Source organism: Pseudomonas sp. SIMBA_068, assembly GCF_046534705.1.
GTDB classification, from domain to species: domain Bacteria; phylum Pseudomonadota; class Gammaproteobacteria; order Pseudomonadales; family Pseudomonadaceae; genus Aquipseudomonas; species Aquipseudomonas putida.
The window spans coordinates 1-57671 of record NZ_JAWRYI010000016.1; the positions used below are offsets into that span (position 1 = coordinate 1).

The 57671-nt window shown below is 64.4% G+C and carries 47 protein-coding genes (1 of these 47 running past the window's edge); 22 read left to right on the forward strand and 25 right to left on the reverse strand.

Features of this window, described 5'->3' with window-relative positions; all coding sequences use genetic code 11:
* Positions 1 to 275: 275 nt before the first annotated feature.
* Complete coding sequence (locus SB756_RS26480; RefSeq protein ID WP_341797974.1) at positions 276 to 1106, forward strand: DUF2242 domain-containing protein; 831 nt, start codon at positions 276 to 278, stop codon at positions 1104 to 1106.
* A gap of 353 nt (positions 1107 to 1459) precedes the next feature.
* Here the strand turns inward: SB756_RS26480 and SB756_RS26485 are convergent, their stop codons facing one another.
* The gene (locus SB756_RS26485; RefSeq protein ID WP_341797975.1) at positions 1460 to 2500 is read right to left on the reverse strand and encodes an AraC family transcriptional regulator; all 1041 of its coding nucleotides are present in this window, start codon (positions 2498 to 2500) and stop codon (positions 1460 to 1462) included.
* Positions 2501 to 2504: 4 nt separating this feature from the next.
* A complete protein-coding gene (locus SB756_RS26490; protein ID WP_341797976.1) occupies positions 2505 to 3623 on the reverse strand; it encodes a nitrilase-related carbon-nitrogen hydrolase in 1119 nt (372 codons plus the stop codon).
* 191 nt (positions 3624 to 3814) lie between these two features.
* Between SB756_RS26490 and SB756_RS26495 the strand changes: the two genes are divergently transcribed.
* Positions 3815 to 5851, forward strand: a complete 2037-nt coding sequence (locus tag SB756_RS26495) for an NADPH-dependent 2,4-dienoyl-CoA reductase (protein WP_341797977.1) — start codon at positions 3815 to 3817, stop codon at positions 5849 to 5851.
* A 51-nt stretch (positions 5852 to 5902) separates the two neighbouring features.
* Entirely contained in the window at positions 5903 to 6793 is an 891-nt protein-coding gene (locus SB756_RS26500; RefSeq protein WP_341797978.1) for a 1-aminocyclopropane-1-carboxylate deaminase/D-cysteine desulfhydrase, read from the forward strand.
* Here SB756_RS26500 and SB756_RS26505 read toward each other — a convergent pair.
* Positions 6784 to 7329: a cytochrome b gene (locus SB756_RS26505; RefSeq protein WP_341797979.1), complete on the reverse strand. Its 546-nt coding sequence runs from the start codon at positions 7327 to 7329 to the stop codon at positions 6784 to 6786. The genes SB756_RS26500 and SB756_RS26505 overlap by 10 nt on opposite strands.
* Positions 7330 to 7554: 225 nt before the next feature.
* Positions 7555 to 8532: a DUF1853 family protein gene (locus tag SB756_RS26510; protein WP_410912532.1), complete on the reverse strand. Its 978-nt coding sequence runs from the start codon at positions 8530 to 8532 to the stop codon at positions 7555 to 7557.
* Positions 8533 to 8575: 43 nt separating this feature from the next.
* Here SB756_RS26510 and SB756_RS26515 point away from each other — a divergent pair, with 43 nt between their 5' ends.
* From SB756_RS26515 to SB756_RS26565, 11 genes are all read left to right on the forward strand, one after another.
* A complete protein-coding gene (locus SB756_RS26515) occupies positions 8576 to 9466 on the forward strand; it encodes an NAD(+) kinase (RefSeq protein WP_341797981.1) in 891 nt (296 codons plus the stop codon).
* Positions 9466 to 10437 carry a metallophosphoesterase gene (locus SB756_RS26520; protein ID WP_410912534.1) on the forward strand — a complete coding sequence of 324 codons (972 nt, stop codon included), beginning with the start codon at positions 9466 to 9468 and terminating at the stop codon, positions 10435 to 10437. The genes SB756_RS26515 and SB756_RS26520 overlap by 1 nt, the downstream gene beginning before the upstream one ends.
* Positions 10434 to 11321 carry a rhomboid family intramembrane serine protease gene (locus tag SB756_RS26525; RefSeq protein WP_410912536.1) on the forward strand — a complete coding sequence of 296 codons (888 nt, stop codon included), beginning with the start codon at positions 10434 to 10436 and terminating at the stop codon, positions 11319 to 11321. The genes SB756_RS26520 and SB756_RS26525 overlap by 4 nt, the downstream gene beginning before the upstream one ends.
* 13 nt (positions 11322 to 11334) lie before the next feature.
* Positions 11335 to 11595, forward strand: coding sequence for a YeaC family protein (locus tag SB756_RS26530; protein ID WP_016500845.1), 261 nt, complete (start codon positions 11335 to 11337; stop codon positions 11593 to 11595).
* Entirely contained in the window at positions 11592 to 12422 is an 831-nt protein-coding gene (locus SB756_RS26535) for a DUF2797 domain-containing protein (protein WP_341797983.1), read from the forward strand. Before SB756_RS26530 ends, SB756_RS26535 begins: the two co-directional genes overlap by 4 nt.
* 13 nt (positions 12423 to 12435) lie before the next feature.
* Entirely contained in the window at positions 12436 to 15093 is a 2658-nt protein-coding gene (pepN, locus tag SB756_RS26540) for an aminopeptidase N (protein ID WP_341797984.1), read from the forward strand.
* A gap of 191 nt (positions 15094 to 15284) precedes the next feature.
* Positions 15285 to 16313 carry a WD40/YVTN/BNR-like repeat-containing protein gene (locus SB756_RS26545; protein ID WP_341797985.1) on the forward strand — a complete coding sequence of 343 codons (1029 nt, stop codon included), beginning with the start codon at positions 15285 to 15287 and terminating at the stop codon, positions 16311 to 16313.
* A 20-nt stretch (positions 16314 to 16333) separates the two neighbouring features.
* Positions 16334 to 18709: an efflux RND transporter permease subunit gene (locus SB756_RS26550; protein WP_063425058.1), complete on the forward strand. Its 2376-nt coding sequence runs from the start codon at positions 16334 to 16336 to the stop codon at positions 18707 to 18709.
* A gap of 150 nt (positions 18710 to 18859) precedes the next feature.
* Positions 18860 to 19150 (forward strand): DUF5629 family protein, encoded by a 291-nt coding sequence (locus SB756_RS26555; RefSeq protein WP_004577427.1) that lies wholly within the window; start codon positions 18860 to 18862, stop codon positions 19148 to 19150.
* A complete protein-coding gene (locus tag SB756_RS26560; protein WP_410912539.1) occupies positions 19116 to 20246 on the forward strand; it encodes a lactonase family protein in 1131 nt (376 codons plus the stop codon). The genes SB756_RS26555 and SB756_RS26560 overlap by 35 nt, the downstream gene beginning before the upstream one ends.
* 122 nt (positions 20247 to 20368) lie before the next feature.
* Positions 20369 to 20545: a hypothetical protein gene (locus SB756_RS26565; RefSeq protein ID WP_410912541.1), complete on the forward strand. Its 177-nt coding sequence runs from the start codon at positions 20369 to 20371 to the stop codon at positions 20543 to 20545.
* A gap of 35 nt (positions 20546 to 20580) precedes the next feature.
* On the opposite strand, the gene SB756_RS26570 is transcribed toward SB756_RS26565, so the two are convergent.
* From SB756_RS26570 to SB756_RS26610, 9 genes are all read right to left on the reverse strand, one after another.
* Entirely contained in the window at positions 20581 to 21174 is a 594-nt protein-coding gene (locus SB756_RS26570; protein WP_410912543.1) for a glutathione S-transferase, read from the reverse strand.
* On the reverse strand, positions 21171 to 24815 hold the full coding sequence (locus tag SB756_RS26575) for an AAA family ATPase (protein ID WP_410912545.1): 3645 nt from the start codon (positions 24813 to 24815) through the stop codon (positions 21171 to 21173). The genes SB756_RS26570 and SB756_RS26575 overlap by 4 nt, the downstream gene beginning before the upstream one ends.
* Entirely contained in the window at positions 24812 to 26050 is a 1239-nt protein-coding gene (locus SB756_RS26580; protein WP_049277543.1) for an exonuclease SbcCD subunit D C-terminal domain-containing protein, read from the reverse strand. Before SB756_RS26580 ends, SB756_RS26575 begins: the two co-directional genes overlap by 4 nt.
* A gap of 173 nt (positions 26051 to 26223) precedes the next feature.
* Complete coding sequence (locus tag SB756_RS26585; RefSeq protein WP_410912547.1) at positions 26224 to 27858, reverse strand: BatD family protein; 1635 nt, start codon at positions 27856 to 27858, stop codon at positions 26224 to 26226.
* Positions 27855 to 29573, reverse strand: coding sequence for a tetratricopeptide repeat protein (locus tag SB756_RS26590; protein ID WP_410912549.1), 1719 nt, complete (start codon positions 29571 to 29573; stop codon positions 27855 to 27857). Before SB756_RS26590 ends, SB756_RS26585 begins: the two co-directional genes overlap by 4 nt.
* Positions 29570 to 30646 carry a vWA domain-containing protein gene (locus SB756_RS26595; RefSeq protein WP_341797991.1) on the reverse strand — a complete coding sequence of 359 codons (1077 nt, stop codon included), beginning with the start codon at positions 30644 to 30646 and terminating at the stop codon, positions 29570 to 29572. The genes SB756_RS26590 and SB756_RS26595 overlap by 4 nt, the downstream gene beginning before the upstream one ends.
* Positions 30639 to 31133, reverse strand: a complete 495-nt coding sequence (locus SB756_RS26600) for a DUF4381 domain-containing protein (protein WP_016500832.1) — start codon at positions 31131 to 31133, stop codon at positions 30639 to 30641. Before SB756_RS26600 ends, SB756_RS26595 begins: the two co-directional genes overlap by 8 nt.
* Positions 31130 to 32074, reverse strand: coding sequence for a DUF58 domain-containing protein (locus SB756_RS26605; protein WP_016500831.1), 945 nt, complete (start codon positions 32072 to 32074; stop codon positions 31130 to 31132). The genes SB756_RS26600 and SB756_RS26605 overlap by 4 nt, the downstream gene beginning before the upstream one ends.
* Positions 32075 to 32078: 4 nt before the next feature.
* Positions 32079 to 33038 carry an AAA family ATPase gene (locus SB756_RS26610; RefSeq protein WP_016500830.1) on the reverse strand — a complete coding sequence of 320 codons (960 nt, stop codon included), beginning with the start codon at positions 33036 to 33038 and terminating at the stop codon, positions 32079 to 32081.
* Positions 33039 to 33209: 171 nt separating this feature from the next.
* On the opposite strand from SB756_RS26610, the gene SB756_RS26615 reads away from it, so the two are divergent.
* On the forward strand, positions 33210 to 34523 hold the full coding sequence (locus SB756_RS26615) for a T6SS phospholipase effector Tle1-like catalytic domain-containing protein (protein ID WP_410912600.1): 1314 nt from the start codon (positions 33210 to 33212) through the stop codon (positions 34521 to 34523).
* A 128-nt stretch (positions 34524 to 34651) separates the two neighbouring features.
* Here SB756_RS26615 and SB756_RS26620 read toward each other — a convergent pair whose 3' ends face one another.
* The 5 genes from SB756_RS26620 to mtlD form a co-directional block, all read right to left on the reverse strand.
* Entirely contained in the window at positions 34652 to 35854 is a 1203-nt protein-coding gene (locus SB756_RS26620; protein ID WP_410912552.1) for an MFS transporter, read from the reverse strand.
* A gap of 55 nt (positions 35855 to 35909) precedes the next feature.
* Complete coding sequence (locus SB756_RS26625) at positions 35910 to 37124, reverse strand: benzoate/H(+) symporter BenE family transporter (RefSeq protein WP_284399910.1); 1215 nt, start codon at positions 37122 to 37124, stop codon at positions 35910 to 35912.
* 98 nt (positions 37125 to 37222) lie between these two features.
* Positions 37223 to 38110, reverse strand: a complete 888-nt coding sequence (locus SB756_RS26630) for a dihydrodipicolinate synthase family protein (RefSeq protein WP_410912554.1) — start codon at positions 38108 to 38110, stop codon at positions 37223 to 37225.
* Positions 38111 to 38154: 44 nt separating this feature from the next.
* Positions 38155 to 38937: an aldolase gene (locus SB756_RS26635; protein WP_012271240.1), complete on the reverse strand. Its 783-nt coding sequence runs from the start codon at positions 38935 to 38937 to the stop codon at positions 38155 to 38157.
* A 320-nt stretch (positions 38938 to 39257) separates the two neighbouring features.
* On the reverse strand, positions 39258 to 41402 hold the full coding sequence (mtlD, locus tag SB756_RS26640) for a bifunctional mannitol-1-phosphate dehydrogenase/phosphatase (RefSeq protein ID WP_410912556.1): 2145 nt from the start codon (positions 41400 to 41402) through the stop codon (positions 39258 to 39260).
* Positions 41403 to 41787: 385 nt separating this feature from the next.
* Between mtlD and SB756_RS26645 the strand changes: the two genes are divergently transcribed.
* Positions 41788 to 42084: a DUF3144 domain-containing protein gene (locus SB756_RS26645; protein ID WP_016500823.1), complete on the forward strand. Its 297-nt coding sequence runs from the start codon at positions 41788 to 41790 to the stop codon at positions 42082 to 42084.
* A gap of 25 nt (positions 42085 to 42109) precedes the next feature.
* Here SB756_RS26645 and SB756_RS26650 read toward each other — a convergent pair whose 3' ends face one another.
* Positions 42110 to 43003: a LysR family transcriptional regulator gene (locus SB756_RS26650; RefSeq protein ID WP_016500822.1), complete on the reverse strand. Its 894-nt coding sequence runs from the start codon at positions 43001 to 43003 to the stop codon at positions 42110 to 42112.
* A 147-nt stretch (positions 43004 to 43150) separates the two neighbouring features.
* Between SB756_RS26650 and SB756_RS26655 the strand changes: the two genes are divergently transcribed.
* From SB756_RS26655 to SB756_RS26670, 4 genes are all read left to right on the forward strand, one after another.
* The gene (locus SB756_RS26655; protein WP_410912558.1) at positions 43151 to 44230 is read left to right on the forward strand and encodes a 4-oxalomesaconate tautomerase; all 1080 of its coding nucleotides are present in this window, start codon (positions 43151 to 43153) and stop codon (positions 44228 to 44230) included.
* A 72-nt stretch (positions 44231 to 44302) separates the two neighbouring features.
* Positions 44303 to 45610, forward strand: coding sequence for a dicarboxylate/amino acid:cation symporter (locus SB756_RS26660; protein WP_410912559.1), 1308 nt, complete (start codon positions 44303 to 44305; stop codon positions 45608 to 45610).
* A gap of 113 nt (positions 45611 to 45723) precedes the next feature.
* A complete protein-coding gene (locus SB756_RS26665) occupies positions 45724 to 47028 on the forward strand; it encodes a CitMHS family transporter (RefSeq protein ID WP_410912561.1) in 1305 nt (434 codons plus the stop codon).
* Positions 47029 to 47095: 67 nt separating this feature from the next.
* The gene (locus SB756_RS26670; protein WP_410912563.1) at positions 47096 to 48349 is read left to right on the forward strand and encodes an OprD family porin; all 1254 of its coding nucleotides are present in this window, start codon (positions 47096 to 47098) and stop codon (positions 48347 to 48349) included.
* Between the two features lie 52 nt (positions 48350 to 48401).
* On the opposite strand, the gene SB756_RS26675 is transcribed toward SB756_RS26670, so the two are convergent.
* Both SB756_RS26675 and soxR read right to left on the reverse strand, forming a co-directional pair.
* Complete coding sequence (locus SB756_RS26675; protein WP_016485569.1) at positions 48402 to 48650, reverse strand: CsbD family protein; 249 nt, start codon at positions 48648 to 48650, stop codon at positions 48402 to 48404.
* A 146-nt stretch (positions 48651 to 48796) separates the two neighbouring features.
* Entirely contained in the window at positions 48797 to 49252 is a 456-nt protein-coding gene (soxR, locus tag SB756_RS26680; protein WP_341798002.1) for a redox-sensitive transcriptional activator SoxR, read from the reverse strand.
* An 84-nt stretch (positions 49253 to 49336) separates the two neighbouring features.
* Between soxR and SB756_RS26685 the strand changes: the two genes are divergently transcribed.
* Positions 49337 to 50434, forward strand: coding sequence for an efflux RND transporter periplasmic adaptor subunit (locus SB756_RS26685; protein ID WP_410912565.1), 1098 nt, complete (start codon positions 49337 to 49339; stop codon positions 50432 to 50434).
* Positions 50431 to 53514 carry a MexW/MexI family multidrug efflux RND transporter permease subunit gene (locus SB756_RS26690; protein WP_410912567.1) on the forward strand — a complete coding sequence of 1028 codons (3084 nt, stop codon included), beginning with the start codon at positions 50431 to 50433 and terminating at the stop codon, positions 53512 to 53514. Before SB756_RS26685 ends, SB756_RS26690 begins: the two co-directional genes overlap by 4 nt.
* 115 nt (positions 53515 to 53629) lie before the next feature.
* Here the strand turns inward: SB756_RS26690 and SB756_RS26695 are convergent, their stop codons facing one another.
* The 4 genes from SB756_RS26695 to SB756_RS26710 all read right to left on the reverse strand — a co-directional run.
* The gene (locus SB756_RS26695) at positions 53630 to 54367 is read right to left on the reverse strand and encodes a GntR family transcriptional regulator (protein ID WP_410912569.1); all 738 of its coding nucleotides are present in this window, start codon (positions 54365 to 54367) and stop codon (positions 53630 to 53632) included.
* Between the two features lie 235 nt (positions 54368 to 54602).
* The gene (locus SB756_RS26700) at positions 54603 to 56117 is read right to left on the reverse strand and encodes a DHA2 family efflux MFS transporter permease subunit (protein ID WP_410912571.1); all 1515 of its coding nucleotides are present in this window, start codon (positions 56115 to 56117) and stop codon (positions 54603 to 54605) included.
* Positions 56107 to 57252, reverse strand: coding sequence for an HlyD family secretion protein (locus tag SB756_RS26705; protein ID WP_410912573.1), 1146 nt, complete (start codon positions 57250 to 57252; stop codon positions 56107 to 56109). The genes SB756_RS26700 and SB756_RS26705 overlap by 11 nt, the downstream gene beginning before the upstream one ends.
* Positions 57253 to 57312: 60 nt before the next feature.
* Positions 57313 to 57671, reverse strand: the final stretch of a protein-coding gene (locus SB756_RS26710) for an efflux transporter outer membrane subunit (RefSeq protein ID WP_410912575.1). The gene runs 1057 nt beyond the window's last position; the window shows 359 of its 1416 coding nt (coding positions 1058-1416); its start codon lies beyond the right edge, outside the window — the gene reads right to left on this strand; the stop codon is at positions 57313 to 57315.

Sequence of the window (57671 nt, forward strand, 5' to 3'; positions counted from 1 at the left end):
CAGCGGTAGTTCAGTCGGTTAGAATACCGGCCTGTCACGCCGGGGGTCGCGGGTTCGAGTCCCGTCCGCTGCGCCATCTTGGCCTCAAGGCCCCTTGAACGCCTTGAAGCACGAAAAAAGCGACCTTCGGGTCGCTTTTTTTGTTTCTACGGCTGGAAACCCCCGGCTTTACCCAGATTTACACCAACCTGACAGACTCTTCACCGACCAGTGGTTCCTGTGCCTGCCTGCTGTGTTGCACAATAGGCACCTTCTCGACTTACCCGGAATTCGCAATGACCAGATCTTCCGTCTTTGGTGCGCTCGGGCTGGCCCTGGTGCTGGCGGGGGTGGCCGGTTGTTCCTCGAAAAAAACCGCCGTGTACGAGCACGAGAACTTCGATGACTCGGGTACCTTCTCGCGCAGTTTTCCGGTGAGCGATGCCGGCTCCTGCGAGGCCGCCCGGCGTGCCTTGCTCAGCCAGGGCTACATCATCACCAACAGCGGCACCAACCAGGTGGTGGGCAACAAGAGCTTCCAGCAGAACAGCGAGAACCACCTGCAGATCAGCTTCAACGTGACCTGCGCGCCGGATGTGAGCGACGAGCAGCGTTCGACCATGTTCGCCAACGCCCTGCAGGACCGTTACGCCCTGAAAAAGTCCAACACCTCCGCCAGCCTGGGCGTGGGCGTGCTGGGTTCGGTATCGATGCCGATCGGCTCCAGCGACGACTCGATGGTCAAGGTGGCCAGCGAAACGGTGACGGCGGCGCAGTTCTATGACCGGTATTTCGCCCTGGTAGAGAGCTACCTGCCCAAACCGAAGCCGAAGAAGGTCGAAGAGGCCAAGGTCGAGGCGCCCAAGGTACAGAAACCCGCGGTGGAACTGGGGCTGCCGGAGCAGGCAGCTGCGAACCCGGTGGCACCTGCCCCGGCTCCGGAAGCCGTACCTGTGGCGCAAGTTGCACCAGCGGCTGCGGCCGTTGCCCCGGCCAGTGAAGCAGCAGCGGCACCGGTGGTGAATGACAGCCAGGGCTCGCAGCCGGTCGCGCCGCCGGCCGAAGCAGCGCCGATTCAGGTGCAGCAGGAAGCCCAGCCTGCCGAGGCCGCGTCGCCTTCCCTTTGACGGGGCGCCCGTACCGGCCCTTTCGCGGGCTTGCCCGCTCCCACAGGTAATGCGCAAGTTTCAGAGCTTGTGAAGGACCTGTGGGAGCGGGCAAGCCCGCGAAGAGGCCGGTACAGGCTTTCAACATTCCCTGTTACAGACACCCCGCGATAACTTCCTGAACACCTGCTACGTTTATCACTCATAAGCTTGTCATCATCTCTTCATCCCACCTGCCTAGGCTGAAGGTGATACCTACGAAGACATAACGAGCAAAGAGGACGCAGGGCGATGGATGAATACCAGGAAGAACTACTCGAAACCCAGGCTTACGAACTGGACACCCCGGAACCGGCTGAAGACGCTACCGAGCTTTAGCCCGCCCGCCGCTGGCTGCGGCGGAACTCCCCCGGCGTAAGGCCCGTCCAGCGCTTGAACGCGCGCTGGAAGGCCTCGGCCGAAGCAAACCCCAACAGATAGGCAATCTCGCCAAAGGCCAGCTCCGTGTCACGGATATAGGTCTCGGCCAGGTCGCGCCGCGTTTCATTGAGCAAGTCGCGAAAGCGCGTGCCTTCCTCGGCCAGCTTGCGGCGCAGGGTCCAGGTGGGCAACTGCAAGTGCAGCGCCACTTCTTCCAGGTCCGGTTCACGGCCGCCATTGAGCAGCGGGCCCAGCAGATGAGTAATGCGCTCACCCAGGCTGCGCACCCGCGTAAGCTGTTGCATTTGCGCCTCACACAGCTGCAGCAGGTGCTGCCAGGTGCTTGGGCAGTGCCTGGGGTTGGCCAGCTGCAGTGTGGCGCGGCTCAGACGCAGCTGGTTGCCCTCGGCCGCGAACTGTACGGGTGCGCTGCACAGCGGCTGATAGCGCGCCGCATAGGGAGGCGCGGAAAATTCGATGTCCAGGCGCTCGGCCTGCACCGTTGTGCCAGCCAGATCGGCCAGCTGCGCCAGCCAGCCGGCAAGCAGTGAATCCACCACGAAGCGGTTGTAGGCGTTGTAGGGGCTGATGGAGTAGAAGCGCAACCAGGCGCCCTGGGCATCTTCCTCGAAGCTGGAATGGCCACGGTAGTTGGCCGCATACAGTGGCTCGAAGCGCAGCAGGGTGCGCGCCGCATCGCCCAAGGTCGGCGCCTGGGCGGCGGTGACCCCGGCGAGACCGGCATGCGCCAGTCGGCTCAGGCGCCCCATGTGCAGGCCCAGCGCGGCGTCACCGCACAGCTCGATGGCGGCGTGGCCCAGGTGCATGTAACGGGGGATCGACAAGCGCGCGCCGGCCTCTGCGAGGCGGGGTGCATCCAGGCCATAGCGGCGCAGCAGAGGCTCAGGCTCGTGACCCAGTTCGCGCAGGGCATCGGTCAGCGGCTGGACAAAGCCTACCGAAAGGTCGCCCAGGCGTACACGGGGGCGGGCCATGGGCCTATAGCCACAAGTTCAGCAGGCGAGCGCCATGGCTGGGGGTACCCGCCAGCAACTCACCCGACTGGCGGGCAAAGCCCTGGCCGTCGCTGGCCTGTTCCCAGAACTGCCCGCGCATGAACACGCTCATGCTGCTGACGCTGGCCCCTGCGGCCTCGGTCAGGCGTTGCCAGGCGCTCTGTTCGCTGACCTCGCCACGTTGCAGGGGCAGCCCGGCGCTGGCCTCCTGGTGGCGATTGCCACGCCATGGCGCTTCCCAACTGCCCTTGCCGCTGAGGAATACCGGGTTGGCGATCAGTTGTACCGCTTGTTGTGCCAGTTGCTGATGGTTTTCCGGGTACCAGCTGTCACTGCCCACCAGTACACCCAGGCGCCCGGCAGGGGTTTGCACCACTTGCAGGGGTTGTTGGCGGCCATCGTGGACATAGCGGCGCATTTCACTGTCGGGGAATTGCTGGCGCTGTGGCTGGCCCAGCAGTGAGCCATCACCGGCAAACACCAGGCTGCTATTGAACAGCGGGCCACTGCCGGCGTGCAGCACGCCCTGTTTCACGTATGGCGCAGGCAGCACGATGGAGCCAGCCACCAGGGTGACGCCAAACTCTTTGGCCAGCCCGCCGAACAGCTGTTGGTAGTCCGCGGCCATCTGCTCGGCCTTCATGCGCAGGTGTGCATCCGCGCGCCAATCGTCGCCGTCGGCACCCAGCATGGCCAGGCCGTAACGCAGCGGGTTGCTCAGCTCCAGCCATTGCAAGGCCTCGCGGCTTTGCGTGACCTGATACAGCTCGTTCTTTTCCCCGCGAGCCCATAGCCAGGTACCGATGTGCTCCGGCAGCACCACCACCGTGCGCGGGCTCACCAGGCCCTGGGCGCGGGCCTGCTCCAGATAGGCTGCCAGCTTGCGGTGAAGGCGTTGCAGGTTCTGGTAGTCGCCTGGGTACAGCAGCGGCTCGACGCCCAGCAGGTTGCCGTGCTCGCCCGGTACGCCATGGTTGAGTGCCAGCTCGATGCGCAGGTCGGAAAGGTAGTGGCCTTCCGGGCGCTGTTGGGTCCAGAAACCGTAGCCGCAGAGGGAAGCGATCATCACCAGCGCCAGGGCGCTTGCCAAGAGTTTTCGCATGAAACAGGACGACGCCTTAAGAAACGAGGGTTCCCTAGCGTAGTCCTGCTGTTCGTCAGGATCAATAACTTGTCAGTTTCGATCATTGAGCCAATTCAAACGGCTGTTTAATGTCGCTGACAGACAAACGACGGGCCCCGCCGACCAGTGAGGTGCCCGCATACCGTGATCACGCCACCAGGGGACCTTCCATGGCCGCCGACCGCTACCCGCACCTGCTCGCTCCGCTGGACCTGGGCTTCACCACTCTGCGCAACCGCACCTTGATGGGCTCGATGCACACCGGCCTCGAAGAGCGCCCCGGCGGCTTCGAGCGCATGGCCGCGTACTTTGCCGAACGCGCCCGGGGCGGCGTCGGCCTGATGGTCACGGGCGGCATTGCGCCCAACGATGAAGGCGGGGTGTATTCCGGCGCGGCCAAGCTCAGCACCGAGGAAGAAGCCGACAAGCACCGCATCGTCACCGAAGCCGTGCACGCCGCCGGTGGCAAGGTGTGCCTGCAGATCCTGCATGCCGGGCGCTACGCCTACAGCCCACGGCAGGTGGCACCTAGCGCAATCCAGGCGCCGATCAACCCGTTCAAGCCCAAAGAGCTGGACGAGGAGGGCATCGAGAAACAGATCGCCGACTTCGTCAATTGCGCGGCACTGGCCCTGCGCGCCGGCTACGACGGCGTCGAGATCATGGGTTCGGAAGGCTACTTCATCAATCAGTTCCTGGCTGCCCATACCAACCACCGCACCGACCGCTGGGGCGGCAGCTACGAAAACCGCATGCGCCTGGCGGTGGAAATCGTCAGCCGGGTGCGCGGCGCGGTAGGGCCGAATTTCATCATCATCTTCCGCCTGTCGATGCTCGACCTGGTCGAGGGTGGCAGCACCTGGGACGAGATCGAGCTGCTGGCCAAGGCCATCGAGCAGGCCGGCGCGACCTTGATCAACACCGGCATCGGCTGGCACGAAGCGCGTATCCCGACCATTGCCACCAAGGTCCCGCGTGCGGCATTTACCAAAGTAACCGCCAAGCTGCGTGGTGTGGTGAGCATTCCGTTGATCACCACCAACCGTATCAATACGCCGGAAGTGGCCGAAGCCGTATTGGCCGAAGGCGATGCCGACATGGTCTCGATGGCCCGGCCGTTCCTGGCCGACCCGGACTTCGTCAACAAGGCAGCGGCTGGCCGCGCCGACGAGATCAATACCTGCATCGGATGCAACCAGGCCTGCCTGGACCATACTTTTGGCGGCAAGCTGACCAGCTGCCTGGTCAACCCGCGTGCCTGCCACGAAACCGAGCTCAACTACCTGCCAGTACGGGCAGTGAAGCGCATTGCCGTGGTTGGCGCCGGCCCCGCCGGTTTGGCTGCGGCCACCGTGGCAGCCGAGCGTGGCCATGCGGTGACGCTGTTTGACGCCGCCAGCGAAATCGGCGGCCAGTTCAACGTGGCCAAGCGAGTGCCTGGCAAGGAGGAGTTCTTCGAAACCCTGCGCTATTTCCGCAACAAGGTGAAAAACACGGGCGTGGACCTGCGCCTGAATACCCGTGTCGACGTACAGGCGTTGGTGAGCGGCGGCTACGACGAAATCATCCTGGCCACTGGCATCGCACCGCGTACCCCGGACATCCCAGGTGTCGAGCATGCCAAGGTGCTCAGCTACCTGGACGTGCTGCTTGAGCGCAAGCCGGTGGGCAAGGCGGTTGCGGTGATTGGTGCGGGTGGCATCGGTTTCGATGTGTCCGAGTACCTGGTGCACGAGGGCGTGGCCACCAGCCAGGACCGTGAGGCGTTCTGGAAGGAGTGGGGCATCGATACCCAGCTTGAGGCGCGTGGTGGTGTGGCCGGGGTCAAGGCCGAGCCGCATGCCCCGGCGCGCCAGGTCTACCTGTTGCAGCGCAAGAAGTCCAAGGTGGGTGATGGCCTGGGCAAGACGACCGGCTGGATTCACCGCACCGGGTTGAAGAACAAGCGGGTGCAGATGCTGAACAGCGTCGAGTACCTGGGTATCGACGATGCCGGTTTGCACATCCGCGTGGCGGACGGCGAGCCGCAGGTGCTGCCGGTGGACAACGTGGTGATCTGCGCCGGGCAGGACCCGCTGCGTGAGTTGCAGGACGGCCTGGTGGCGGCGGGGCAGTCGGTGCACCTGATTGGCGGGGCCGATGTGGCGGCCGAGCTGGATGCCAAACGGGCGATCAACCAAGGTTCAAGGTTGGCGGCTGAGCTCTGAGGTTGCTGGGGCCGCACAGCGGCCCCAGGATTTCGCTGGTAAACTCGCACGATGCTTTTCGACTTCCCTCAAGCGCCCCTGCAACCCCTGAGCCTGCCTTGGCTGGCAATTGCCAATGTCGAGGCCGCCATCCTGCGGCTGGACCTGATCGACCCACTGATCAGCGGCAACAAGTGGTTCAAGCTTCGCCATCACCTGCAGCAAGCCAGCGTCAGCAAAGCCCCGGGCCTGATCAGCCTCGGCGGCAACCACTCCAACCACCTGCACGCCCTGGCCGCCGCCGGCAAGCGCTTCGGCTTCGCCACCGCCGGCCTGCTGCGGGGTCACGCTCAGGAAACACCTACGGTGCGTGACCTTCAGGCGCTGGGCATGGAGCTGCACTGGCTGGGCTACGGCGGCTACCGCGCGCGCAACGAACCCGGATTCTGGGGGCCCTGGCAGGCACGCTACCCAGGCTGGCATTGCATTCCGGAAGGCGGCGGCGGGCCGGCCGGTGCACAGGGCTGTGGCCTGATCATGGAACAGGCACGCGCGCAGATCACGGCACTGGGCTGGTCGGGCTACGATGCCTGGTGGCTGGCTGCCGGAACAGGTACTACCTTGGCCGGCCTGGTACTGGCCGAGGCGGGTGCACATGCCGTCCATGGCGCGCTGGCTGTGCCCAGGGATCATGGTGTGCCGGACGCGGTGACAGCATTGGCCGGTGCGCACGGCTACCAGCTACACGACGCTTGCCGTGGCGGTTTCGGCAAATTCGACGATGAGCTGCTGGGATTCGTCGCAGAGTGCGAGCTGCACAGCGGTGTACCGCTTGAAGCCCTCTACACCGGCAAGGCCCTGCTGGCCTTGCGTGATCAGGTCGAGGCCGGGCTGTTCGCGCCCGGCACCCGCCTGATCGTGGTACACACCGGTGGCCTGCAGGGCCGGCGAGGTTACTTGTAGGGCAGCATGCGCAGCAGCGTGTTGTCGCGCTGCACATAGTGGTGGTACAGCCCGGCCACCGCGTGCAGGCCGATCAGCCAGTAGCCCCAGCTGCCCACGCGTTCATGCCAGCCTTTGATGAACTTGGCCTGGTCCGGGTCCGGACCGATCAGGTGCGGCAGTTCCAGGCCGAAGAACGGCACCGGTTTGTCGGCGGCGCTGAGGATCAGCCAGCCGGCCAGCGGCAGGCCGATCATCAGCAGGTACAGCGCCAGGTGCATCAGGTGCGCAAGGCCGGTCTGCCAGGCCGGCGGCTTGGGCACGATGGGCGGGGTAGGGCGGCTCAGGCGCATGGCCAGGCGCAGCCAGACCAGCACGAACACGCTGAGCCCGAGCATGAAGTGCAGGTCCTTCATCAGGTTGCGTTCGGCACTGTCCTTGGGGAACAGGCCGCGCAATTCGATGAGTGCATAGACAGCGGCCAGCAGCACCAGCATCAGCCAATGCAGGGCAATGGACAGGCGCGCGTAATGGGTCGCGGGGGTGGATGAAACCATGATCGGTCCTCGTCATCAGGTCAAAATGGCGCTCTTGCTGGCGCTCAGGTACCACTGTAGTGGTTACCAGAAACAAATCTTTGCGCTAGGTCTGTGAAAATTGTGTTGCCTGTGCCGGCCTCTTCGCAGCACAAGGCTGCTCCTACACGGGCAGCACGGCTCTCAAGACCTGTACGGTCCCTGTAGGAGCAGCCTTGTGCTGCGAAGAGGCCGGGTCAGGCAACATCATGCCTGCGCTGAAAATGGCCAACTGTCAGCCACCAGAAACACCCGCTCCACCTCCTGCCAGGCACCCTCGGCATCAGGCTCCAACCTCACCAGCAACTGCGCCGGCGCCTGCCGCTCAAGCATGTGCAACCAGGCCGCAAACTGCTCCACCGTCCAGCCGTCGCCTGCCTCGACCCGCGCAGGTGCCAGCCAGGCATGCCGCTGCAATGGCTGCCAATGCTCACCCTCTGCCATGACCCAGTCCCGCCGGCGCACCCAGCGCCCGCGCAAGTGCTGCGGGTTGGCGCCCGCAGGTGGTTCGGCATGCCCAGGCCACGGATAGAACAGGTAGCCACCCAGCCACACGTGTGCCTGCACCTGCTCAACCCCCAACCGTGCCAACAGCTCGCGGCTGTGCGCGCCGTTCGACATGGGCAACTGGTGCCCGGTCAGGTGCGCAAGCTTGGTCTCCAGCCGGTCATGGCACCCAGGCCCCAGCCAGGCATGCGGGTCGTGCCCGGCGTCTTGCGGCCCCAGGTACAACTTGATCGCCAGCTCAAGGTGGTGCACACCGTCGCGGTCGCGCAGCACCACGTCCAGCTCGCCCAGGGTGTGCCCACCGTCACGGATTGCCAGGTTGGCCGCCAGCAGCTCGATGCCGGGTGCCTGGCCCAGGGAAAATTGCCACAGCCGTTCGTAGTAAAGCCCCAGCCGCCGGCTGCCGAGCTTTGCCAGCCAATCGCGCAACGGGCGATCGTCGGCATCCAGCGCCCGCAACCAGCCCTCGAGGCGCTGCGGCTGCTCCGCCCAGAGGCTGCCCGTCAGCGGGTGGCGCTGGGGGCAGGGCGGGGCGCTGAGCAGGGGCGGCGACAGCAGGGCCCAGGCCAGGTCGCGCACGGCGGGGCGGCGTAGCTGCCGGGGCAGGTCGTTGAGCAGGGCGAATGGAGTCATCCAGCGAGCATAGCCGGTTTGCCGCTGCCCGGTGGTTTCGCCCATAATCGGTCCATCGTCACCCGTCGCAGAGCCCCGCAGGAGCCCCATGGAGCAATTTCGCAATATCGGTATCATCGGTCGCCTTGGCAGCTCGCAGGTGCTCGACACCATTCGCCGACTGAAAAAATTCCTCCTCGAGCGCCACTTGCATGTGATTCTCGAAGACACCATTGCCGAAGTACTGCCCGGCCATGGCCTGCAAACCTCCACCCGCAAGCTGCTGGGCGAGGTCTGTGACCTGGTCATCGTGGTCGGCGGCGACGGCAGCCTGCTGGGCGCCGCCCGCGCCCTGGCCCGGCACAACATTCCGGTGCTGGGCATCAACCGTGGCAATTTGGGCTTCCTCACCGACATCCGCCCCGACGAGCTGGAAGAGAAAGTGGCGCAAGTGCTCGACGGCCACTACCTGGTGGAAAACCGCTTCCTGCTGCAGGCCGAGGTGCGTCGCCACCACGAAGCCATCGGCCAGGGTGATGCGCTGAACGACGTGGTTCTGCACCCGGGCAAGTCCACGCGCATGATCGAGTTCGAGATCTACATCGACGGCCAGTTCGTCTGCAGCCAGAAGGCCGACGGCCTGATCGTCGCCACCCCCACCGGTTCCACCGCCTACGCGCTGTCGGCCGGTGGCCCGATCATGCACCCCAAGCTCGACGCCATCGTCATCGTGCCAATGTACCCGCACACCCTGTCGGGCCGGCCGATCGTGGTCGACGGCAACAGCGAGCTGAAGATCGTGGTGTCCAAGGACCTGCAGATCTACCCGCAGGTGTCCTGTGACGGCCAGAACCACTTTACCTGCGCCCCCGGCGACACCATCACGGTGAGCAAGAAACCGCAGAAGCTGCGCCTTATCCACCCGCTGGACCACAATTACTACGAGGTCTGCCGCACCAAACTGGGTTGGGGCAGCCGTCTGGGGAGCAGGGACGACTGATGCTCGATCCGGCGCGAAGTTTCGACATCATTGGTGACGTGCACGGCTGTGCACTGACCCTTGAACGCCTGCTCGACGCCCTCGGTTACAAGCGTGTGGCCGGCGTGTGGCGCCACCCAAGGCGCCTGGCGCTGTTCCTGGGCGATATCGTCGACCGCGGGCCACGCATTCGCGAGGCGCTGCACATCGTCCATGACATGGTCGAGGCCGGCCAGGCGTTCTGCATCATGGGCAACCACGAATACAACGCCCTGGGCTGGGTCACCCCGGCGCTGCCCGGCAGCGGCAAGGCCTATGTGCGCGAGCACACGCCACGCCACGCCCGGCTGATCGACGAAACCCTCACCCAGTTCGCCCACCACCCCGGCGACTGGCACGACTTCGTCAACTGGTTCTACCAGCTGCCGCTGTTCATCGACGCCGGGCGCTTCCGCCTGGTGCACGCCTGCTGGGACCCGCGGTTGATCGAGCCGCTGCGCCAGCAATACCCTGACGGGCGCATTGATGAGCACTTCATCCAGGCCTCGGCGGTGAGTGGCAGTTTCGCCGACACGGTGTGCAACCGCCTGCTGCGCGGCACCGACATGCGCCTGCCGGACGGCCTGACCCTGACCGGCGGCGACGGCCTGACCCGTGCCTTCTTCCGCACCAAGTTCTGGGAAGAAGACCCGCAAACCTACGGCGACATCGTGTTCCAGCCCGATGCCCTGCCCGAAGAGGTGGCCAGTACCCCGCTCAGCCACAGCCAGAAGAACGCCTTGCTGCGTTATGCCGAAGAAGAGCCGTTGCTGTTCGTTGGCCACTACTGGCGCAGCGGCCGGCCGGCGCCGATCCGCGCCAACCTGGCCTGCCTGGACTACAGCGCCGTGCTCTACGGCAAGCTGGCCGCCTATCGGCTGGATGATGAAACCCGCATCGACCCGCACAAGTTCGTCTGGGTCGACGTCGACCGCCCACAGGCCAACCAATGAATATTATCGAAGTGATGCGCCTGCCGCTGTCGGTCGACCTCAGCGGCTTCATCCACCTGCTGCAGCGCCTGCAGGTGCCGCACCGGGTGAGCGAGGACGGCGATGCCCAGGTGCTCTGGGCGCCTGACACCCTGGTCGAAGACGTGCTGCAACTCTACCAACGCTACCCCGACGGCAATGCCGACATCCAGGTGGCAGAGGAACCGGTGCAAGCGAGCATGCCCGCGAATAGCCCCACACAGCCCTCCCTGGTAGAACAGGCCAAAGCCTGCAAGGTCACCACCCTCACCCTGCTGTTGTGTTTCATCGTCGCCGGCCTCACCAGCCTGGGCGACAACTTCACCACCATCAGCTGGTTCACCTTCCTCGACTTCCGCGTCCAGGGCGACTACCTGTACTTCAGCTCGCTGGCGCAAGTTCTGGACGAAGGCCAGTGGTGGCGCCTGGTATCGCCCATGCTGCTGCACTTCGGTGTGCTGCACCTGGCCATGAACAGCCTGTGGTACTGGGAGCTGGGCAAGCGAATCGAACTGCGCCAGGGCCCCTGGATGCTGCTGGGCCTGACCCTGCTGTTCAGCCTGGTGTCCAACCTGGCCCAGCACTACACCAGCGGGCCGAGCCTGTTCGGCGGGCTGTCTGGCGTGCTGTACGGCTTGCTCGGGCATATCTGGCTGTATCAGTGGCTGGCGCCCAATCGTTACTTCAACCTGCCCAAGGGCGTGCTGGTGATGATGCTGATCTGGCTGGTGGTATGCCTGACCGGTGTGGTTGGCACGCTGGGCCTCGGCCAGATCGCCAACGCCGCCCATGTTGGCGGGTTGCTCATCGGATGCCTGACCGGGCTCTTGGGTGGGGCGCTGGCCCGGCGTAAACTGTCGGCTTGAATCAGGAGACACTATGTCCACTTTCGCGCAAATGATTGAAAACATCACACCGGAAATCTACGAGAGCCTGAAACTGGCCGTGGAAATCGGCAAATGGTCCGATGGCCGCAAGCTCACCGCCGAGCAAAAAGAGCTTTCGCTGCAAGCCGTGATCGCCTGGGAGATCCAGAACCTGCCCGAAGACCAGCGCACCGGCTACATGGGCCCGCAGGAATGCGCATCGAAGTCTGCGCCGATCGCCAACATTCTGTTCAAATCGGACTCGGTACATTGATCGAACTCGCTCGTGGCTCGTTGAGCAAAATGGCGGTAAGCCTGCAGGCACCCGTGGTGCAATACAGCTTCCGCCTGGATGACACGCAGGTGCCGGTCAACCCGCTGATCGGCCAGCGCCTGCGCCTGGAATACCTCGGCGCCATTCACTGCAACCACTGCGGCAAACGCACCAAGACCAGCTTCAGCCAGGGGTACTGCTACCCGTGCATGACCAAGCTGGCCCAGTGCGATGTGTGCATCATGGCCCCGGAAAAATGCCACTACGACGCTGGCACCTGTCGCGAGCCGTCGTGGGGCGAACAGTTCTGCATGACCGACCACGTGGTCTACCTGGCCAATTCGTCAGGGATAAAGGTCGGCATCACCCGCGCCACTCAGCTGCCCACCCGCTGGCTCGACCAGGGCGCCAGCCAGGCCCTGCCGATCATGCGTGTGGCTACCCGTCAGCAGTCAGGCCTGGTCGAAGACGTGCTGCGCAGCCAGGTGCCGGACCGCACCAACTGGCGCGCGCTGCTCAAAGGCGATGCCGAGGTGCTCGACTTGCCGGCTATCCGCGATCAGATCTTCGACGCCTGCGCCGATGGCCTGCGTGAGTTGCACGGGCGCTTTGGCCTGCAGGCGATCCAGCCGCTGGCCGACGCCGAAGTGGTGCAGATGAAGTACCCGGTCGAGGCCTACCCGAAAAAGATCGTCAGCTTCAACCTCGACAAGGACCCGGTGGCCGAAGGCACGCTGCTGGGCATCAAGGGCCAGTACCTGATCTTCGACACCGGTGTGATCAATATTCGCAAGTACACGGCCTACCAGTTGGCCGTGCTCCAGTAAAAAGGACCTGCACATGCGTACCGAACAACCGCAAGTGATCTACCTGAAGGATTACCAGGCGCCCGAGTACCTGATCGACGAGACGCACCTGACCTTCGAGCTGTTCGAGGACCACACCCTGGTTCACGCGCAACTGGTGATGCGCCGCAACCCGGCACGCGGTGCCGGCCTGCCGCCGCTGGTGCTCGACGGCCAGCAGCTGGAACTGCTGCGCGCCGCGCTGGACGACCAGGAACTGCAGGCGGGCGACTACCAGCTCGAAGCCGACAGCCTGACGCTGCACCCCAAGGCCGAGCAGTTCACCCTCGACACCAGCGTAAAGATCCACCCCGAGAGCAACACCGCGCTGGAAGGCCTGTACAAGTCGGGCAAGATGTTCTGCACCCAGTGCGAGGCCGAGGGCTTCCGCAAGATCACCTACTACCTCGACCGCCCGGACGTGATGAGCACCTTCACCACCACGGTGATCGCCGAGCAGCATCGCTACCCGGTGTTGTTGTCGAACGGCAACCCAACGGGCAGCGGGCCGGCCGAGGACGGCCGCCACTGGGCCACCTGGGAAGACCCGTTCAAGAAGCCGGCCTACCTGTTCGCGCTGGTGGCCGGTGACTTGTGGTGCGTCGAGGACAACTTCACACGTCAGTCTGGCCGCGATGTGATGCTGCGCATCTATGTCGAGCCCGAAAACCTCGACAAGTGCGACCACGCCATGGTCAGCCTGAAGAAGTCCATGCGCTGGGACGAAGAAGTCTACGGCCGCGAGTACGACCTGGACATCTTCATGATTGTTGCGGTCAACGACTTCAACATGGGCGCCATGGAAAACAAGGGCCTGAACATCTTCAATTCCAGCTGTGTGCTGGCCCGTGCCGAAACCGCCACCGATGCCGCGCACCAGCGCGTCGAAGGCGTGGTCGCCCACGAGTACTTCCACAACTGGTCGGGTAACCGTGTCACCTGCCGTGACTGGTTCCAGCTGTCGCTGAAAGAAGGCTTCACGGTGTTCCGCGATGCCGAGTTCAGCGCCGACATGAACTCGCGCACGGTCAAGCGCATCGAAGACGTCGCCTACCTGCGCACCCACCAGTTCGCCGAAGACGCCGGCCCCATGGCCCACCCCGTGCGCCCGGACAGCTTCATCGAAATCTCCAACTTCTACACCCTGACCGTGTACGAGAAGGGCGCCGAAGTGGTACGCATGGTCCGTACCCTGCTGGGTAACGAAGGCTTCCGCAAAGGCAGCGACCTGTACTTCGAACGCCATGATGGCCAGGCGGTGACCACCGACGACTTCATCAAGGCCATGGAAGACGCCAACGGCGTCGACTTCACCCAGTTCAAGCGCTGGTACAGCCAGGCCGGTACCCCGCGCCTGGAAGTCAGCGAAGCCTATGACGCTGCTGCGCAGACCTACAGCCTGGCCTTCCGCCAGAGCTGCCCGCAAACCCCGGACAAGGCCGAAAAGCTCCCGTTCGTGATCCCGGTCGAGCTGGGCCTGCTGGACGCCGAAGGCAATGACCTGCCGCTGCGTCTGGCCGGTGAGCCGGCTGCTGGCGGTACCAGCCGTGTGCTGTCGGTGACCGAGGGCGAGCAGACGTTCACCTTCGAGGGTATCCAGGCCAAGCCGTTGCCCTCGCTGCTGCGCGGCTTCAGCGCCCCGGTGAAGCTCAGCTTCCCTTACAACCGCGACCAGCTGATGTTCCTGATGCAGCACGACAGCGACGGCTTCAACCGCTGGGAAGCGGGCCAGCAGCTGTCGGTGCAGGTACTGCAAGAACTGATCGGCCAGCATCAACGCGGCGAAGCCCTGAAACTCGACCAGCGCCTGATCACTGCCCTGGGAACCGTGCTGGGCAACGAGTCGCTGGACGCCGCCATGGTTGCCGAAATGCTTTCGCTGCCGGGCGAGGCCTACCTCACCGAAATCAGCCAGGTGGCCGACGTCGATGCCATCCACGCTGCCCGTGAGTTCGCCCGCCAGCAGATCGCCGCACAGCTGTTCGACGCCCTGTGGGCGCGCTACCAGGCCAACCGTGAAGTGTCGCGCAGCACCCCTTATGTGGCCTCTGCCGAGCACTTCGCCCGCCGTAGCCTGCAGAACATCGCCCTGTCGTACCTGATGCAGAGCGGCAAGCCGCAGGTGCTGGAAGCGACCCTGGAGCAGTTCGATCAGTGCGACAACATGACCGAACGCCTCACGGCCCTGGCGGTGCTGGTCAACTCGCCGTTCGAAGCCGAGCGGGCCAAGGCCCTGGAAGCCTTTGCCGAGCACTTCAAGGACAACCCGCTGGTCATGGACCAGTGGTTCAGCGTGCAGGCGGCCAGCGCGCTGCCGGGCGGGCTGGCGCGGGTCAAGGCGTTGATGCAGCACCCGGCGTTCACCCTGAAGAATCCGAACAAGGTACGTGCGCTGGTGGGTGCCTTTGCCGGGCAGAACCTGGTCAACTTCCATGCGGCAGATGGCTCGGGCTACCGTTTCCTGGCGGACCTGGTGATCGAGCTGAATGCGCTGAACCCGCAGATTGCCTCGCGTCAACTGGCACCGCTGACCCGCTGGCGCAAGTATGACGCTGCGCGTCAGGCCCTGATGAAGGGCGAGCTGGAGCGGATCCTGGCTTCGGGTGAGCTGTCCAGTGATGTGTATGAAGTGGTGAGCAAGAGCCTGGCGTAAGCCTGGTAGATCATGGGGCCGCGAAGCGGCCCCCTGCATTCCCGGATAACAAAACATAACACCCCGCCCGTTGTATCCCCGCCAACATCCCCGCTACGATCCCCTCAAGCTATTGCAGGCCTCTAGATCAGGCTTTTCGCAGTACCTGCAATGCATTGACCCACCAACAAGAACACAACAAGGGGGCAGTCATGAGGGAACCGCTATGGGCGCCAGCCAGGCGTGGTGCCTGGCCATGGGCGGCCAGCGCAGTGCTGGCACTGGCTTTGGGGGTGTGGGCCGACAGTGCCCAGGCCGCCGCCGCCGACGAATACTCCACCGAATCCGCCAAGGCCAGCCAAAGCCTGTTGATCGACGCCACCCATGCCGGCAAGCGCCTGGTGGTGGTGGGTGATCGCGGCCACATTCTGTTCTCCGACGACCAGGGCAGCACCTGGACCCAGGCCCGGGTCCCCACCCGGCAGTTGCTCACCGCCGTGTTCTTCCTCGATGACAAGCGCGGCTGGGCGGTCGGCCATGATGCGCAGATCCTCGCCAGCAACGACGGCGGGGCCACCTGGAGCAAGCAGTTCGAAGACCTCGCCCGCGAAGCGCCCTTGCTCGATGTTGCCTTCCTTGACGCCCAGCACGGCTTTGCCGTGGGTGCCTACGGCGCCTTGCTGGAAACCACAGACGGCGGGCAGCACTGGCAGGACGTGGCCGAGCGCCTGGACAACCCTGACCAGTTGCACCTGAACGGTATCGCCCGGGTGCGTGACGCCGGCCTGTTCATCGTGGGCGAGCAGGGTGGCATGTTCCGCTCCGCCGACAACGGCCAGACCTGGTCCAAAGTCCAGGGCCCTTACGAGGGCTCGCTGTTCGGCGTGATCGGCACCGCCCAGCCAAACGCCCTGCTTGCGTACGGCCTGCGCGGCAACCTGTTCCGTTCCACCGATTTTGGCGACAGCTGGCAGCCGATCGAACTCAAGGCCGCGCGCGGTAACCTCGAATTCGGCCTGGCAAGCGCTACGCTTCTCGATGATGGCACCCTGGTGCTGGTCGGCAACGGCGGCAGCGTGCTGCGCAGCGCCGATGGCGGTCAGACCTTCAGCGTGTACAACCGCGCCGACCGCATCGCCTTGGCTGGCGTCAGCGGCCTGGCCAATGGCGGCCTGCTGCTGGTAGGGCAGGGCGGTGTACACCTGGCGGATGCCCAGGGTGCCGAGGGGGCGAGCCAATGACCAGCAGGGAGAGCATTACCATGCACCCGCACCACCAGGACAAGGCCACGCTGCTCGAACGCCTGATCTTCAACAACCGCCCCGTGGTCATCGCGCTGTGCGTGCTGGTGAGCATATTCCTGTTCTGGCAGGCCACGCAGATTCGCCCGTCCACCAGCTTCGAGAAGATGATCCCGCTGCAGCACCCGTTCATCGAGCAGATGATGGAGCACCGCAACGACCTGGCCAACCTCGGCAACACCGTACGCATTTCGGTCGAAGCGGTGAACGGCGACATCTTCGACAAGGACTACATGGAGACCCTGCGCCAGGTCCACGACGAGGTGTTCTACATCCCAGGCGTCGACCGTGCCGGGCTGAAGTCGCTGTGGAGCCCCAGCGTGCGCTGGAGCGAGGTGACCGAAGAGGGCTTTTCCGGTGGCGAGGTAATCCCCAACACCTACAACGGTTCGCAGGACAGCCTCGATACCCTGCGCGACAACGTGCTCAAGTCCGGCCAGGTGGGGCGCCTGGTGGGTAACAATTTCAAGTCCAGCATCGTCGACGTGCCGCTGCTGGAGAGCTACCCCGACCCGCAGGACCCAGGCAAGCAGGTCAAGCTGGACTACCAGCAGTTCTCGCACCTGCTGGAAGAGAAGATCCGCGACAAGTTCCAGGCGCAGAACCCCAATGTGAAAATCCACATTGTCGGCTTCGCCAAGAAGGTCGGCGACCTGATCGACGGCCTGGTGATGGTGGCGATGTTCTTCGGCGTCGCCCTGGCCATTACCTGGGTGCTGTTGTACTGGTTCACCTGGTGCATCCGCAGCACCATCGCCGTGCTCATCACCACCCTGGTGGCGGTGGTCTGGCAGCTTGGGCTGATGCATGCGGTGGGCTTTGGCCTGGACCCTTACTCGATGTTGGTACCGTTCCTGATCTTCGCCATCGGCATTTCCCACGGGGTGCAGAAGATCAACGGCATCGCCTTGCAGTCGAGTGACGCCGACAACGCCCTCACGGCGGCCAGGCGCACCTTCCGCCAGCTGTTCCTGCCGGGCATGATCGCCATCCTCGCAGACGCGGTGGGCTTCATCACCCTGCTGATCATCGATATCGGGGTGATCCGAGAGCTGGCCATCGGTGCGTCCATCGGCGTGGCGGTGATCGTATTCACCAACCTGATCCTGTTGCCGGTGGCTATTTCCTACGTTGGCATCAGCAAGAAGGCCATCGAGCGCAGCAAGAAGGACGCCACCCGCGAGCACCCGTTCTGGCGCCTGTTGTCGAACTTCGCCAGTGCCAAGGTGGCGCCGGTGTCTGTAACCCTGGCGCTGGTCGCCTTCGCCGGCGGCCTGTGGTACAGCCAGAACCTGAAGATCGGCGACCTCGACCAGGGCGCGCCGGAGCTGCGCCCCGACTCGCGCTATAACCAGGACAACAGCTTCATCATCAGCAACTACTCGACCAGTTCCGACGTGCTGGTGATCATGGTCAAGACCCCGCCGGAGCAGTGCTCGGTCCACTCGACCATGGCGCCGATCGACGAGCTGATGTGGACCATGCAGAACACCCCGGGTGTGCAGTCGGCGATTTCCCTGGTGACCGTGTCCAAGCAGGTGATCAAGGGCATGAACGAGGGCAGCCTGAAATGGGAAACCCTGTCGCGCAACCCGGACATCCTCAACAACTCCATCGCCCGTGCCGACGGCCTGTACAACGGTGACTGCTCGCTGGCGCCGGTGTTGGTGTTCCTCAACGACCACAAGGCCGAGACCCTGGAGCGGGTTACTGCTGCGGCCAAGGCGTTTGCCGACAGCCACAACAAGGAAGGCCTGCAGTTCCTGCTGGCGGCGGGCAACGCCGGGATTGAGGCAGCGACCAACGAGGTGATCAAGTCGGCCGAGCTGACCATCCTGATCCTGGTGTACATCTGTGTGGCAGTGATGTGCCTGATCACCTTCCGCTCGTTCGCCGCCACCCTCTGCATCGTCCTGCCGCTGGTACTGACCTCGGTGCTGGGCAATGCGCTGATGGCCTACATGGGCATCGGGGTGAAGGTGGCGACCTTGCCGGTGGTGGCGCTGGGCGTGGGGATTGGCGTGGATTACGGCATCTACATCTACAGCCGGCTGGAAAGCTTCCTGCGTGCCGGGCTGCCGTTGCAGGAGGCCTATTACCAGACCCTGCGTTCGACGGGTAAAGCCGTGTTGTTCACTGGCTTGTGCCTGGCCATCGGCGTGTGCACCTGGATCTTCTCGGCAATCAAGTTCCAGGCTGATATGGGGCTGATGCTGACCTTCATGCTGCTGTGGAACATGTTTGGCGCGCTGTGGCTGCTGCCGGCGCTGGCACGGTTCCTGATAAAACCGGAGAAGATGGTGGGCAAGGAAGGTGGGTCCATTTTCGCCCATTGAATCGCAAGGGGCCGCTTTGCGGCCCATTCGCAGCACAAGGCTGCTCCTACAAGGGTTACGCGATCCCCTGTAGGAGCAGCCTTGTGCTGCGAATGGGCTGCAAAGCAGCCCCAGGGTTATAATGCCGCCACATCTCCCACAGGTACCCCCATGTCCCCCCTCGCCACCGCCCTGCAGTCCTGCGACATGCTCCTGATCGACGGCCTGCACGCCTTCGATTTCACCGCCGACGCATCCGGCCTCACTGTCGAATGCATGGACGGCCGCCAGCTGCGTCGCTGGTCCTTCACCCCCGAACAAGTCGCTGCGGCTATTGCCACCGGTGATGAATGGCAACTCAACGATGCCAACGGCGAGCATCGGCTAGTCTGTATGAGTGCCTTTCGCGCCCCGGATGATGACCAAGATGAACCGGACCTGGACGAGCCTGCTGACCGCTAGCCTGATGAGCCTGACAATCCCCGCCCACGCCGCAACCTTGCTGGTGGGCAGCTACACCGACGGCGCCAGCCAGGGTATCTACCGCTACCAGTTTGACGACAAGGCCGGCCAGATCGGCCCCTCACCCCTGCAGGTGGTGAAAAGCGTCAGCCCTTCGTGGCTGGTGCTGTCGGCCGACCAGCGTCAGCTGTTTGCGGTGAATGAGACCCCGCAGGGCCATGCCAGCAGTTTCAGCATCAGCAGCAAAGGCGAAATCAAGCCGCTCAACCAAGTGGCCACCCAGGGCGACGAGCCCACCCACGCCAGCCTCAGCCGTGACCAGCGCTACCTGTTCGTGGCCAACTACGCGGTCAACCCTGACCCCGGTGGCAGCCTGGTGGTGATCCCGGTGGCCAAGGACGGCACGCTCAAGCCCGTGGTGCAACAGGCCCGGCATAAGGCGAGCGGGGTCAACCCTGAGCGCCAGGCCGGTGCCCACGTGCATTCGCTGGTGCTGTCGCCGGATGGCCAGCACCTGTATGCCAGCGACCTGGGGGCCGACAAGGTGTTCATCTACCGCTACGACGGTGCCAGTGCGGACCACCCGCTGACAGCGGCGATACCTGCGTCCGTGGCCTTGCCGCCGGGCAGCGGGCCGCGTCACCTGCTGTTCGACGCCAAGGGCCGGCACGCCTACCTCACTCTGGAAATGAATGCCGAGGTGGTGATGTTCGATGTGCAGGACGGCAACCTGGTTGAACGCCAGCGCTTACCCCTGACCGAGCGCCAGGAGGCCGCAGCGAAGGCAGCAGGTGGCTTGCACCTGTCGGCGGACGGGCGCTTCCTGTACGTGAGCAACCGTGGCACGGCCAATGAAATTGTGGCGTTCAGCGTGGGCAAGCAGGATGGTCAGTTGACGTTCCTGCAGCGTCGACCGGTAGAAGGCGATCACCCCCGGGAGTTTGCCCTGGCCCCGAGTGACAACTTCCTGCTGGTGGCCAACCAGAAGAGCAACCAGATCGTGGTGATACGTCGCGATCCGCGCAGTGGCAAGCTGCTGGAGACGGTGCAGACGCTGCAGCAGGATGCACCGTCGGACCTCAAGTTCATCGAGTGATATCGATCAGCGTGATAATCGGTACTGCCGCAATGAATTTTTGCGTGCGGCCTCGGCGGCGTAAGTTTGACTCAAGGCCCAAACGGGCCACCGTCAAACCACCGCCGTCGAGGTCAGCCCAGATGAACTTCAATCTCTTCCCGGTTATTGCCGCATCCGCCATTTCCGCATCGGTCGTACTGCCGGCGCATGCCCATGCCGACAGCAGCAAGGCTTCTGCCACCCACAGCTACACCGAGCAGTACCTGCGCCAGAGTGCCAATTTCCATGCGGCGTTGAGTGGCAAACAGAAGCACTGAGCCTTGTGCGGTCTCCTACGAGGGATCGCGTGAACTCATTTGGCCATGACTGACCTGAACAGCTCCGAAGCCAACCACCCCTCCAGCCAGCTCCGCACCCGCGGATAAGCCGCCTCGGCGAACCACTGCGGTTCGACCCCGGCAAACTGGCGCATCAGGGGCAGCAACGCGGCATCGGCAATGCTCGGGTGGTCGGCCAGCAGGTAGGGCCGGCCGGCCAGCAGGCCTTCGAGCTCCGCCAGCCAGGTTTCAGCCTGCTGGCGGTAATGCTCGCGGGAGTGCTCCGGGTAGCGTTCGGCATACTTGTACAGGTTCACCTGCGCCTTGAATGTGCTGTCATTGCGCGCAATCAGCGCTTCAGCCTGCTGCGCCGCCGCAGGGGCGGCCTGTAGTCGCCAGTCTTGCGGGTCGTTTTGCGTCAGCGCCCAGCGCATGATGTCCAGGCTCTCCTCCAGCACGCCAGCACCGGTATCCAGCACTGGCACTGTGCCCTTGGGCGACAAGGCCAGCAGTGCTGGCGGCTTGTTCTTCATCGCCACCTCACAGATTTCCACCTCGCAGCCGGCATAACGCAAGGCCAGGCGCGCGCGCATGGCCCAGGGGCAGCGGCGGAACGAGTAGAGGATCACCCGCACACCTCCACGTCACTCAGGCCATTGCCTTGGCGACGCACCTGGATCTGCACCGGGATGCGCTCGTGCATTTCCTGCACGTGGGAAATCACCGCCACTTTTCGGCCCTGAGCCTGCAAGCCGTCGAGGGCGTCCATGGCCAGTTGCAGCGACTCGGGGTCGAGGCTGCCGAAGCCTTCGTCGATGAACAGCGATTCGATGCGCAGCGTGCTGGAGGCCATCGAAGCCAGGCCCAGGGCCAGGGCCAGCGAGACCAGGAAGGTTTCCCCGCCCGACAGCGAGTGCACCGAGCGCAGTTCGTCCCCCATCTCGGTGTCCAGCACCAGCAGGCCGAGGGCGCTGCCGCCGCGCTTGAGGCGGTAGCGGCGGGCCAGCTGGCGCAGCTGGGTGTTGGCGTGGTGCAGCAGCAGGTCGAGGTTGTAACCCTGGGCGATCTTGCGGAACACATCACCCGAGGCCGAGCCGATCAGGGCGTTCAAGCGGGCCCAGCGTTGCCATTGCTGATGGGCCTGTTCGATTTCTGCCGCCAACGCCTGGTGTGCCTGCTGGCGACGCTGGTCGTCGGCCTGCTGTGCACGCAGTTCGGCGCACTGCTGCTCGTGGCCGGCCAGGCGCTCGCGCAGCTCGGTCAGGGCTTGCTCCAAGGCTTCGGCCGAGGTGTCCACGGTCATTTGTGCGGTGTGTTGTTGCAGGCGTTGTTCACGTTCCTGCAGCAGTACGCGACCTTGTTCGATGGCTTTCTCGGCGTTTTGCAGGTGCTGGCGCAGTTCACTGACGTGCGCATCGTCCATGGCCAGCAGGCGATCCAGGCCTGCGTCATCCAGTTCCGGGTGCTCGCTGCGCCACTGGGCGATCTGCCCTTGTAACTGCTGGCACTCGGCGTCCAGCGCCTGTTGCTGCTGGGCGTTGGCCTTGAGCTCACTGGCCAGTTGCACACCCTGGGTGCGCAGGTCTTGCAGGCGTTGTGCGGTGTCGGCGTCGAGGGCGCGGGCATGTTCCAGCGCGCAGTCCATGTGTTGTTGCCAGGCTTCGGCGCTGGCATGTTCGCCGAGCAGTTCGCCGAGCGAGGCCTGCGCTTGCTGGCGTTGCGCGTCGAGGGCGGCCAGATTCTGCTGCAATTGCTGCTGGCCTTGCACACGCGCTTGTTGTTGGTCGCGTAGCTTGTCCAACTGGGCCTGGCGGGCTTGTTGTTCTTCCTGTTCGTCCTTGCGTTGCTCCAGTTGTTGCAAGCGTTGGGCAATCTGCTGGTCCAGGGCGAGGAAAGCATTGGCCGGGTCGTCGTTAAGGGCCTTGACGGCTTCCTCAGGCAACACGCCGGTCAGGCCGTTCAGGCCTTGCTGCAGTTGTTGCTCGTCGTTGGCCAGGGCCTGGTGCTGGTGCTCCAGGTGGCGCTGGGCCTGTTGTTGCGCTTCATGGGCGGCCTGCAACTGCTGGTTGAGGCGGGATGCATCTTTTTGCAGGGTGAGCAGGGCGCTCTGGCGCTTTTGGTCGTGACTGATTTCTTCTTCAAGACGCCGCAGTTGGCTGTCGAGCCAGGTGCTGCGGGCCTTGTCGTCCTGCGGGGCGAGGGCAGGCCACAGGCTGTGCGCCTGTACCTCGGCCACCAACGGTTGCAGCTGTTCGCCCAGTTGCTGCTGCTGTTGTTGGTAGTCCTTGAGCTGGGCGTTGATCACACCCAGCTGGGTACGCAGCTCTACCAGCTTGCTGCCGAGGGTTTCGACCTGCTGCTGCGCGGCGTCTACTTCGGCCTGATCGTGGCGACCCAGGCTTTGCAGCAGCGCTTCGGGTTGATGGAACGGGTGTTCGGCGCTGCCGCACACGGGGCACGGTTCGCCATCGCGCAGTTGGCCGCGCAGTTCTTCGACGCTGGTATTGCGCGCCAGGCGCTGGCGTTCCAGCAGCTGGCGGGTAAGGTTCAGCGCTTGCTCGGCGGCTTCCAGCTCGGCCTTGGCGGCGGTGCCTTCGGTAATCAGTTGCTGGCGTTGCTGCATGGCCTGCTGCTGCCGTTCGCGCACGGCATGCAGCTGCTGGCGCAGCTCTTGTTCACGGCCATGCAGGCGCGACAGTTCTTCGACGGCGCGCTGCTGCTTGCGGTTGTCCTGCAGCATGCCACCGAGCAGGTCGATTTGCTCGGCAAGGGCCTGCGGTTCGGCCTTGGCTTCGCGGAACAGCAGGTCGTAGGCGTCGCGCTCGGCCTGCAAGTGTGCATTGGCCTGGCTGGCCTGAGCCTGAAGGCCGGGCAGTTCTTCACGGCCTTTGGCCAGGCGCCCACCGATCAGCATCACCTGCTTCAGCTGTGGCAGGTAGGCGTGCCAGGCATTTGCCAGGCCTGCCAGGTGCTGGCTGTCGGCCAGCGCGGTGTCGATCTGGGCCAGTTGCTGCAGGCTGCGCTGCTGGTTGTCTTCAAGCTGCTGCAACTGCTGCTGGCCGTCGGCGACCTGCTGTTCAGCCTGTTGGCTGGTGCTGCGCTGCGCGGCCAGTTCCTGGTCCAGGCGCGCCAGGTTGTCCTGGGCGGCAAAGGCCTGGCGCAGGCGCGGTGCGTTTTCGCCATGCTGGGCCTGGCTGTCGGCAAGCGCCTGGCGTGCGGCGCCCAGCGCCTGTTCGAGCTCAAGGGTGCGCACCTGCAGCTCGGCTTGCTGCTGCTGTTGCTCAGCGATTTTCGCGGCCACGGGTGCCAGTTGCGCAGTCAGCGCCTGCTGGCGGTGGAACTGGTGGCGCTGGGGGGCCAGGCGTTCCAGGCGAACGAGGTCCAGGCGGGGTTCGGCCAGTTGCTGCCAGCTTTGTTCAGCGGCCTGTAGCGCGGTGCCGGCTTCGGCATGTTGGGCCTGCAGCTGGCGTTGTTCATTCAGCCAGTTGCGTTGCTGTTCCAGTTGGCGCTCGCCAGCCTGGTCGGCCTTGAACTGCTGCTGCGCCTGCTCCAGGCGCTGGTCAAGATCGATGCGGGCTTCGGCGGCCATCGGCAGCAGGTGGCTGGCGCGGTCCTTGAGGGCGTTGTGGGCCTCGCCGGCTTCACGGGCCTTGCTGAAGGCACGCTGGCCAAGGCGGGTGTAGATGGCGGTATTGGTGAGTTTTTCCAGCAGCTCGCTGCGCTCTTTGTCGTCCGCCTTGAGGAAAGCGCCGAACTCGCTCTGGGCCAGCATTACCGCACGGGTGAACTGCTCGAAGTTCAGGCCAAGGCGGGCCTCGACCAGTTGCTTGTATTCGTTCTTGCCACTGCCCAGCACCTGTTCGCTGTCCAGGTCGTAGAAGCTCTGGCGGCTGTGTTGCAGCTTGCCGTTGGCCTTGTCGCGGGCGCGGTTGGCTTCCCAGCGGGCGCGGTAGCGGCGGCCGTCGATGCCGACGAAGTCGACCTCGGCAAAGCCACTGCCGGTGCCACGGCGCAGCAGGTTACGCGGGTCGTAGGTGGGGATTTCGCCGTCGGCGTCGGGCACCTTGGCCTCGCGGCCGATGTCGTTCAGGCGTGGCACTGTGCCAAACAACGCCAGGCACAGGGCGTCGAGCAGGGTGCTTTTGCCGGCCCCCGTTGGCCCGGTGATGGCGAACAGGCCAGCGCTGGCCAAGGGCTCTGCGGTGAAGTCGATTTCGACCGGGCCGGCCAGCGATGCCAGGTTCTTCAGGCGAATGGCGAGAATCTTCATGGCTGCTCCTCTTCCTGCTGCACGTCCTGCAACAGCAGGGCAAAGTCGGCCAGCGCCTGCTCATCTGCGGGGTTGCCGTAAGCCTGCTCCCAGGCGCGGCTGAACAGGTCTTGCGGGGTCATCTGGGAAAGCTCGACAAAGGCCAGGTCATCGTCTTCGGCGTTATTGCGGCCGGCGTATTCGGCGCTGATGCGGATCAGCCGCACGGCCTTGCCTTCCAGTGCAGTTTCAATCTGCTGGCGCAGGTCGGGTTGCGGCTCGTCCAGTATCACCCGCACCTCCAGCCAGGGCTGGCGGTTGGGGTCTTCGAGCAGGTCGATTACGGGCAGGTCGGCCAGTTGTTGCAGCAGTTCGCCCAGGGGTGCCGGGCCAACCCGTTGCAGGGCCACCGCGCGCGGTACCGGGCGAGGTTCGACGCTGACCAGTTCGGTGCCGTCCAGCTCCACTTCCAGCACCTGGTGCGGGTAGTTGATTTCGGCGAACGACAGCGGGATTGGCGAGCCGCTGTAGCGGATGCGTTCTTCGCGGTTGACCTTCTGCGGTTTGTGCAGGTGGCCCAGGGCGACATAGCTGATGGCCTTGTCGAACAGCTTGGCCGGCAGTGCCTCGGCGTTGCCGATGATCAGGCTGCGCTCCGAGTCTTCCGACACCGAGCCACCGGCCATGTGCGCATGGCTGATGGCGATCAGCGCCTGGTCTTTCTTGCGCTTGGCTTGCGCGGCGGTGATCAGTTGCTGGTGGACCTGGGTGATGCCTTGCAGGTAGTCGTCGCCCAAGCTCGGGCCGGTGACCTCGGCCGGGCGCAGGAAGGGCAGGGCCAGGCACCATGCGGCGACCTTGCCGCGGCCGTTGGTCAGTGGGATCAACAGGCGCTCGGCATCCAGCTGGCCTTCGTCCAGCCAGTGCACACGGCCCAGGGCATGGGTGCGCAGGCGCCGCATCAATGCGGCGGGCAGCTCGATGCGCGAGCCGGAGTCGTGGTTGCCGGCGATCATCACGATATCCAGCTTGGGCTGTTGCTCATGGGCCTGGACGATGAAGTCGTAGAGGCGCTCCTGGGCTTTGACCGGCGGGTTGACCGTGTCGAAGATGTCGCCGGCAATCAGCAGTGCATCGGGCTGGCGCAGGCGCAGCTGGCCGAGCAGCCAGTCGAGGAAGCAGGCGTGTTCGAAGTCGCGTTCCTGGCCGTGCAGGCTTTGGCCCAGGTGCCAGTCGGAGGTATGAAACAGACGCATGGATGACCTGTTGGTGTCGAGTCGGACAAGCGGGGAAAGGGCGGTATGGTAACCCAAGGTTGGGGCTGAGAGGTGTCTGCCTGGAGATGTTTGGCGCCTGTGAGATCGAGCGCCGCCCGCGCGGCGCTCGATCCCACAGGCGCTGAAAACCTGGTGGCGAACACCCTGGTGGCCTACTTGGGATAGAGCGGCGGCAAGCTGCCGCTGTCACCCGTCGGCAGCAACACCTGCTCAGCCGGCGGAATGGTGCCAATCGCCCGCCACAAATCCTCACCCTGCCAATACTGCCCGGTTTCGCTGTACAGCGCCCCGTTCAACCCATCCAGCGCATCCGACAACGGCACGAAACGCGCGGCCATCTCGGCCAGGGTTTCCGGCTGTTGCCGGGCCCACGCATCCAGCGCCTGGCGTGTGGCCTGCGGGTCGTTTGCCTGGCACGCACGCTTGAGGTCGTCCAGCAATGTGCGCGGGCTTGGCCCGTTTTGCGCCGCGCGCAGCACCGCTGGCCGCGAGCGGGCGCGCCACCACAGGGCGAAGCCCAGCACGGTGGTCAGGGCGAACAGCAGTGTGGCCAGTTGCCAAGGCCACAGCAGGGTGCTGGCGCTGCTGTTGTCGCCCACCGGGGTGTCTGCGCTCAGCGCCGGGTTGTCTTGCACGTTCAATGTGCGCGCTGGCAGGCTGCTGTGTTCCAGATGGTCTTCGCGGGTGTTCCACCAGGCCACTTCCAGCGCTGGCAAGGTCAGCGCACCTGCGTGGGTCGGCACCAGGGCTTCGCGCTCTTCGCGGTTGGCGGTCATGCCGCGCTCGCTGATTTCGTTGCGCAGCAGCGGCTGGTCGGGGTAGCGGCGCAGGCCGATGATTTCTGTGGCGGGCAGCGGCGGCAGTTGGGTGCTGGACAAGCCCTCGGCACGCAAGGTGATGTTGCGCGTCAGCGAGTCGCCAATCTGCACTTGCTGGCTGCCCGGGTCGGGGTTCCAGTGCTCTTCCAGGGTCAGGCTGCGGGCTGGTAGCCACGGCACGCCAGCGGGCCAGGCCGCGGGAATCGGCCGCACGTTCAGGCGCAAGGGCAGCGAACTGACCTGCACCTGGCGGCCGGCGCGGGCCGTGCCATTGGCCTGTGAGGCTTCGTCGTTGCTGGCGGCGGCAGTGGCGGTAAAGGTCAGCGGTGGAATGTCGAGGCTGCCACTTTGCTGGGCGTACACCGCATAGCGGGTTTCGATCACGCCATGACGCACGCCGTTGATTTCCTTTTCATACGTGCGCGATTCGCCCAGTGGCTCGACCTTGGCATTCTCCAGTTGCAGCGGGCTGAGGTTGCTGTCGTCGTACAGCGCCACCGAATGGTAGATGCGCAGAGTCAGTACGGCCTGGGCCTGGACGTAGACGTCGCTGCTGTCCAGGGTCGCTTCGATGAACACTTGCGAGGCGCTGTCCTGGCGATTGGCATCGGCCTGCAGCACTTGCAGTTCGATGGCCTGGCTGTGCGACTGGCCCAGCTGCAGTTCGGGAATACGCAGGCTGCCGCTGCGCCGTGGCAGCAGGGTGATGATCCAGCGGGTGCTTGCGCGGGTTTCGCCGTCGAGGGTGTGCAGGCTGTTCAGCTGGCGCGTGCCACGCACTTCAAAGTCGCCTTCCAGGGCTTGCAGGTCGGGCTTGCCGAACTGGGTGACGTCCTGGCTTTCCAGGGTCAGCTCCAGGCTCTCGCCAGCTTCCAGGCGGGTGCGGTCAACGCTGGCTTGCAGCAGCGGCTCGGCCTGGGCCAGCACGGCCCATAGCAGGGTGAGCAGAAAGACGCCGAAGCGACTCATCGTGGGGTTTCCTGATGCAATTGCTGTTCATACCAGAATTTGCGCCGCAGCAGCTCCGCCGGGTTATCGGGGATCTCTCGCAGCCATTGTTCCAGGGCCTGGCGCTGTTCGGTGTCGAGGTTGGTCGATACCGGGCGCTGTGGCGGCTGGATGACGTCGTCGTCAGCACCCGCCTGGTTGCCGGGCGCGGCCTGGCTGTTATTGCTGCTTTCACCGGGCTGTTCGGCGTTGGCTTGTTCGTCGCTGCCGGGCGTGCCTTGGGCGGGGCTGCTGGCCGAGCTGCTGTTGCCCTCGGTTTCGCTGCCGGGGGTACCTTGGGCATCGCTGTTGGCCGGCTGCTCTTCGGCCTTGGCCTCGCGCTGTTGCAGCATTTGTTGCACCAGCGCCTGGTTGTCCAGCGCGGGTTGCAGGTCTGGCTGGCGCTCCAGGGCTTGCTCGTAGGCGTCCAGGGCGGCTTCCAGTTCACCGCTGCGGGCCAGGGCATTGCCTCGATTGTAGTGGGCGGCGGCGGTATCGCCTTGGGAAAACGCCTCGGCGGCACCTGCATAGTCGCCAGCCTGGTACAGGGCCATGCCGCGCCACTGCGGGTCCTGGAAGTGGCGTGCGGCGCTGGCCGGGCGGTTTTGCTCCAGCAGGCGCTGGCCTTGCTGGTCGGGGCGCAGCCACAGGTCGTTGAACTCGAAGGCCTGGCTGGGCTGTGGCAAGGCCAGCAGCAGTGGCAGGCAGAACAGCCAGCCACGACGGCCGGCGCAGGCGGCCAGCAGCAACAACGGGATCAGCAGCCAGTAACCCTGATCGGCCCAGCTGTCCAGTTGCAGGGTCTGGCCGTCATTGCGCGCGGTGCGGGGGTTGTCGAACAGGCCAAGGCCGCGCAGGTCGAGGTCGTCGATGCGGGCATGCCGGTAGCGCCCGCCAGTGCCGCTGATGAAGCCCTTGAGGCTGGCGCTGTCCAGCCGAGGCAGCAAGATACCGCCCTGGTCGTCCTTGAGGTATTCGCCGCTGGCCCGGCGCACCGGGGCGCCTTCGCGGCTGCCGATACCCAGCATCAGCAGGCTCGGGCCCTGGCGGCCGAGTGCCTGGCTGATGCCTTGGCGTTCCGGGGCGCTGAGCGACGAGCCGATCAGCAGCAAGCGGCCTTGGCCCAGGCCACTCTGGGCCAGCAGGGCCAGGCCCTTTTGCACGGCCAAGTCGGCGCGCTGGCCGGGTTTTGGCATGATCGACGGGTCGATGGACTCCAGCAGGTTCCGGGTGGTGGCCAGGTCATCGGACAGCGGCACCAGGGTGTGCGCCGAGCCGGCGTACACCACCAGCGCGGTCTGGCTGTCGCGGCGGTGTTCGAGCAGGTCGAGGACCTTGCGCCGGGCCTGCTCCAGGCGGTTGGGCGGGCTGTCTTCGGCGAGCATCTGTGGGGTCAGCTCCAGCAAGATCACCAGCGGGTCGGCCGGGCGTTGGCGGCTTTCTTCCACGCGTTGCCAGCTGGGCCCGAGCAGGGCCAGGACCACCAGCGCCCAGGCCAGGCCCAGTGCTATCCACGGCAGCTTGCTGGTGCTGCCGCTGCCACCGCCCAGCAATACGCCATGGAAGGCGGGCGGCAAGATCATCTGCCAGCGCCCGGCGCGCTTGCGCCTGTGCCACAGCTTGTACAGCAGCCAGCCGAGCAGGGGCACGGCCAGCAACCACAGCGGGCGCAGCCATTGGGGCCAAAGATCGATCATCGCCGCCTCCTCAGACGCAGGCGCTTCAGGCGCTGGCGCCATTCCGGGTGCGGCTGCAGGAACCGCGGCTTGCGCAACAGCCGTTGCAGCAGGTTGTCGGGCCATTGCACGGCCACCACCAGCAGCACGCTGAGCAGCAGGGCCAGGGCCAGGGGCCAGGCGTACAGGGCCTGGGCCGTGCGTGCCTGGGTCGGTTGCTGTGCTACTGGCTCCAACTGATCGAGGGCGTCGCCGATGGCGTCCAGCTCGGCACCGTCATGGGCACGGAAATAGGCACCGTGGGTGATGTCGGCGATTTCCTTGAGTGAGGCCTCATCCAGGTCCAGGCTGGGATTGAGGCCAAGCAGGCCGGGGGTGCCACTGGCGTCGGGGTTGGCGCCAATGCCGATGGTGTAGATGCGTACCCCTTCCTGGGCGGCCAGGCGAGCAGCGGTCAGCGGGTGGATTTGCCCGCCGTTGTTGGCGCCGTCGGTGATCAGCACCAGCACCCGGCTTTGGGCCGGCCGTTGGCGCAGGCGCTTGACCGCCAGGCCGATGGCGTCGCCGATAGCGGTGTTTTTACCGGCGATGCCGATCTGCGCCTCGATCAGGAATGTGCGCACGGTGCGCCGGTCGAAGGTGAGTGGCGCCTGCAGGTACGCCTGGCTGCCGAACAGGATCAGGCCCACGCGGTCGCCTTCACGGTCTTGCAGAAAGTCGCCCATCAGTGCCTTGACCAGGTCGAGGCGGCTGATCTCTTCGTTTTGCCACTGCATGTCGGGGAAGTCCATCGACCCGGACACGTCCACCGCCACCAGCAGGTCGCGGCCACTGGCAGCTACCGGTACCGGTTCGCCCAGCCATTGCGGGCGGGCGGCGGCGCATAGCAGCAACAGCCAGATGACCACGAACGGCGCCTGCTGGCGCCAGGTGGGCAGGTTGAGGCGTGCGCGGCGCCCGGCCAGGCTTTCCAGTTCGTTGAGGAAGCCTACCTTGAGCACCGGCTCGCCGCTGTCGGCGGCTGGCAACAGCAGGCGCGCCAGCCAAGGCAGCGGCAACAGGGCGAAGACCCACGGCCAGGCCAGTTCAAACATGCTTGCGGATCCAGGTTTCGACGGCCTGGCTGAGCCCGACAATGGCCTTGTCGTCGAGCTTGCACTCGGGCTTGTAGGCGCCCTCGACCAGCACCATCCAGCGGGTCAGGCCGGCGGCCGGGCAGCGGTTGTCGAGAAATGCCAGCCACTGGCGGCCGTTGAGGGTGTGGCTGTTGGCACCCGGATAATGGCTGCGGCACAGGCGTTTGAGCAGGGCATTGATCTGTTGCAGCCAGGCGCCGGCCGGGGCGCCGTCGTACGGGCGCGGCAGGCGTGCCAGCTCGGCCAGGGCTTCCACACGCACCGGGTCCAGGGGTTGTTCGGCGCGCACGATGCGGCGTTTGCCCGGGCGCCAGCGGCGCAGCCGCCACAGCCCCCAACCCAGCAATGGCAGCACGGCCAGCAGCAGCCACCAGCCGGGTGCCGGCGGCCACAGGCCGACAGGCGTAGGGTCGATCAGCGGATGCAACTGGTCGAGCGGGTTCATGACGCGCTCCTTGGCCGCTGGGCGTTCAGGTATTCGCGCAACTGCTCGATCATGTCGCTTTGGGTGCTAAGTGGCATCAGCACGACGCGCAGCTTCTGGGCCATCAGCTCCCAGCGCTCGATGCGTGCCTCGGCCTGCTTGCGATAAGCCTGGCGCAGGTTGGCGTCCAGGGTGTCGAGCTCCAGCTGCGCACCGCGCTGGGCGAAGCGTAACAGGCCGGCGGCGGGCAGGGCGTGGTCGAGCGGATCGGATACGGGCAATAGCAGCAGGTCGCAGTGACGCGAGAGCATGGCCAGGTGCTGTTCGCACTGTGCGCTCAACGAACGCTCGTCACAGATGACAATGGCCAGGCTGCCTGGGCGCAGTACTTCGCGGGCCCGGCGCAAGGCCAGGCCAAGGCTGTCAGCTTGCGGCACGGCTTCGGTGTGCAGCGACTGGTTGACCTTCGCCAGGCGGTTGAGCAGTTGCAGCAGGCTCTGCTTGCTGCGCCGAGGCTTGATTTCGTGGGGGTCGTTGTCGCCGAATACCAGCCCGCCGATGCGGTCGTTGTGCCCCAATGCGGCCCAGCCGAACAGGGCCGCGGCCTGGGCCGCCAATACAGACTTGAACAGCAGGCCCGAACCGAAGAACAGCCGCTGGCTTTGTTCGACAAGGATGAAGATTGGCCGCTCGCGCTCTTCGTGGAACAGCTTGGTGTGCGGTTCCTGAGTGCGTGCAGTGACCCGCCAGTCGATGTTGCGCACATCGTCGCCGGCCTGGTACACGCGCACCTGGTCGAAGTCCACTCCGCGTCCACGCAGCTTGGAGTGGTGCAGGCCCACCAGCGGGCTGCGTTGGCCGGGCTTGGAAAACAGCTGGATTTCGCGCACGCGGTGGCGCATGTCGATCAGTTCGGCAAGGCCGATGCGGATGCCGGGTTCGGCCAGCTGCGCGGTGGGCATGGGCTCAGGCAACGGCGACGACGTCGAGGATGCGCTGGACCACGCGGTCCTGGTCGATCCCCGCCGCCTCGGCCTCGAACGAGAGGATGATGCGGTGGCGCAGCACGTCGAACAGCACGGCCTGGATGTCTTCTGGGCTGACGAAGTCACGCCCGGCCAGCCAGGCGTGGGCACGCGCACAGCGGTCCAGCGAGATGGAACCGCGTGGGCTGGCGCCGTACGCGATCCAGTCGGCCAGCTCGGTGTCGAACTTGGCCGGGGTGCGGGTAGCCATCACCAGCTGTACCAGGTATTCCTCCACCGCGTCGGCCATGTACAGGCCTAGGATTTCCTTGCGCGCGGCAAAGATGGCCTGCTGGCTGACCCGGCGCTCGGGCTTGGTTTCGCCGCCCAGCGCTTCGCCACGGGCCTGCGCCAGGATACGCCGCTCCACGGCTGCGTCGGGGAAGCCGATTTTTACGTGCATCAGGAAGCGGTCGAGCTGGGCTTCGGGCAGGGGGTAGGTACCTTCCTGCTCGATCGGGTTCTGCGTGGCCATGACCAGGAACAGCGGCGACAGGTCGTAGGTGCTGCGGCCCACGCTGACCTGGCGTTCGGCCATGGCTTCGAGCAGTGCCGACTGCACCTTGGCCGGGGCGCGGTTGATTTCGTCGGCCAGTACCAGGTTATGGAAGATCGGCCCCTGCTGGAACACGAAGCTGCCGGTTTCCGGGCGGTAGATTTCGGTACCGGTGATGTCGGCCGGGAGCAGGTCTGGGGTGAACTGGATGCGATGGAACTGCGCCTCGATGCCTTCGGCGAGTTCTTTGATGGCCTTGGTCTTGGCCAGGCCCGGGGCACCTTCGACCAGCATGTGGCCGTCGGCCAGCAGCACGATCAACAGCCGTTCGACCAGTTTCTCCTGGCCTAGGATCTGCGAAGAAAGAAAGGTGCGCAGCGCGGTCAGCGCTTCACGGTGTTCCATCGGTGACGGTTCCTGGTATGGGGCCGCAGGCGGGGCTGGAGGCAGCTGCCCTGGCAAGGGGTGATACTTTAATCCATCCGGGGGGGTGGCGACCAATGGCGGCTTGGAAATTTATCCAGCCTTGGGCCATGCAAGTACAGAATTGTCCTGCAAATGGCTGGCCATAGGCTGATGTTCAGCGTCGGCGCCCTGGCGCCTGCTTGTGTTTTTGACGCAAGCAGGCGCACAACGATAATCTTGAGATTTGGCGTGTTTTTCGATGGCACCGGTAATAACCAGCACAATGTGATGCCCACAGAGTCGAACGCCGGCAAGGGCGCCAGTTACACCAACGCCTTGAGCAATGTGGCCCTGTTGCACGCGCTTTATCCGGCAGAGGGGCCGAGCGGCGACGGCGCCATGGCGTTTCTCAGCCGTTATGTCGAAGGGGTGGGCACCTTGGAGGGCGCTGAGGATCATGCGTATGCCTCGGCCACCGGGCGCGGGCGCACCGGCGTCGAAGCGCGAGTCACCGAGGCATTGGAGGGTATCGCCGGCCAGCTGCTGGATTGGGCGCACGCCCATCCGCTCGCAATACTCGAGGGGGTCGAGTTCGACCTGTTCGGCTTCAGCCGCGGTGCCGCCGCGGTGCGTCACTTGGCGAATCTGCTGCACGCTGACGGGGGCCGGGTGCTGGCCGTCGCTTGCGGCATTACGATCAATTTCATAGGCCTGTTCGACACTGTGGCGGCGATCGTTGCGCCGTTGCAGGGCGATTTCGACCCTGCCGACGACCGCCATGGCGGCTTGCGCCTGGGCCTGGGTGAGGGTATTGCCCGGCACGTGGTGCAATTGGTGGCCGGGGATGAGCAGCGGCACAACTTCCCATTGGTGAGCAGTGGTCACGACATCGTGTTGCCGGGTGTGCATTCGAATATTGGTGGTGGTTACCCGAACAGTACGCAAGAGCAGGTACTGCTGTGCAAACCGCAGTCACAGCGTGTGCCGCTGCGCATCCGCGCTGAACAGACCCGCGTGTACAGCACAGTCAGCGCCTTGGTGGCGTCGGCGTTTGGCGGCCTTGGCGCGCGGGTGATTACCTGGGAAGAAGCGATTGCCGGTGGGCGGCCGGATGAGGCGCAAAAGCAGGTGTATGCGGCGGTGTACCGGGAGCGGGAGGTGGCGGGGCAGCTTTCACGGGTTTACCTGAGTGTCATGCGCGCGCTGGCGGTGCGTGCGGGGGTGCCGTTTGGGCCGTTGGGCGGGCAGGCTGAGCATGGGTTGCCGTTTGAATTGCTGGAGATCAGCCGCAAGTTGCATGCGTTTGCCCTGGGTGAATGTGAGCAGCTGCGGCTGACCGAGGATGAGCAGCGGTTGTTGCGTGACAGGTATGTGCACGCCTCGGCGAACTGGAATGCGCTGAAGGGGTTGCGTAACAGTGTGCTGGATGTGCTGTTCATCAATCGGCCAGCGGCAGGCGGTCGAGTGGTGCATCCGAACCGGTAGCTTTATCAACCTGAACCGGCCTCATCGCCGGCAAGCCGGCTCCCACACGGATCGCGCCGCACTCAAGAAGTGTGGAGTCCTGTGGGAGCTGGCTTGCCGGCGAATGGGCTGCAAAGCAGCCCTAGGGTCTAAGCCAGCTGGCGACGCTTACTGGCTAAATACGCCTCCTGCGCCAGGGTCAGCAGCACGGTCAGCAGCATGAACACCACCGAAGCGATGAAGATGCCCTCAGGCAGGCGCTGGTCGAGCATCCAGCCGAACGCAACCGGCCCGATGGCGCCGCCGATATTGAAGCCGGTCGAGACCAGCCCGAAGGTTTTGCCCTCGGCACCACGTGGTGCTGCTGCCTTGACCAGCATGTCCCGCGATGGTGCGATGACCCCGGTCAGCAAGCCGATGGCCCCGAGCACCACCACCAATGCCCAGCCCTGCACCAGCCCCAGCGCCACCAGCGTCGTCAGCGCCGCCGCCAGGGCAAAGGCCATGGCGGCCACCAGGCCATGGCGGCGGGTGCGGTCAGCCAAGGCCCCGCCGCACAAAACGCCCACTGCACTGCACAGCAGAAAAGCCGTGAGCGCCGTGTTCGCCCAGGCCAGGGTCAGGCCTTGGCCCTGGACCAGGGCGGCTACGGAGAACTTCTCGATGGCACTGGTACTCAGGTTCAGCAGGATGAACAGCACCGTCAACACGCCGATCATCGGCGTGAGCAAGCGCACGCGGCCCGGCGCAGCGGCAGCCCCAGCGCCACTTGTGCGGCCATGCCCGGATACCTGATAGACACCGCTGCCTGGCACCGAGATCAGCAGCAGAGCGGCAACACCCACCACTGCACCCGCTGCCAAGGCTGCCTGTGTACCGAACGCGGCGGCAATGCCGAGAAACACCGCTGGCGTTACCGCCGAACCGAGGAAACCGGCGAACGTATGGATCGAAAACGAGCGCCCCAGGCGGCCTTGCTCGATGCCGTTGGCCAGCAACGCGTAATCGGCAGGGTGGTAAACGCCATTGGCGAGGCCCGCCATGGCCATCGTTACCAGCAACACCGGATAGCCGGGGCTGACCGCCAGCAGCAGGAAACTGAGGCTGCCCAGCAACAACCCTGCCTTGAGCACCTTGCGCGCGCCGTAGTGGTCGACGGCATAGCCCAGCGGTGCCTGCACCAGGGCAGAGACGATGTTGAACACCGCCAAGGCTACGCCAAGCTCGACAAACCCCACGCCCAGCAGGCCGGGGAGGACGGGCAGCAATGCCGGGATCAGCATGATGTGCACATGGCTGACGAGGTGCACTGCAGCAATCTGTGTAAGTAGCTTGGGGCCAGCGTGGGGCATGTCGATACCTGTCGAACGGCGTGGGCACATGGCGCAGGGTAGGGGGGGCAAGCTTTTACCGGGGTGAGCGGTTGACGCGAGGCAGGCGCCCGTTCAGCACGGCATAGGCCAGCAGGCCAATGACCAGCCCCCAGAAGGCTCCGCCAATGCCGAACAGGCTGATGTTGGCCGCCGCCGCCAGGAAGGTGATCAGTGCGGCTTCGCGCGAGCGGGCATCGGCCATTGCACTGGCCAGGCTGCCTCCGATGGTGCCCAGCAGGGCCAGGCCGGCCAGGGTGGTGATGAAGGTACCCGGCAGGGCCATGAATACACTCGCCAGGGTGACCCCGAACACCCCCACGAGGATGTAGCAGGCACCGGCAGCAATCCCCGCCACCCAGCGCTTGCCCGGGTCTTCATGGGCTTCCTTGCCGGTGCAGATGGCCGCGGTGATGGCGGCGATGTTGAAGGCGTGTGAGCCGAATGGCGCCATCAGCAACGAGCCCAGGCCCGTGACCGCGACAATCGGGTTGGCGCTGGTCTTGAAGCCGTCGTTGCGCAGCACCAGCATGCCGGGCATGTACTGGCCGGTGAGGGTGATCAGGAACAAGGGCAGGGCCACGCTGAGGGCAGCGTTGAGGGAGAAGGTGGGCGCCGTGAACACCGGTGCGGCGAACTCCAGGCGCAGCGTCGCCAGGCCTGCTTGCCCCTGCAGCAGCAGGTAGCCCAGCCCCAGTATCAGAATGCCCACCACGGCGTAGCGGGCGGTGAAGCGTTTGAAGGCCACGTAGGCCACAATCAGCAGCCCTGCCAGGGCCGGGTCGACCGACAGGCCGGCAAAGGCGCCGATGCCGAACTGCAGCAGGATACCCGCCAGCAATCCTGCCGCAACGCCTCCGGGGATGACCCGCACCAGGCGCTCGAAGCACCCGGTCAGCCCTAGCACCACGAAGCCGGCGGCCGACAACAAGTAGGCACCGATGGCTTCGCTGTAAGGCACGGTGGCCAGGGCCGTGACCAAAAATGCGGCTGCCGGCGTGGACCAGGCGGTGATCACCGGTTCGCGGCTGTACCAGGACAGCACCAGGCCGCTGAGGCCGACACCGATCGACACGGCCCAGACCCAGGATGAAGTCAGCTCCGGGCTCAGCCCGGCAACCTTGGCGGCCTGGAACACCAGGATGAAGGTGCCGCCATAGTTGACGATGACTGAAACGAGCCCCGCCACCACGGGGTGGAGGATGTCTGTCAGCCGTAATGGCGTTGAAGGTGTGTGTGCAGGCGCGTCCATGGTTGCCTCTGGTCAAAAGTCAGGTACAGGCGCAGCACCAGGCTGATCCTGCAAAAAACGATGCCCGGCAGCGTTATGCCGCCGGGCGGGTTTCACGGTTAATTGGCCAGTTCGGCCAGCAGGCCTTTCAGGTAAGTGCTGCCCTGGGCATCCAGCGGCTGCAGGGGCAGGCGTGGGGCGCCGACATCCTGGCCGAGCATTTTCAGGCCGGCCTTGATGGTGGTGGGCAGGCCGCGGCGGGTGATGTACTCCAGCAGCTCGTACTGGCGGTAGAACAGCGCGCGGGCTTCGGCCAGGTCGCCGTGCTGCACGGCATCCCACAGCGCCAGGTTCAGTGCCGGGATCAGGTTGGGTGCGGCGGTGCACCAGCCTGTGGCGCCGGCCACCAGCGCTTCCAGGGTCAGCGGGTTGCAGCCGTTGTAGAACGCCACCTGGCCATCGGTGGCCTTGTACAGGCGGTGCATGCGCTGAATGTCACCAGTGCTTTCCTTGACCATGGTCACACTGGGCACCTCGCCGAGGATGCGCAGGATCAGTTCAACCGACAGGTCAGTGCCGCTGGTGCCTGGGTTGTTGTAGAGCATGATCGGGATGTCGATGGCCGCGCCGACGGCCTTGTAGTGGGCGATCACTTCGGCTTCGGTGAGCTTCCAGTAGGAAATGGGCAGCACCATCACTGCCGTGGCGCCGCAGGCCTGCGCCAGGCGCGCGCGCTGCACTGTACGGGCGGTGGTCAGGTCGGAAACGCTGACCACACTGGGCACGCGCCCGGCAATGCGTGCCTGGCTGAAGCGCACCACGGTTTCCCATTCGCTGTCGGACAGGTAGGCCCCTTCGCCGGTGCTGCCCAGCGGTGCGATGGCGTGCACGCCGTTTGCGATCAGGCTATCGATGGACGTGCCCAGGGCATCCAGGTCGAGCGTGCCGTCAGCCGTGAAGGGAGTGATGGTGTAACCGATAACGCCGCGAATTACAGGTGTAGACATGACCAGGCACCTCTGCCGTTGTTGAGGAAAGAGTACAGCTTCGATCAGCCCAGGCAGTCGCCGTGGGCACGCAAGGCCCGGCGTGCGTAGTAGCTGAACGCGGCGCCGTGACGTTTGGGGGTGGAGATCCAGTCGTGGGCTTCTTTGCCCAGTGCTTCGGGGATGGGGCGGATGTCACCGGCGCCCATGGCCAGCAGTTGCATCTTTGCTGCGCGCTCGAACAGCAGGGCAAGTACGCAGGCTTCCTCGATCGAGCCACCGGCAATCAACAGGCCGTGGTGCGAAAGCAGGATCGCACGCTTGTCACCGATCGCCTTCGCGATGATTTCACCTTCCTCGTTGCCCACCGGCACCCCTGGCCATTCCTTGAGGAATGCGCAATCGTCAAATAGCGGGCACAGGTCCATGTGCGAGATGGCCAGCGGCACCTCCAGCATCGACAGGGCGGCGCTGTGCAGCGGGTGGGTGTGGATGATGCAGTTGACATCGGGGCGGGCGCGGTACAGCCAGCTGTGGAAACGGTTGGCCGGGTTGGCCATGCCGCGGCCTTGCAGCACGGTGAGGTCTTCGTCCACCACCAGCAGGTTGGAGGCGGCGATTTCATCGAAGCCCAGGCCCAGTTGCTGGGTGTAGTAGGTGCCAGGCTCCTGCGCACGTGCGGTGATCTGCCCGGCAAGGCCAGAGTCGTGGCCGCCGTCGAACAGGATGCGGCAGGTAAGGGCAAGTTTTTGCCGGGCCGTGTAGGTGTTGTCGGCCAGGGCCGTCAGCATCTGCTGCTGGGCGAGCTTGACCAACTGGTCCTTGGGGGTGTGCATGGTGGTCGTCATGGGCGGTACCTGCGTGGAAAAGGGCGGGTACTGGCTGATCGTCGTAGTGGCGCTGCCAGGACACATGGCGATATTAATGACACCTTGTGTCATTTGCAAGCGTTGTGTTATTCCCACGGTGAAGGCCGGCAGGCATGCGTGGTACGCTCTGATAGCAAATCCTTCGCGGGTAGTCGCGCAGGCTTCAGGCAGTACCTGTGGGGACAACTGTCTTGCACAACACTTGAAAGCTGGCGCGATCACTGTGGGCGCGGCTTTAGCCGCGAACACCGGCGGAGCCGGTGCCATTCATCGCGCAGGCTTCAGGCTAATGCAGTACCTCATGCGCCTATGCAAAGGTCGCCCAGCCTGCTTGCCACATCCCTTGGCGGGTACTGCCGGAAAGCATCTGAAATGGCAGTGATCAGCTGCGTGTCCCTGATCGGGTCCAGCCCTGGAAAACGCTTGCCGTTGCAATCAACTTCATGAGTAAGCACGGCCTCCACACTGGCGTCGTTTTCCCTGTAAACCCGCCTGATGGCCTGTGCTTCCAGCGCCTTGTCGTCTTTGCAGTGCAGGGCATGGTGAATGGCCAGTGCCGCGCCAAACGCCAGCGACGGGGTTTCAATACCATGCTTGCGTGCAAGGTCGATGCTGCTGAGGATGCGTTCGTTGCGCTGAAGCTTGCGCAACGGGTCGCGCCCCACCCGGGCACAAGGGTCTTTGAACGAAGTTGCACAGCGCTCCAGGAAGGTATCGGCAAAACGGCTGACCACTTCTGCCATGTGCGGGTACTCCGCCACCAGTGCCGGCCCGACTTCCTGGCGAATCAGGCGTTCGGCCAGTTCGCTGACACGCGCGTCGCCCATACCCTGGCCCACCGAGTCATGGCCCAGCAGGCTCGCGTACCAGGCAACGATGGCATGTGGGCCGTTCCACAGGCGGTTCTTGATGACCTGGATCTGGGTGATGTCAGGCACCGTCTTCACCTGGCGCAGGCGTTCGAGCAGCTCGCTGCCGTGCTCTACATACAGCGGCATGTCGGGTTCGCTGTTGAACAGGATCAGGTGCAGCTGGCTCATCGCACTGCTGGGCTGGGCAAAAGGCCTGAAGCGCCCGATCAGTCGCTCGTATTCAGGCACGGGCGTCGATGCCTTGGTGGCGACTGCCGGTTCGTCTTCCAGGCTGTTCTGGAACATCTGCGACTTGATGCGCAGTTGACGCACCAGTGCGTCGTTGCTGAGCTTGGAGACGATGCGGCTGACGACTGTTTCGGCGAAATGGGTCTTTTCCAGCACCTGCTTGCCAATTGCCGGCGGACACAGCAATGCCAGCTCTGCCTGCACATGGCGGCGCACGAACGCGGCGCCGCCCACCTTGTTAAGCACGATCAGCAACGTCAGCTCACGGCCACGTCGCTCGAAACGTTGCAGCAGCCCCTTGGCAATCACCTTCGCCTGGTTGCGGATGGCCTGCTCGGGCAGGCTCAGGCCGATAATTTCGGCCGTGGTGTACATGCCGATGACTGCGTCGTCATCGTCCAGGTCGATCATGCGCACATTGTCGAGGGTCTGGTCGAACGAAGTGGCCCCGTAGCGCACGCTGTAACGGCCGAAGGCATTGACGCTTTCGCGCAGCATGCGCGAGCGGGTCGCGGCGATGATTTCACAAGGCCGGGTGTAACCATCCCAATGGGAAAACACCTGTGTCAGGTAACCACCGCCGATGGCGCCGAAGCCATGAATGCCCACGCTGAACTGGTTCAACGAAGCCGGGAATGGCTCGCTCAATGCCGGCATGCCCAAGTCAGGTACGCACTCGCTAAGGTCGGCGAGAAACTCATGCATGCTGCGGTAGGCTTTGAGCGCGCCAGCCTTGATTTCGGCAGCGGGCGGCTTGATGTCTTCGATCAGGATCGCCTGGCCTTCGGCACGGATGGCCGACAGCATGCCGTTCTCTGAATCCTCGACCATGAAGCACTGATCGGGTTCGCAATTGAGCGCGCGGGCGGCTTTCAGGAAAATCTCGGGGTGGGGTTTGCCCTGGCTGACTTCATCGCCACAGACAGTGATGTCGAAATACTTCAGCACATTGGCATTGATCAGGTATTCCTCGGCAATGGCACGGCGGCTGGAGGTGGCCACTGCCATGGTCAAGCCCGACTTGCGCAGGCGCTCCAGCACTTCCAGCAAGCCGGCCTTGATGGGTACGCCGTGATTGCGCACGTACTCCAGCTCAAGTTCATCCGCACGTTTGCGGATCTCGGCGTAGGGGAAGTCTTCACCGTTATGTGCCTTGGCAAGGGCTTCGGCCTTGGTCGCGCTCAGGCCAAGCGAGCCTATCAATGTGTCCTCGCTCAGCGCTGTGCCGAAGATCTCCAGAGAGGCTTGTTTCAGTGTCTTGAAGCGCAGGCGCTCGGTGTCGAAGAGGGTGCCATCCATATCGAAGATGGCGCTGAAAATGCGTTTATCGTGAAAGAAAAGCATTGGGTGTTGCCCCTTGTTGTTGCGTCAGACATCCCGCCTGTAACAGGCGAATTCGGTGTGTGAGCTGCAGCGGTGGCAGTCAGGTCGGGGGCACACGGTCGACAGGGGGGCGCTCAGGGGTAACGCAGAAGTAAGGTGGGGCGGAGCGGGGAGTGCAGAGCAGGTTTGCAACCTTTGAGGCGAGGCGGGCGGCTGGTTTGGCCTTGAGGTCACGCCCACTGGCTGCAGTCGGTTTTGCAGGCAGTGGGCGCAAATAGCGATGGATACGTGTGATTCCAAGCATAAGGTGCTTTGCTTCCTTTTCGTTATGGGTGATCCTTTTTCAGCCTTGCACGTATGCGCGCCGCCATGCAAGGCTTGGGCTTCCGTTACAAGGTGAACCGCAATGACCCAAGCTACCGATCAGGCCTTTTATGACCGCGCCGATGCGCACATCGACCTGGCCAACCAGCAGATTGAAAAATTCGAAGACCTGGGCAAGGTGAGTGCCTCGCTGACCTTCGGCGCAACGCGTTTCAGCGCCTGGATGAGCGCCCGCAGCTTCAAGAGCGGCGCGGAACTGGCGGCAGCCCGGGAGGAGATTCTGAAGTACTTCTGCGAGCAGTACCGGATGATGCTCGAAGACAACCTGGATGAGCACATCGAGCATTTTGACCACCTGGTACTCGGCAAGGACGCCTGACCTCGCCTGCCTGCGCAGCGGCGACTCAACGGTTGGGCCACTGCTGCAGCAGGATCGAAACGAACTTCTCCGCCGCAGGCGACAACGACGCGCCGCGCCGGTACACCAGCCCCAGGGTGCGTGTGACTTGCGGCTCGATCAACGGCACGCTCACCAGCGTGGGGTGGTCGGCATTGGGCATGGCCAGGCTGGGCATGGCGGACACGCCCAGCCCGGCCTCGACCATGCCCAGCGACGTCGACAGGTGTTGCACTTCGTAGAACCATTTGGGCCGCAGGTTGAGCCCGGACAACGCATGGTCCAGCAGCATGCGGTTGCCGCTCAGGCGGCCGACGCCGATCAGGCGGTAATCCGCCAGCTCTGTCCAGGTAACGGAGGCCCGGTTTGCCAGTGGGTGGTCGCGCCTGCAGGCCAGTACAAAGTGCTCTTGCACCAGCGTGACAAACTCGATGTCCGGGTGCTGGCCGCTCATCATGTTGATGCCGAAGTCGGCCTCGCCGCGCAACACGGCTTCGAGCCCGTCGTTGGCACTAAGGTCCAGCAGGCGAATGCGGATTTTCGGGTACTGCTCGTTGTAATCGCGGATCACCGACGGCAGGAAGTAGAACGCTGCGGTGGGGATGCAGGCGAGGGTGACCTGGCCGGTCTGGCGCTCGGCCAGCTCGCGGATGCTGAGGATGGAGTCTTCAAAATCATCCAGCAGGCGCCTGGCCTTGGGCAGGAAGTCGCGCCCCACGCTGGTCAGGCTGACCCGGCGGGTGGTGCGCTCCAGTAGCGAGGTGCCCAGGCCTTCCTCAAGCTTCTTGATCCGCCGACTCAATGCCGGCTGGGACAGGTGAAGCGCCTCGGCGGCCTCGTGGAAACTACCGAGTTCGGCGATTTTCACGAAAGATCTGATGTCTTGCAGCTCATATTCCATAAGAAAGCCCGCTACTGTGGACGTGCATGATTAATGTTTGAATCGCAATAATGGCTACGATATTTGCATTGGATTGATTTATCCATGCCTGTCACTCTTTTGCTCACAGCATCAATGATGTCCATTGATCAACAAGGGTGCAAAATCATGCAGCGAATTCCTTGCGTACTCATGCGCGGTGGTACCTCTAAAGGGCCGTTCTTCCACGCCTGGGACCTGCCTGCCAATGTAGTCGAACGTGACGAGTTGCTGATCAACCTGATGGGCTCCGGCCACGAGCTTGAAATCGATGGCATCGGTGGCGGCAGCCCGCAGACCAGCAAGGTGGCGATCATCAGCCCGTCTTTGCACGCCGACGCCGACGTCGACTACCTGTTCGTGCAGGTGATGGTTGCACAGCGGCGGGTCGATACTGCCCCCAACTGCGGCAACATGCTGTGTGCCGTTGGCCCGTTCGCCATCGAACAGGGGTTGGTCAAAGGCAAGGAAGGGAAGACCCTGGTCCGTATTCGCAACTTGAACACCGGTACCTTCGTCAATTCGCTGGTAGAAACCCCAGGCGGTATTGTGCGCTACGAAGGCCGTACCGCCATCGACGGCGTACCCGGCACTGCCGCCCCGGTGCACCTCACTTTCCTGGACGCAGTCGGCAGCAAGACTGGCAAGCTGTTTCCTACCGGCCAGGCCAGGGACCTGATCGATGGTGTCCCGGTGACCTGCATCGATATGGCCATGCCGATGATGGTGGTGGAGGCCAGCCAGCTGGGTGTCACCGGCTCGGAAACCCCGGCCCAGCTGGACGCCAACAGCGAACTGCTCGAACGCCTTGAAGCATTGCGCTTGAAGGCCGGCAAGGCCATGGGCCTGGGCGATGTCAGTGGCATGGTCATCCCCAAGCCAGTGCTGGTGTCCAAGCCTCGCTATGACGGCACGCTGCAGGTTCGCTATTTCATGCCGCACAACTGCCATCGCGCCCTGGCGATCACTGGCGCAGTGGGGCTGGCGACTGCCTGCGTCAGCCCCGGCACGGTGATTGCCGACCTGCTGGGCGAAGACGCGCAGCAGCTGACCGAAGTCCGCCTCGAGCACCCCAGTGGCGGCATCGATATCGCCCTGACGCGCAGCGGTGCCGATGGCCAGACGATCCAGGCCTCGGTAGTACGAACCGCCCGGCGGCTCTTCTCAGGGTTCGTCTACGCCCCTACATTCCGCAGGTTGGCCGGGTAGCCCGAGGCGTCGATCCAGATCCGCACATTCGTAACAAGCGCATCCGCACAATTTCAACAATGGTGATGCCCCATGAAACTCGCCAAATCGCTGTATTTCCAGATCCTCTGCGCCGTACTGCTGGGCGTGGTAGTCGGCCACTTCTGGGCGCAACAGGCCGTGGCCCTCAAGCCGCTGGGTGATGCGTTTATCAAGCTGATCAAGATGATGATTGCGCCGGTGGTGTTCTGCACCATCGTCACTGGCATCGCGGGGATGACCGACAAGCGTTCGCTGGGGCGCCTGATGAGCAAGACGTTGCTGCTGTTCCTGGGCCTGACGGTGGTGAGCCTGGTGATCGGACTGGCGGCGGTATACCTGTTCAAGCCAGGGAGTGGCATGAACATCGACCCTGCCACCCTGAGTACTGCGGGCCTGAGCCAGTACACCGCCTCGGCCGCCAAGCTGAGCGTGGTGGACTTCTTCATGCACATCATCCCGGACACCTTCGTCGGTGCCTTCAACAAGGGAGAGGTCTTGCCGGTACTGTTCATCGCCGTGCTCAGCGGTTTCGCGCTGTCGTCGATGGGCGAAAAGGGCAAGCCGGTACTGGATGTGCTGGAATCGGCTTCGACCATGGTGTTCCGCATCTTCGGCTACCTGATGCGCTTTGCCCCGATCGGCGCTTTCGGCGCACTGGCATTCACCGTAGGCCAGTACGGTATTACTTCCCTCGGCGCGCTGGCCAAGCTGGTGGGGACGTTGTACATCGCCTGCGCATTCTTCGTTCTGGTGGTGCTCGGTGGTATCTGCCGGGCCCATGGCTTCAGCCTGTGGAAGCTTCTGCGCTATTTCCGCGAAGAGTTCCTGGTGGTGCTTGGCACGTCCTCCACCGAGCCTGTGTTGCCGCGCATGCTCGAGAAGCTCGAGAAGCTTGGGTGCAAGAAAGGCGTGGTCGGCCTGGTGCTGCCCACCGGCTATTCTTTCAATCTTGACGGTACTGCCATCTACCTGTCATTGGCAGCCGTTTTCATCGCACAGGCCTGCAACATCGACCTGAGCCTGGGCCAGGTTGTGACCATGCTGGCCATCATGCTGTTGTCTTCCAAAGGCGCGGCAGGTGTCACCGGCAGCGGTTTTGTGGCCTTGGCCTCGACCCTTACCGTTATCCACGACATTCCCCTGGCCGGCCTGGCCCTGCTGATCGGCGTCGATCGCTTCATGTCGGAAGCCCGTGCACTGACGAGTCTTGCCAGCAACGCAGTGGCTACGGTGGTGGTTTCGCTGTCGGAAAATGCCTGTGACCGCCAGACGCTTCATAGCCGCCTGAACGGCGAGCCGGTGGCCAGCACCGTGGTTGAACCTGCCGACTGGGTCGCCGAACCGCGCCGCCACGGCTGAACACCGACCCCTTCACGCTTTTGACAAGGCCCCCACCAGGCACTGCCGGGTGGGGTTGGGGGCTGTCTGCGCTGCAGGTGGCCACATAGACTATAAAAACAAGAGAACAAACCATGCTCGCACTCTTGGGCCTGATCATGGTGGTGACGTTCACCTACCTGATCATGAGTAAACGCCTGTCCCCAATCGTTGCACTGACCGTCGTTCCGATTGTTTTCGCCCTGGTTGGCGGCTTCGCGCCAGACCTGGGCAAGATGATGCTCGATGGGCTGAAAATGGTCGCCCCGTCTGCCGCGCTTCTGTTGTTTGCCATCTTGTTCTTCGGCTTGATGATCGACGCTGGCCTGTTCGACCCGCTGATCCGCAAGATCCTCAAGCGGGTAAACGGCGACCCGGTCAAGATCGCCATCGGCACCGCACTGCTGTCGCTGCTGGTGGCGCTGGACGGTGATGGCACCACGACCTACATGATTACCTGCGCCGCCATGCTGCCGCTGTACAAGCGTATCGGCATGAACCCGATGATCCTGGCCACCGTGTCGATGCTGTCGTTGAGTATCATGAGTGGCATGAGCCCTTGGGGCGGCCCCGCCACCCGCGCCATTGCCGCCCTCGGGCTGGATGCGACCGAATACTTCATTCCGATGTTGCCCACCGTCATCGGCGGGGCATTGTGGGTAGTGTTCACTGCCTACCTGCTTGGCCGCACCGAGCGCCGGCGTATCGGCAATATTGCGCTGGAGTCCGGAGGGGGCAACTGCTACATCAAGGAAATCCTCGGTGACAGCCCACACAAGCGCCCGCGCCTTGCCTATGTGAACCTGGTGCTGGTGATCGCCGTGATGACCGCGCTGGTGCTGGGGCTGATGCACGCGGCCATCCTGTTCATGATCGGTTTCGTCGCGGCACTGATGATCAACTATCCGCAGTTGGACGTGCAGAAAGAGCGCATCCTCGCCCATTCGGGCAACGCCATGACCGTGGTGCTGCTGGTGTTCGCCGCAGGCATATTCGCCGGTATTTTCTCGGGTACCAAGATGGTCGATGCGTTGGCGCAGACCCTGGTGGACTGGATTCCGGAAAGCTGGAGCCACTGGTTCCCGCTGGTGGTGGCGCTGACCAGCATGCCGCTTACCTTCGTGCTGTCCAACGACGCGTACTACTTCGGCGTTGTGCCGATCCTGGCAAACGCCGCTGCCGCGTACGGCATCGACCCGGTGGAAATTGCCCGCGCCTCGGTGCTGGGGCAGCCTGTGCACCTGATGAGCCCTCTGGTGGCTTCCACCTTGTTGCTGGTGGGCATGGTCGACCGCGATATCGGTGACTTCCAGAAGGCCACCGTGAAATGGGCCGTGCTCACCTCGTTGGTGATCACAGCACTGGCGTTGTTAACGGGCGCCTTGTCCTTCTTCGTCTAAGCATTACCGGGCGTTGCCAGGCGCCCGGGCTCCCGCTCACTCAGAAAATAACAATAGAGTACAGATCATGTCCCAAGCTGTGTTCCGTGGGGCCACCTGTGGCCTGCTTTGCGGCTGGCTGCCTGTTGCCGGCGCTTCCGGTTTTGTCGACGACAGCAAGCTCAAGCTGCAGTTGCGCAATGTGTATTTCAACGAGAATTTCCGTGACGAGCACGGTATGAGCGCCCGCGCTGCCGCCACCGCCAAAAGCGAACGGGTGGAATGGGCGCAAGGCTTTCTGCTTGACTACCAGTCAGGGTTTACCGAAGGTACGGTGGGCGTGGGGCTCGATGCGCTGGGGCTGCTAGGCTTGCGCCTCGATTCCGGTCGTGGGCGCAGTGGCACGGGGCTTCTGCCGGTGCACGACGATGGCCGTGCAGCGCAGGAGTTTGCCAGTGCTGGGGCCACGGCCAAGGCACGCCTGGGCCAGACTGTGGTCAAGCACGGTACCTTGCTGCCAAAGACACCCGTGCTGGTCTACAACGATGCACGGCTGTTGCCGCAGACGTACCAGGGCACGCAGCTGACCAGCACGGATATCGATGGGCTGGCCCTGACGGCGGGGCACCTGGACCGCTTCAAGCAGCGTGACTCGTCCGACAGCACCGGTATCTATCTGGACGGATATGGGGGCGGCAAATCGGGTGACTTCAGCTTTGCAGGTGCCGATTATGCCGTGAGCAAACAATTGCGCCTGAGTGTCTACCATGGCCAGCTGGCGAACTTCTATCGCCAGGATTTTGCCGGGCTGGTCCATGACCTGCCGTTGGCCGGCGGGGTACTGACCACCGACCTGCGCTACTTCAAAAGCCGCGACAGCGGGGCGGCCTACGGCGGCGGCATCGACAACCACATGTTCAGCGGCCAGGTGGCGTATGCGCATTCCGGTCATTCTGTGGGTGCCGGTTACCAGGTGCTCGATGGCGAAGCCGGCTTGCCGTACATCAGCGGTGCGACCGTGTATTCGTTCAGCAACGTCGGCATCGGCAAATTCATCGAGGAGGAAGAGAAAACATGGATGGCCAGCTACGGCTACAACTTCGCTGCGGCCGGGGTACCGGGGCTGACCTTCATGACGCGGTACCTGAGCGGGGACAATGGCCGTTCAGCTGGCGAGGGCATCAAGGAGTGGGAGCGTGACGCCGAGATTGCCTACGTGGTGCAGGGCGGACCGCTGAAAGGGCTGGGCGTGAAGCTGCGAAACTATGTGTATCGATCAGATTTCGCCCGCGGCCGAGACAGCAATCGCCTGTACCTGACCTACGATATTGCCATCTGGTGATGGCACAGGCCGGACGATATCTCCGGCCCTGAGCCGCCTGAGGCGCCGTGGTTCAGCGGCGCAGCAGGCGAGAAACCACCAGTGTGACGGCGGCGGTGATGGCCAGTGCGGCGAAGGGCTTTTCCTTGACGAACGAAGACACCGTATCCAGGGTGTCGCCGTAGGTCTTGGTCACCTGGCCTGCGGCCTGACGCGCATCGCCTTCGGCTTCCAGCGCCGGGTCTTCGACCAGACGGCCTACAGCGCTTTGTGCCTTGCCTGCGAGGTTCTCTGCAACACCTTCGATCTGTTCACGTTTCATGATGGCTTAGTTCCTTCCTGTGATCGGCTTTGGGTTAACAGCACAGGGTTAGGGCGGTGAAGGGCCGCAATGGTTCCAAGCGTCTGCTTGCAACCTGCAGGCCACGCGCTTTTGCGAAGGGTTGCACATGGCTCGAGAGCGCGAGGCTAGCGGGCTTTGTTCTCGAGGATCCGCGCCCCGGTACCTTCCTTGCCCAGCACATCCTCGGGGTTGCGCAGCGGGCAGTCTTCCAGTGACAGGCAACCGCAACCAATGCAGTTGTCCAGGCTGTCGCGCAGTGCCTGCAGCGTGCGGATGCGGGCGTTCAGGTCTTCGCGCCAGGCGGTGGACATCTCGCCCCATTGCGCCGCCGTAAGCTTGCTGTTGGGCGCATAGCGGCTGAACGCCTGCTTGATTTCCTCCAGCGGAATACCCGTGCGCTGCGCCACCTTGATGATCGCCAGTGTACGCAGCACCAGCGAGGGATAGCGCCGCTGGTTGCCTGCCGTGCGGACGCTGGCGATCAGCCCCTTGGTCTCGTAGAAGTGCAGCGCAGACACCGCCACGCCGCTGCGTCTGGCCACTTCACCCACTGTGAGCATCCGCGTGTTGTCCGCTGCCATGCCTGTTGACCTCAAGTTAAGTTGAGCTCTTATAGTCCTGCCCGATCTTCCCCGCAACCGCTTTCCCTCTGATCGGAGCTGTGCATGAACAAAAGGACGTTACTGGCCTGGGCCGGCGCTGTTGCCGGTGTGCTGGCCGCTGCCTATGCGTTGGTGGGTAGCGGGTCGGCGCCGCCCGCTGCGGCGGCGTGGCCGGCGACCAAGGTGGCGCTGGCCACGGCCGAGCAGGTGCAGCTGGCGCGGCAGAACTTTGCTTCGGGGGAGCTGGAGGCGGTCAACCAGGTACAGGTGGCGGCCGAGACGGCGGGACGCATTACCCGCATCGCCTTCGAGTCGGGGCAGGCGGTCACTGCCGGGCAATTGCTGGTGCAGCTCAACGACGCGCCGGAGCAGGCCCAGCGGGTGCAGTTGCGAGCGAAATTGCGTAACGCGCAAGTGGTGCTGCAGCGCAGCCGCAAGCTGCGGGCGATGAATGCCGTGTCGCAAGAGCTGCTGGACAACGCCGCCACCGCCGTGGACGTGGCCAGCGGTGAGCTGCAGCATGTCGAGGCGCTGATTGCGCAGAAGGCCATTCGCGCACCGTTTGCCGGCAAGTTGGGTATTCGCCGGGTGCATCAGGGCCAGTATCTGGGCGCCGGCGAGGCCATCGTCAGCCTGGCCGACATCAGCCAGTTGCATGTGAATTTCGCCTTGGGCGAGCAGGCCGCCCCCGAAGTGCATGCCGGGCAAGTGCTGGCACTGACGGTGGACGCCGTGCGCGGGCAAGGCTTCAAGGCCCGGGTGGTGGCGGTCGATCCGGTGGTCAGCAAGGCGCGCCTGGTGCAGGTGCAGGCCGCCTTGCCGAACCCGGACGGGCAGTTGCAGCCGGGCATGTACGCTGGCGTGCGCCTGGATGCTGTGCAGCCTTCGACTGTATTGGCTGTGCCAGAAACGGCGATCACCTACGCCGCCTATGGCCAGACAGTATTCGTTGCCACTCAGGACGCGGCGCATGGTACCCGGGTCAGCAGGGTACGGGTAACCACTGGTGAGCGCTGGCAGGGGCGGGTGGAGGTTACGTCCGGCTTGGCGCCCGGTGACCGGGTGGTGGTGTCTGGCCAGTTGAAACTGAGCGACGGCATGTCGGTCGAGCCGGTGGCGCAGGACAGCTTGCAGGCCAACCTCGGAGGGGGGCAGCCATGAAGTTTACCGACCTCTTCGTGCGCCGCCCGGTGCTGGCGCTGGTGGTCAGCAGCCTGATCATCCTGATGGGGCTGTTTGCCATGGGCAAGTTGCCGATCCGTCAGTACCCGTTGCTGGCAAGCTCGACCATTACCATCAGCACCGAGTACCCCGGCGCCTCGGCCGAGCTGATGCAGGGCTTTGTGACCCAGCCGATCACCCAGGCGGTCTCGTCGGTGGAGGGCATCGACTACCTGTCCTCGTCGTCGCAGCAGGGGCGCAGCCTGATCACCTTGCGCATGGTGCTCAACCGCGATTCGACCCAGGCGCTGGCCGAGACCATGGCCAAGGTCAACCAGGTGCGCTACCGCCTGCCGGAAAAGGCTTACGACCCGGTGGTGGAGCTGTCGGCAGGCGACTCCACCGCCGTGGCCTATGTGGGTTTTGCCAGTGACAGCCTGTCGATACCGGAGCTTAGCGATTACCTGTCGCGGGTGGTGGAACCGCAGTTCTCAGGCATCGACGGCGTGGCCAAGGTGCAGTCGTTCGGCGGGCAGCGCCTGGCCATGCGCCTGTGGCTGGACAGCGAACAGATGGCCGGGCGCGGGGTGACCGCAGCGGACGTGGCGCAGGCGGTGCGGGCCAACAACTACCAGGCGACGCCGGGCCAGGTGCGTGGGCAGTATGTGCTGGCCGATATCCAGGTGGACACCGACTTGTCCCGGGTCGAGGACTTCCGTGAGCTGATCATCCGCAACGATGGCACCGACCTGGTGCGCCTGCGCGATGTCGGCACTGTCGAGCTGAGTGCGGCTGCCACCCAGACCAGCGCCACCATGGACGGCAAGCCGGCCGTGCACCTGGGGCTGTTCCCCACGCCGACCGGTAACCCGCTGGTGATCGTTGAGGGCATTCGCCAACTGCTGCCGCAGATCCAGCAGACCCTGCCGCCCGGGGTGAAGGTGGCGCTGGCCTACGAGACGGCGCGCTTCATCGATGCTTCGATCCATGAGGTGCTGCTTACCCTGGTGGAGGCGATGCTGATCGTGGTGCTGGTGATCTGGCTGTGCCTGGGTTCGTTGCGCAGCGTGCTGATCGCGGTGGTCGCCATCCCGCTGTCGATGCTCGGTGCCGCAGGCCTGATGCTGCTGTTTGGCTTCAGCCTCAACCTGCTGACCTTGCTGGCGATGGTGCTGGCCATCGGCCTGGTGGTGGACGATGCCATCGTGGTGGTGGAGAACGTGCACCGGCATATCGAAGAGGGCAGGTCGCCGGTCGCTGCAGCATTGGCCGGGGCACGGGAAATTGCCGGGCCGGTGATCGCCATGACCCTGACCCTGGCAGCGGTGTATGCGCCGATCGGGCTGATGGGCGGGCTGACCGGTACGCTGTTCCGCGAATTCGCCCTGACCTTGGCGGGCGCGGTGATCGTGTCCGGCATCGTGGCGCTAACCCTGTCGCCGGTGATGAGCTCGTTACTGTTGCAACCCGGGCAGCAGCATGGCGCGATGGCCAATAGGGCGGATCGGTTGTTTGCTGCGTTGACGGGTACCTATGGGCGGGTGCTGGCCTACACCTTGTCACATCGCTGGATCGGCGGTGGCGTGGCGCTGCTGGTGTGTTTGAGCCTGCCCTGGCTTTACCTGCTGCCCCAACGCGAGCTGGCGCCGCCCGAGGACCAGGCAGCGGTGCTGACCGCCATCAAGTCGCCGCAGCATGCCAGCCTTGAATATGCGGAACGCTTTGCGCTGAAGCTTGACCAGGTGATGAAGGCCATCGCCGAAACCACCGACACCTGGATCATCAACGGCACCGACGGCCCGGCCGCCAGTTTCGGGGGTATCAACCTCAGCGCCTGGCAGGCGCGCGAGCGGTCCGCCGCACAGGTGCAGGCGCAGTTGCAGCAAGCTGTCGCGGATATCGAAGGCAGTAGTATCTTTGCCTTCCAGGTCGCTTCGCTGCCGGGCTCCAGTGGCGGCCTGCCGGTGCAGATGGTGCTGCGCAGCGCCCGGGATTATCCCGAGCTGTACCAGACCATGGAGGTGCTCAAGCAGCGCGCCCGCGACAGCGGCCTGTTCGCCGTGGTGGACAGCGACCTCGACTACAACAACCCGGTGGTCAAGGTGCGCGTCGACCGGGCCAAGGCGGCTAGCCTGGGCATCAGCATGCAGGCCATTGGCGAGTCACTGGGTGTGCTGGTGGGCGAGCAGTACCTCAACCGCTTTGCCCTGTTCGGGCGTTCCTACGACGTGATCCCTCAGAGTATCCAGGACCAGCGCCTGAGCCCTGCGGCGCTGAACCGACAATACGTGCGCGCCGAAGATGGCAGCCTGGTGCCGCTGGCCACGGTGGTGCACCTGGAAATCGAAGTGGCGCCCAACCGCCTGTTGCAGTTCGATCAGCAGAACGCCAGTACCCTGCAGGCCATCCCGGCGCCGGGGGTGTCGATGGGTAACGCCGTGGCCTTTCTCGAACAGCTCACCGGTGAACTGCCGCCGGGCTTCAGCCACGACTGGCAATCGGAATCGCGCCAGTATGTGCAGGAGGGCTTTGCCTTGATGTGGGCGTTTCTTGCTGCGCTGGTGGTGATCTACCTGGTGCTGGCGGCGCAGTACGAAAGCCTGGTCGACCCGCTGATCATCCTGGTAACCGTGCCACTGTCGATCTGCGGTGCACTGCTGCCGCTGGCGCTGGGCTGGGCCACGTTGAACATCTACACGCAGATTGGCCTGGTGACGCTGATCGGGTTGATCAGCAAGCACGGCATCCTGATGGTGGAGTTCGCCAACGAGATCCAGGTGCGCGACAACCTCGACCGTGCTGCCGCCATTGTTCGTGCTGCGCAGATACGTTTGCGACCGGTGCTGATGACCACCGCAGCGATGACCTTCGGCGTGCTGCCGCTGCTGTTCGCCAGCGGCGCCGGGGCCAACAGCCGCTTCGGGCTGGGGGTGGTGATTGTGTGCGGGATGCTGGTGGGGACCTTGTTTACCTTGTTCGTGTTACCGACCATCTATGCCTGGCTGGCGCGCGATCACCGGGTGACCACGGTGCGGGGGCAGCAGTTGATCGAAGCCGAAAGGCAATTGGGGACGCTGTAGGAGCAGCCTTGTGCTGCGAAGAGGCCGGTATGGTCAACACATTTCTTTGGCAGTAATGGCCTCTTCGCAGCACAAGGCTGCTCCTACAGGGATTTGCGCGCGCCTTTGGGACGGATCAGGTGGGCGAGCGATCCCGGCGCATCTGGGTGACAAGGGTAAAGCGGTCATCCGGGTGCACGGTTTCGGAAACCGCCATCAGATCACCGTTTTCCTCGCGGTAATGGCGGATGATCTTCAACCCCGGTGAACCCGCTTCGGCCTTCAGCGCCCGGGCCATTTCTGCGGTCAGCAGCACTGCCCGCACCTGCTGGTCGACCACCGCGATCGCCCGGCCATAGTGCTGCTCGATCAACCCCGCAATCAGCTGGTCGGGGTGCTCGCGGGCCCGTTCGATGACCTCGCCATAGTCGCGCTGGGCGTACACATCGGTCCAGCACAGCGGCGCGGCATTGTGCAGGCGGTCGACGCGAATGCTCGACACGCAGAAGTAATGCTCGCCCGGTACCAGCCCCAGCCGCGCCGCTTCGCTCAGGTCGGCGACGAAATGGCGAACGTCCTGGATTTCCCGCTGCTGGGTTTCGGCCAGGTGGGCCAGGTCGGCCACGCTGGCCAGCGACTGCGAGTAGCCGCCGCGCGGGCTGCTGGCTTCTACCCGGGTGCCCACGCGCTTGCGCCGTGACACCAGCCCCTGGTTGAGCAGCTGGTCGATCGCGGCGCGCACCGTGTGCCGGCTCACATTGTAAAGGTCGCACAGCTCGAACTCGGTCGGCAGCAGGCTGCCCACCGGGTAGCGGCCGTTGGCGATGCCTTCCATCAAGTCCTTTGCCACGGTGGAGTAGCGCGTCGGGTTCATACCTCTGGTCTGTCTCGCAAATTCATCGGTTGGCAGTGTAGCAGCGGCAGGGACAGGTTCGGCACCGCCGAAATGCGTGCGGTGCTGGGCCGCGCGCCGGGTGCGGCACTCTAAGCGCATGCCCCTTGTAGGAGCAGCCTTGTGCTGCGAAGAGGCCGGCATGGCCAACACGTTTCTTTGGCAGTAATGGCCTCTTCGCAGCACAAGGCTGCTCCTACAGGGAGATGTGTCGGCATCACAATTGGTGTTTTGACCGTAACAGCAATGCCGCTACTGCACACCCGACCAACGCCAGGCACGCCAGGTAGAACGCATCACTGTAAGCCATCAGGTAAGCCTCCCGCCGAATGGTCGCCGCCAACCCCTCCAGCAGCTGCTGCTGGTGCGGCAACCAGCTCTGCACTGTCTGGTTGATGCGCTCTTGCATGCCAGGCTCGAACACTGTCACCTGCTCGTGAATACGCTCACTGTGAAAGCGCTCACGGCTGGCCACCAGTTGCGTCAACCCGGCCGTGCCGATGGCACCCCCCAGGTTGCGCAGCATGGAGAACACCGCCGAGGCCGAGCCGGCTTCACGCTTGTCCAGCCCGGCCACCGCCAGCACCGACAACGCCACCATGATGAATGGCTGGCCAATACCGCGCACCACCGTGGACGGGATGATCACGTTGTCGGCACTGTCAGCGCTCAGGCTAGCCCCCAGCCAGCAGCCCAGGGCCATGATCAGAAAGCCGCTGGCGACCATGAACTTGGCGCTGGTCCAGCCCATCAGCCGGGGCATCAACGGCGCCAGCAGCAGCTGCACCACGCCATAGGCGATCAGCGCCACGCCGACATCGTGCGCGCTGAAACCCTGCAGCTGCGACAGGTAGTTGGGCACCAGAAATACCAGGCCGAACGTGGCGGCGCCAAAGATGAACATGGCCACGCTGGCGACGCCGAAGTTGTAGCGCCCGAGCAAGCGCAGGTTGATGAACGCGCGCTGGCCGAACAGCTGGGTCACCACGAACACCACCAGGGCAATGGCGGCGACCCCGCTCATGGCAACGATGAATGGCGAGCCGAACCAGTCCAGCCGGCCGCCTTCTTCCAGCACGATCTGCAAGCCACCCAGGCCGATCACCATGCCGGCGATACCCAGCCAGTCACCTTTGCGTAGCAGCTCAAGCTTCATGGGCTTGGCCTCGATCGACCAGGCGATGGCGAACAGCAGTGCAATGCCGGGGAACAGTTGCAGATAAAAGATCCAGCGCCACGAATAGGCATCGGTCAGCCAGCCACCAATCGAGGGCCCGGCCGCCTGCGCCACGCTGTTGGCCAGGCTGAACAGCGCCATGCCCATGGCCATCTTGCTGGCCGGCAGTTCGGTGATGATCAGCTGGAACGACAGGGGAATCAGCACCGCGCCCGCAGCACCCTGGATCACCCGGATGGCAATCATCGCCTCCAGATTGGGCGCCCAGGAACAGGCCACCGAAGCTATCAGGAATATGAGTGAGCCGGTCCACATCACCCGGCGCAGCGAGAACACCTCCACCAGCCAGGCCGTCAGCGGAATCATCACGATTTCCGCCACCAGGTAGGCGGTGGAAATCCATGAGCCTTCCTCGAAGCTGGCACCCAGCGAGCCGCGGATTTCCGGCAGCGCGGCGCTGGTGACATGCACGTTCATGCCGGCCATGAAGCAGCCGAGCAGGCCGCCGAGCACCGCTACCCAGGCGCGCAGCGTGACCGTTTGTTCAGTGCGCATCGGCCACCTCAGCGGGGCGGGTGTCGACCGTGCTCACCACCGACATGCCGGGCAGTACCTGCGGGCTATCCAGCGGTGTGTCCAGCAGAATGCGCACCGGGAAGCGCTGGACAATCTTGGTGAAGTTGCCGGTGGCATTGTCCGACGGCAGCAATGCGAAGACATTGCCAGAGGCTGGCGAGAAGCTGGCCACATGGCCGCGCAGTGGCTGGCTGGCGAAGCTGTCGACGCGGATTTCTACAGGCTGCCCCGGGCGCATGTTGGCCAACTGGGTTTCCTTGAAGTTGGCCACCACATAGGCCTGCTGCAGGGGCACCACGGCCAGCAGTGGCTGGCCCGGCACCACGTACTGGCCGGCGCGTACGCGGCGTTGGCCGACCACGCCCGTGATCGGTGCGCGGATCACGGTGTCCTGTTCGTCCTGCTCGGCCAACTGTTGGCGGGCCTGCGCGCGGGTCAACGCTGCCGCGCGCTGTTGCAGTTCGGCGTCAGCCTGGGCTGACCGGGCCTTGGCCATGGCCAGTTGTGACCGTTGTTGGCGCAGCGCGGCCTGGGCACCTTGCAGCGCGGCTTGCGCCTGGGTGGCATGGGCGCTGGCGGTTTCCAGGCGCTGCACGGTCGCGGCCTCGTCTCGCACAAGGCCACGGTAGCGTTGCATGTCCAAGTCACTGCGCCGCTGCTCGGCAGTGGCACTGCGCATGGCAGCTTCAGCCTGCAGGATGGCTTGTTGTTGCTGGTTGATACGCTCGCTGGCCACCTGCTGGCGGGCCTGGGCGGCCACCAGTGTCGCCTGCGCCTCGGCCACACCTGCCTGGGCCTGGTCAAGGCGGGCGCGGTAGTCGCGGCTTTGCAGGCGTACCAGTACATCGCCGGCTCTCACGGGCTGGTCGTCAGCCACTGCGACCTCGGCCACGTAACCGGCCACGCGTGGGCTCAGGGCCACCCAGTCGGCGCGGACGTAGGCATCGTCGGTGGTTTCCAGGTAGCGGCCGGTGGTGAGCCAGTAGCTGGTGAAGGCCAGCAGAACGATTGCTGCCAGGCTGCCGCTGGCGGTGTAGGCCAGTCGGCGACGGGATCTGGCTTTGGCCCGCTGTTCAGTTTCGGCTGGTGCGGTTTGTTCTACGGCGACATTCATGTTCGGTTTCCATGCTTGATTTCTGGGGCCGCTAAGCGGCCCCATTTGTTGTTACCTGAGCTACCACCGCCCGCCCAGGGCGCGGAACAGGTTGACCTGCGCCTGCGCCAGGCGCCCTCGGGCTTCTACGTGGCTGGCCCGCAGGCGGATCAGTTCTCGCTCGCTGTCGAGCAAGGCCAGCCCGTCCACGGTACCGGCGCGGTAGTTGCCCTGGGCCAGGGCATAACCGCGCTGGCTGTGCGTCAGGGCGGCATCCAGCGCCTGCAACCGCTGCCGCTCACCGTCATAGCGGGCAAGGGCCTGGCGCACGTCCTTGAGCGCGCTCAGCGCCGCACCGCGGTAATGGGCAACCTGCGCTTGCTGCAATGCCTCGGCTTTGCCGACCCTCGCACGGTTGGCCTTCATATTCGGAAACTCCC

Coding starts and splice junctions, on each gene's coding strand:
- SB756_RS26480 (WP_341797974.1), top strand. CDS start 276: ATGACCAGATCTTCCGTCTTTGGTGCGCTCGGGCTGGCCCTGGTGCTG.
- SB756_RS26605 (WP_016500831.1), bottom strand. CDS start 32,074: ATGCCCACCGCGCAGCTGGCCGAACCCGGCATCCGCATCGGCCTTGCC.
- SB756_RS26695 (WP_410912569.1), bottom strand. CDS start 54,367: ATGAACCCGACGCGCTACTCCACCGTGGCAAAGGACTTGATGGAAGGC.
- SB756_RS26625 (WP_284399910.1), bottom strand. CDS start 37,124: ATGGACGCGCCTGCACACACACCTTCAACGCCATTACGGCTGACAGAC.
- SB756_RS26575 (WP_410912545.1), bottom strand. CDS start 24,815: ATGAAGATTCTCGCCATTCGCCTGAAGAACCTGGCATCGCTGGCCGGC.
- SB756_RS26645 (WP_016500823.1), top strand. CDS start 41,788: ATGACCCAAGCTACCGATCAGGCCTTTTATGACCGCGCCGATGCGCAC.
- SB756_RS26620 (WP_410912552.1), bottom strand. CDS start 35,854: ATGCCCCACGCTGGCCCCAAGCTACTTACACAGATTGCTGCAGTGCAC.
- SB756_RS26705 (WP_410912573.1), bottom strand. CDS start 57,252: ATGAATGTCGCCGTAGAACAAACCGCACCAGCCGAAACTGAACAGCGG.
- SB756_RS26525 (WP_410912536.1), top strand. CDS start 10,434: ATGAATATTATCGAAGTGATGCGCCTGCCGCTGTCGGTCGACCTCAGC.
- pepN (WP_341797984.1), top strand. CDS start 12,436: ATGCGTACCGAACAACCGCAAGTGATCTACCTGAAGGATTACCAGGCG.
- SB756_RS26700 (WP_410912571.1), bottom strand. CDS start 56,117: ATGCGCACTGAACAAACGGTCACGCTGCGCGCCTGGGTAGCGGTGCTC.
- SB756_RS26635 (WP_012271240.1), bottom strand. CDS start 38,937: ATGACGACCACCATGCACACCCCCAAGGACCAGTTGGTCAAGCTCGCC.
- SB756_RS26655 (WP_410912558.1), top strand. CDS start 43,151: ATGCAGCGAATTCCTTGCGTACTCATGCGCGGTGGTACCTCTAAAGGG.
- SB756_RS26590 (WP_410912549.1), bottom strand. CDS start 29,573: ATGATCGATCTTTGGCCCCAATGGCTGCGCCCGCTGTGGTTGCTGGCC.
- SB756_RS26675 (WP_016485569.1), bottom strand. CDS start 48,650: ATGAAACGTGAACAGATCGAAGGTGTTGCAGAGAACCTCGCAGGCAAG.
- SB756_RS26500 (WP_341797978.1), top strand. CDS start 5,903: ATGCTTTTCGACTTCCCTCAAGCGCCCCTGCAACCCCTGAGCCTGCCT.
- SB756_RS26560 (WP_410912539.1), top strand. CDS start 19,116: ATGAACCGGACCTGGACGAGCCTGCTGACCGCTAGCCTGATGAGCCTG.
- SB756_RS26545 (WP_341797985.1), top strand. CDS start 15,285: ATGAGGGAACCGCTATGGGCGCCAGCCAGGCGTGGTGCCTGGCCATGG.
- SB756_RS26665 (WP_410912561.1), top strand. CDS start 45,724: ATGCTCGCACTCTTGGGCCTGATCATGGTGGTGACGTTCACCTACCTG.
- SB756_RS26670 (WP_410912563.1), top strand. CDS start 47,096: ATGTCCCAAGCTGTGTTCCGTGGGGCCACCTGTGGCCTGCTTTGCGGC.
- SB756_RS26650 (WP_016500822.1), bottom strand. CDS start 43,003: ATGGAATATGAGCTGCAAGACATCAGATCTTTCGTGAAAATCGCCGAA.
- SB756_RS26505 (WP_341797979.1), bottom strand. CDS start 7,329: ATGGTTTCATCCACCCCCGCGACCCATTACGCGCGCCTGTCCATTGCC.
- SB756_RS26550 (WP_063425058.1), top strand. CDS start 16,334: ATGCACCCGCACCACCAGGACAAGGCCACGCTGCTCGAACGCCTGATC.
- mtlD (WP_410912556.1), bottom strand. CDS start 41,402: ATGCTTTTCTTTCACGATAAACGCATTTTCAGCGCCATCTTCGATATG.
- SB756_RS26660 (WP_410912559.1), top strand. CDS start 44,303: ATGAAACTCGCCAAATCGCTGTATTTCCAGATCCTCTGCGCCGTACTG.
- SB756_RS26600 (WP_016500832.1), bottom strand. CDS start 31,133: ATGAACCCGCTCGACCAGTTGCATCCGCTGATCGACCCTACGCCTGTC.
- SB756_RS26685 (WP_410912565.1), top strand. CDS start 49,337: ATGAACAAAAGGACGTTACTGGCCTGGGCCGGCGCTGTTGCCGGTGTG.
- SB756_RS26495 (WP_341797977.1), top strand. CDS start 3,815: ATGGCCGCCGACCGCTACCCGCACCTGCTCGCTCCGCTGGACCTGGGC.
- SB756_RS26630 (WP_410912554.1), bottom strand. CDS start 38,110: ATGTCTACACCTGTAATTCGCGGCGTTATCGGTTACACCATCACTCCC.
- SB756_RS26615 (WP_410912600.1), top strand. CDS start 33,210: ATGTTCAGCGTCGGCGCCCTGGCGCCTGCTTGTGTTTTTGACGCAAGC.
- soxR (WP_341798002.1), bottom strand. CDS start 49,252: ATGGCAGCGGACAACACGCGGATGCTCACAGTGGGTGAAGTGGCCAGA.
- SB756_RS26490 (WP_341797976.1), bottom strand. CDS start 3,623: ATGCGAAAACTCTTGGCAAGCGCCCTGGCGCTGGTGATGATCGCTTCC.
- SB756_RS26555 (WP_004577427.1), top strand. CDS start 18,860: ATGTCCCCCCTCGCCACCGCCCTGCAGTCCTGCGACATGCTCCTGATC.
- SB756_RS26585 (WP_410912547.1), bottom strand. CDS start 27,858: ATGAGTCGCTTCGGCGTCTTTCTGCTCACCCTGCTATGGGCCGTGCTG.
- SB756_RS26510 (WP_410912532.1), bottom strand. CDS start 8,532: ATGGGCGAAACCACCGGGCAGCGGCAAACCGGCTATGCTCGCTGGATG.
- SB756_RS26520 (WP_410912534.1), top strand. CDS start 9,466: ATGCTCGATCCGGCGCGAAGTTTCGACATCATTGGTGACGTGCACGGC.
- SB756_RS26690 (WP_410912567.1), top strand. CDS start 50,431: ATGAAGTTTACCGACCTCTTCGTGCGCCGCCCGGTGCTGGCGCTGGTG.
- SB756_RS26485 (WP_341797975.1), bottom strand. CDS start 2,500: ATGGCCCGCCCCCGTGTACGCCTGGGCGACCTTTCGGTAGGCTTTGTC.
- SB756_RS26565 (WP_410912541.1), top strand. CDS start 20,369: ATGAACTTCAATCTCTTCCCGGTTATTGCCGCATCCGCCATTTCCGCA.
- SB756_RS26580 (WP_049277543.1), bottom strand. CDS start 26,050: ATGCGTCTGTTTCATACCTCCGACTGGCACCTGGGCCAAAGCCTGCAC.
- SB756_RS26610 (WP_016500830.1), bottom strand. CDS start 33,038: ATGGAACACCGTGAAGCGCTGACCGCGCTGCGCACCTTTCTTTCTTCG.
- SB756_RS26515 (WP_341797981.1), top strand. CDS start 8,576: ATGGAGCAATTTCGCAATATCGGTATCATCGGTCGCCTTGGCAGCTCG.
- SB756_RS26595 (WP_341797991.1), bottom strand. CDS start 30,646: ATGTTTGAACTGGCCTGGCCGTGGGTCTTCGCCCTGTTGCCGCTGCCT.
- SB756_RS26530 (WP_016500845.1), top strand. CDS start 11,335: ATGTCCACTTTCGCGCAAATGATTGAAAACATCACACCGGAAATCTAC.